The 56,232-nt window shown below is 54.7% G+C and carries 59 protein-coding genes and 1 pseudogene (2 of these 60 only partly in view); 22 read left to right on the top strand and 38 right to left on the bottom strand.

Annotation, left to right across the window (positions count from 1 at the left end):
• The 5 genes from ACOTX5_RS07860 to ACOTX5_RS07840 all read right to left on the bottom strand — a co-directional run.
• Nucleotides 1-514: the 5' portion of an antitermination protein gene (locus tag ACOTX5_RS07860; protein WP_047051617.1), read on the bottom strand. The gene continues 302 nt to the left of window position 1, outside the view; only the first 514 of its 816 coding nucleotides appear in the window; it begins with the start codon at nt 512-514; the stop codon falls past the left edge of the window.
• Between the two features lie 3 nt (nt 515-517).
• Nucleotides 518-2,389, bottom strand: a complete 1,872-nt coding sequence (locus ACOTX5_RS07855; RefSeq protein WP_047051618.1) for a toprim domain-containing protein — start codon at nt 2,387-2,389, stop codon at nt 518-520.
• Nucleotides 2,390-2,496: 107 nt separating this feature from the next.
• Entirely contained in the window at nt 2,497-3,429 is a 933-nt protein-coding gene (locus tag ACOTX5_RS07850; protein ID WP_000064516.1) for a hypothetical protein, read from the bottom strand.
• Nucleotides 3,426-3,623: a DUF4222 domain-containing protein gene (locus ACOTX5_RS07845; RefSeq protein WP_000019788.1), complete on the bottom strand. Its 198-nt coding sequence runs from the start codon at nt 3,621-3,623 to the stop codon at nt 3,426-3,428. Before ACOTX5_RS07845 ends, ACOTX5_RS07850 begins: the two co-directional genes overlap by 4 nt.
• Before the next feature lies 1 nt (nt 3,624).
• The gene (locus tag ACOTX5_RS07840) at nt 3,625-3,969 is read right to left on the bottom strand and encodes a helix-turn-helix domain-containing protein (RefSeq protein WP_320408417.1); all 345 of its coding nucleotides are present in this window, start codon (nt 3,967-3,969) and stop codon (nt 3,625-3,627) included.
• Here ACOTX5_RS07840 and ACOTX5_RS07835 point away from each other — a divergent pair.
• The 14 genes from ACOTX5_RS07835 (at nt 3,962) to cmoB (ending at nt 12,219) form a co-directional block, all read left to right on the top strand.
• On the top strand, nt 3,962-4,660 hold the full coding sequence (locus tag ACOTX5_RS07835; protein ID WP_023150198.1) for an XRE family transcriptional regulator: 699 nt from the start codon (nt 3,962-3,964) through the stop codon (nt 4,658-4,660). The two genes, ACOTX5_RS07840 and ACOTX5_RS07835, sit on opposite strands and share 8 nt — an antisense overlap.
• A 201-nt stretch (nt 4,661-4,861) precedes the next feature.
• Nucleotides 4,862-5,293, top strand: coding sequence for a helix-turn-helix domain-containing protein (locus tag ACOTX5_RS07830; RefSeq protein ID WP_006811077.1), 432 nt, complete (start codon nt 4,862-4,864; stop codon nt 5,291-5,293).
• Nucleotides 5,294-5,359: 66 nt separating this feature from the next.
• Nucleotides 5,360-5,746 (top strand): S24 family peptidase, encoded by a 387-nt coding sequence (locus tag ACOTX5_RS07825; protein ID WP_032673909.1) that lies wholly within the window; start codon nt 5,360-5,362, stop codon nt 5,744-5,746.
• A 106-nt stretch (nt 5,747-5,852) separates the two neighbouring features.
• Entirely contained in the window at nt 5,853-6,074 is a 222-nt protein-coding gene (locus ACOTX5_RS07820) for a hypothetical protein (protein ID WP_063945240.1), read from the top strand.
• Complete coding sequence (locus ACOTX5_RS07815; RefSeq protein WP_032667382.1) at nt 6,067-6,474, top strand: hypothetical protein; 408 nt, start codon at nt 6,067-6,069, stop codon at nt 6,472-6,474. Before ACOTX5_RS07820 ends, ACOTX5_RS07815 begins: the two co-directional genes overlap by 8 nt.
• Complete coding sequence (locus ACOTX5_RS07810) at nt 6,428-6,667, top strand: hypothetical protein (protein WP_419095430.1); 240 nt, start codon at nt 6,428-6,430, stop codon at nt 6,665-6,667. The genes ACOTX5_RS07815 and ACOTX5_RS07810 overlap by 47 nt, the downstream gene beginning before the upstream one ends.
• Entirely contained in the window at nt 6,664-7,077 is a 414-nt protein-coding gene (locus tag ACOTX5_RS07805; RefSeq protein ID WP_032667381.1) for a hypothetical protein, read from the top strand. Before ACOTX5_RS07810 ends, ACOTX5_RS07805 begins: the two co-directional genes overlap by 4 nt.
• Nucleotides 7,077-7,655: a hypothetical protein gene (locus ACOTX5_RS07800; protein WP_050595459.1), complete on the top strand. Its 579-nt coding sequence runs from the start codon at nt 7,077-7,079 to the stop codon at nt 7,653-7,655. Before ACOTX5_RS07805 ends, ACOTX5_RS07800 begins: the two co-directional genes overlap by 1 nt.
• A 7-nt stretch (nt 7,656-7,662) precedes the next feature.
• Nucleotides 7,663-7,899 (top strand): excisionase family protein, encoded by a 237-nt coding sequence (locus tag ACOTX5_RS07795; protein WP_006811088.1) that lies wholly within the window; start codon nt 7,663-7,665, stop codon nt 7,897-7,899.
• A gap of 55 nt (nt 7,900-7,954) precedes the next feature.
• Complete coding sequence (locus ACOTX5_RS07790; protein WP_032667380.1) at nt 7,955-9,268, top strand: tyrosine-type recombinase/integrase; 1,314 nt, start codon at nt 7,955-7,957, stop codon at nt 9,266-9,268.
• Nucleotides 9,247-10,020 (top strand): DUF72 domain-containing protein, encoded by a 774-nt coding sequence (locus tag ACOTX5_RS07785; RefSeq protein ID WP_063945241.1) that lies wholly within the window; start codon nt 9,247-9,249, stop codon nt 10,018-10,020. Before ACOTX5_RS07790 ends, ACOTX5_RS07785 begins: the two co-directional genes overlap by 22 nt.
• A gap of 51 nt (nt 10,021-10,071) precedes the next feature.
• Nucleotides 10,072-10,467: an MAPEG family protein gene (locus tag ACOTX5_RS07780; RefSeq protein WP_003859737.1), complete on the top strand. Its 396-nt coding sequence runs from the start codon at nt 10,072-10,074 to the stop codon at nt 10,465-10,467.
• Nucleotides 10,468-10,507: 40 nt separating this feature from the next.
• Nucleotides 10,508-11,251 carry a carboxy-S-adenosyl-L-methionine synthase CmoA gene (gene cmoA / locus ACOTX5_RS07775; RefSeq protein WP_003859735.1) on the top strand — a complete coding sequence of 248 codons (744 nt, stop codon included), beginning with the start codon at nt 10,508-10,510 and terminating at the stop codon, nt 11,249-11,251.
• Nucleotides 11,248-12,219 carry a tRNA 5-methoxyuridine(34)/uridine 5-oxyacetic acid(34) synthase CmoB gene (gene cmoB, locus ACOTX5_RS07770; protein WP_023303898.1) on the top strand — a complete coding sequence of 324 codons (972 nt, stop codon included), beginning with the start codon at nt 11,248-11,250 and terminating at the stop codon, nt 12,217-12,219. The genes cmoA and cmoB overlap by 4 nt, the downstream gene beginning before the upstream one ends.
• A gap of 261 nt (nt 12,220-12,480) precedes the next feature.
• Here the strand turns inward: cmoB and cutC are convergent, their stop codons facing one another.
• Together cutC and ACOTX5_RS07760 are read right to left on the bottom strand one after the other, a co-directional pair.
• Complete coding sequence (gene cutC, locus ACOTX5_RS07765) at nt 12,481-13,224, bottom strand: copper homeostasis protein CutC (RefSeq protein ID WP_032669628.1); 744 nt, start codon at nt 13,222-13,224, stop codon at nt 12,481-12,483.
• Between the two features lie 78 nt (nt 13,225-13,302).
• Complete coding sequence (locus ACOTX5_RS07760) at nt 13,303-13,863, bottom strand: VOC family protein (RefSeq protein ID WP_045911149.1); 561 nt, start codon at nt 13,861-13,863, stop codon at nt 13,303-13,305.
• A gap of 238 nt (nt 13,864-14,101) precedes the next feature.
• On the opposite strand from ACOTX5_RS07760, the gene argS reads away from it, so the two are divergent.
• Complete coding sequence (argS, locus tag ACOTX5_RS07755) at nt 14,102-15,835, top strand: arginine--tRNA ligase (protein WP_045911148.1); 1,734 nt, start codon at nt 14,102-14,104, stop codon at nt 15,833-15,835.
• A 34-nt stretch (nt 15,836-15,869) separates the two neighbouring features.
• On the opposite strand, the gene ACOTX5_RS07750 is transcribed toward argS, so the two are convergent.
• From ACOTX5_RS07750 to ACOTX5_RS07675, 16 genes and pseudogenes are all read right to left on the bottom strand, one after another.
• Nucleotides 15,870-17,009 carry a glycoside hydrolase family 88/105 protein gene (locus ACOTX5_RS07750; protein WP_026080697.1) on the bottom strand — a complete coding sequence of 380 codons (1,140 nt, stop codon included), beginning with the start codon at nt 17,007-17,009 and terminating at the stop codon, nt 15,870-15,872.
• 4 nt (nt 17,010-17,013) lie between these two features.
• Nucleotides 17,014-18,597 carry an MFS transporter gene (locus tag ACOTX5_RS07745; protein ID WP_023303900.1) on the bottom strand — a complete coding sequence of 528 codons (1,584 nt, stop codon included), beginning with the start codon at nt 18,595-18,597 and terminating at the stop codon, nt 17,014-17,016.
• Nucleotides 18,598-18,857: 260 nt separating this feature from the next.
• Nucleotides 18,858-19,250, bottom strand: a complete 393-nt coding sequence (gene flhE, locus ACOTX5_RS07740; protein WP_023303901.1) for a flagellar protein FlhE — start codon at nt 19,248-19,250, stop codon at nt 18,858-18,860.
• Nucleotides 19,250-21,328, bottom strand: a complete 2,079-nt coding sequence (flhA, locus tag ACOTX5_RS07735; RefSeq protein WP_023303902.1) for a flagellar biosynthesis protein FlhA — start codon at nt 21,326-21,328, stop codon at nt 19,250-19,252. The genes flhE and flhA overlap by 1 nt, the downstream gene beginning before the upstream one ends.
• On the bottom strand, nt 21,321-22,469 hold the full coding sequence (gene flhB / locus ACOTX5_RS07730; protein WP_006811100.1) for a flagellar biosynthesis protein FlhB: 1,149 nt from the start codon (nt 22,467-22,469) through the stop codon (nt 21,321-21,323). The genes flhA and flhB overlap by 8 nt, the downstream gene beginning before the upstream one ends.
• 150 nt (nt 22,470-22,619) lie before the next feature.
• Nucleotides 22,620-23,264, bottom strand: coding sequence for a protein phosphatase CheZ (gene cheZ / locus ACOTX5_RS07725; RefSeq protein WP_003859718.1), 645 nt, complete (start codon nt 23,262-23,264; stop codon nt 22,620-22,622).
• 10 nt (nt 23,265-23,274) lie between these two features.
• Nucleotides 23,275-23,664 (bottom strand): chemotaxis response regulator CheY, encoded by a 390-nt coding sequence (cheY, locus tag ACOTX5_RS07720; protein WP_000763862.1) that lies wholly within the window; start codon nt 23,662-23,664, stop codon nt 23,275-23,277.
• 17 nt (nt 23,665-23,681) lie between these two features.
• Nucleotides 23,682-24,731: a protein-glutamate methylesterase/protein-glutamine glutaminase gene (locus tag ACOTX5_RS07715; protein WP_014884341.1), complete on the bottom strand. Its 1,050-nt coding sequence runs from the start codon at nt 24,729-24,731 to the stop codon at nt 23,682-23,684.
• Nucleotides 24,728-25,594, bottom strand: a complete 867-nt coding sequence (cheR, locus tag ACOTX5_RS07710; RefSeq protein ID WP_017384409.1) for a protein-glutamate O-methyltransferase CheR — start codon at nt 25,592-25,594, stop codon at nt 24,728-24,730. Before cheR ends, ACOTX5_RS07715 begins: the two co-directional genes overlap by 4 nt.
• Nucleotides 25,595-25,613: 19 nt before the next feature.
• A complete protein-coding gene (gene tap / locus ACOTX5_RS07705) occupies nt 25,614-27,215 on the bottom strand; it encodes a methyl-accepting chemotaxis protein IV (protein WP_017693235.1) in 1,602 nt (533 codons plus the stop codon).
• A gap of 44 nt (nt 27,216-27,259) precedes the next feature.
• Nucleotides 27,260-28,927 (bottom strand): methyl-accepting chemotaxis protein II, encoded by a 1,668-nt coding sequence (gene tar, locus ACOTX5_RS07700; RefSeq protein ID WP_023303904.1) that lies wholly within the window; start codon nt 28,925-28,927, stop codon nt 27,260-27,262.
• A gap of 85 nt (nt 28,928-29,012) precedes the next feature.
• Nucleotides 29,013-29,975, bottom strand: a complete 963-nt coding sequence (locus ACOTX5_RS07695; protein WP_039270532.1) for a Csu type fimbrial protein — start codon at nt 29,973-29,975, stop codon at nt 29,013-29,015.
• Nucleotides 29,972-32,356 (bottom strand): fimbria/pilus outer membrane usher protein, encoded by a 2,385-nt coding sequence (locus tag ACOTX5_RS07690; protein WP_047727514.1) that lies wholly within the window; start codon nt 32,354-32,356, stop codon nt 29,972-29,974. Before ACOTX5_RS07690 ends, ACOTX5_RS07695 begins: the two co-directional genes overlap by 4 nt.
• On the bottom strand, nt 32,332-33,093 hold the full coding sequence (locus ACOTX5_RS07685; protein ID WP_039270529.1) for a fimbrial biogenesis chaperone: 762 nt from the start codon (nt 33,091-33,093) through the stop codon (nt 32,332-32,334). The genes ACOTX5_RS07690 and ACOTX5_RS07685 overlap by 25 nt, the downstream gene beginning before the upstream one ends.
• A gap of 16 nt (nt 33,094-33,109) precedes the next feature.
• Nucleotides 33,110-33,658, bottom strand: a complete 549-nt coding sequence (locus ACOTX5_RS07680; RefSeq protein WP_045341286.1) for a Csu type fimbrial protein — start codon at nt 33,656-33,658, stop codon at nt 33,110-33,112.
• Nucleotides 33,659-33,665: 7 nt separating this feature from the next.
• Nucleotides 33,666-34,237: pseudogene (locus ACOTX5_RS07675) on the bottom strand (spore coat U domain-containing protein).
• A gap of 427 nt (nt 34,238-34,664) precedes the next feature.
• On the opposite strand from ACOTX5_RS07675, the gene ACOTX5_RS07670 reads away from it, so the two are divergent.
• Nucleotides 34,665-35,924, top strand: a complete 1,260-nt coding sequence (locus ACOTX5_RS07670; protein WP_017384415.1) for a dicarboxylate/amino acid:cation symporter — start codon at nt 34,665-34,667, stop codon at nt 35,922-35,924.
• Nucleotides 35,925-36,020: 96 nt separating this feature from the next.
• On the opposite strand, the gene cheW is transcribed toward ACOTX5_RS07670, so the two are convergent.
• The 6 genes from cheW to flhD form a co-directional block, all read right to left on the bottom strand.
• Nucleotides 36,021-36,524 (bottom strand): chemotaxis protein CheW, encoded by a 504-nt coding sequence (gene cheW, locus ACOTX5_RS07665; RefSeq protein WP_039270525.1) that lies wholly within the window; start codon nt 36,522-36,524, stop codon nt 36,021-36,023.
• 19 nt (nt 36,525-36,543) lie between these two features.
• A complete protein-coding gene (cheA, locus tag ACOTX5_RS07660) occupies nt 36,544-38,553 on the bottom strand; it encodes a chemotaxis protein CheA (RefSeq protein ID WP_017384416.1) in 2,010 nt (669 codons plus the stop codon).
• Between the two features lie 4 nt (nt 38,554-38,557).
• Complete coding sequence (gene motB, locus ACOTX5_RS07655) at nt 38,558-39,487, bottom strand: flagellar motor protein MotB (RefSeq protein ID WP_047727515.1); 930 nt, start codon at nt 39,485-39,487, stop codon at nt 38,558-38,560.
• Nucleotides 39,484-40,371, bottom strand: coding sequence for a flagellar motor stator protein MotA (motA, locus tag ACOTX5_RS07650; RefSeq protein WP_003859696.1), 888 nt, complete (start codon nt 40,369-40,371; stop codon nt 39,484-39,486). Before motA ends, motB begins: the two co-directional genes overlap by 4 nt.
• A gap of 123 nt (nt 40,372-40,494) precedes the next feature.
• Nucleotides 40,495-41,073, bottom strand: a complete 579-nt coding sequence (gene flhC / locus ACOTX5_RS07645; protein WP_003859695.1) for a flagellar transcriptional regulator FlhC — start codon at nt 41,071-41,073, stop codon at nt 40,495-40,497.
• A 2-nt stretch (nt 41,074-41,075) separates the two neighbouring features.
• On the bottom strand, nt 41,076-41,426 hold the full coding sequence (flhD, locus tag ACOTX5_RS07640) for a flagellar transcriptional regulator FlhD (RefSeq protein ID WP_003859693.1): 351 nt from the start codon (nt 41,424-41,426) through the stop codon (nt 41,076-41,078).
• 796 nt (nt 41,427-42,222) lie between these two features.
• Here flhD and uspC point away from each other — a divergent pair.
• Nucleotides 42,223-42,651, top strand: coding sequence for a universal stress protein UspC (gene uspC, locus ACOTX5_RS07635; protein WP_017384418.1), 429 nt, complete (start codon nt 42,223-42,225; stop codon nt 42,649-42,651).
• Nucleotides 42,652-42,666: 15 nt separating this feature from the next.
• Here the strand turns inward: uspC and otsA are convergent, their stop codons facing one another.
• The 6 genes from otsA to ACOTX5_RS07605 all read right to left on the bottom strand — a co-directional run bounded on the left by otsA (nt 42,667) and on the right by ACOTX5_RS07605 (nt 49,467).
• Complete coding sequence (otsA, locus tag ACOTX5_RS07630; RefSeq protein ID WP_015570257.1) at nt 42,667-44,091, bottom strand: alpha,alpha-trehalose-phosphate synthase; 1,425 nt, start codon at nt 44,089-44,091, stop codon at nt 42,667-42,669.
• Nucleotides 44,066-44,869 carry a trehalose-phosphatase gene (otsB, locus tag ACOTX5_RS07625; RefSeq protein ID WP_023303910.1) on the bottom strand — a complete coding sequence of 268 codons (804 nt, stop codon included), beginning with the start codon at nt 44,867-44,869 and terminating at the stop codon, nt 44,066-44,068. The genes otsA and otsB overlap by 26 nt, the downstream gene beginning before the upstream one ends.
• Nucleotides 44,870-45,022: 153 nt before the next feature.
• Nucleotides 45,023-46,003, bottom strand: coding sequence for an arabinose ABC transporter permease AraH (gene araH / locus ACOTX5_RS07620; RefSeq protein ID WP_003859689.1), 981 nt, complete (start codon nt 46,001-46,003; stop codon nt 45,023-45,025).
• A gap of 14 nt (nt 46,004-46,017) precedes the next feature.
• Nucleotides 46,018-47,532, bottom strand: a complete 1,515-nt coding sequence (araG, locus tag ACOTX5_RS07615; protein ID WP_003859688.1) for an L-arabinose ABC transporter ATP-binding protein AraG — start codon at nt 47,530-47,532, stop codon at nt 46,018-46,020.
• A gap of 71 nt (nt 47,533-47,603) precedes the next feature.
• A complete protein-coding gene (gene araF, locus ACOTX5_RS07610; protein WP_017384422.1) occupies nt 47,604-48,593 on the bottom strand; it encodes an arabinose ABC transporter substrate-binding protein AraF in 990 nt (329 codons plus the stop codon).
• A 316-nt stretch (nt 48,594-48,909) separates the two neighbouring features.
• Nucleotides 48,910-49,467 (bottom strand): DJ-1/PfpI family protein, encoded by a 558-nt coding sequence (locus ACOTX5_RS07605; protein ID WP_045911254.1) that lies wholly within the window; start codon nt 49,465-49,467, stop codon nt 48,910-48,912.
• Nucleotides 49,468-49,969: 502 nt separating this feature from the next.
• Here ACOTX5_RS07605 and ACOTX5_RS07600 point away from each other — a divergent pair.
• Complete coding sequence (locus ACOTX5_RS07600) at nt 49,970-50,473, top strand: non-heme ferritin-like protein (RefSeq protein ID WP_045911142.1); 504 nt, start codon at nt 49,970-49,972, stop codon at nt 50,471-50,473.
• Nucleotides 50,474-51,049: 576 nt separating this feature from the next.
• Nucleotides 51,050-52,393: an anaerobic C4-dicarboxylate transporter gene (locus ACOTX5_RS07595; protein ID WP_032654011.1), complete on the top strand. Its 1,344-nt coding sequence runs from the start codon at nt 51,050-51,052 to the stop codon at nt 52,391-52,393.
• Between the two features lie 80 nt (nt 52,394-52,473).
• Here ACOTX5_RS07595 and ACOTX5_RS07590 read toward each other — a convergent pair whose 3' ends face one another.
• On the bottom strand, nt 52,474-52,725 hold the full coding sequence (locus ACOTX5_RS07590; protein ID WP_003859683.1) for a DUF2766 family protein: 252 nt from the start codon (nt 52,723-52,725) through the stop codon (nt 52,474-52,476).
• Nucleotides 52,726-52,831: 106 nt separating this feature from the next.
• The gene (gene azuC, locus ACOTX5_RS07585; RefSeq protein ID WP_003859682.1) at nt 52,832-52,915 is read right to left on the bottom strand and encodes a stress response protein AzuC; all 84 of its coding nucleotides are present in this window, start codon (nt 52,913-52,915) and stop codon (nt 52,832-52,834) included.
• 214 nt (nt 52,916-53,129) lie between these two features.
• Here azuC and ACOTX5_RS07580 point away from each other — a divergent pair, with 214 nt between their 5' ends.
• Nucleotides 53,130-54,548, top strand: coding sequence for an MFS transporter (locus ACOTX5_RS07580; RefSeq protein ID WP_045910785.1), 1,419 nt, complete (start codon nt 53,130-53,132; stop codon nt 54,546-54,548).
• A gap of 42 nt (nt 54,549-54,590) precedes the next feature.
• Here the strand turns inward: ACOTX5_RS07580 and ACOTX5_RS07575 are convergent, their stop codons facing one another.
• Nucleotides 54,591-55,229: an RpiB/LacA/LacB family sugar-phosphate isomerase gene (locus tag ACOTX5_RS07575; RefSeq protein WP_003859680.1), complete on the bottom strand. Its 639-nt coding sequence runs from the start codon at nt 55,227-55,229 to the stop codon at nt 54,591-54,593.
• 245 nt (nt 55,230-55,474) lie between these two features.
• Here ACOTX5_RS07575 and yecR point away from each other — a divergent pair, with 245 nt between their 5' ends.
• Together yecR and ftnA are read left to right on the top strand one after the other, a co-directional pair.
• Nucleotides 55,475-55,813 (top strand): YecR family lipoprotein, encoded by a 339-nt coding sequence (gene yecR / locus ACOTX5_RS07570; RefSeq protein WP_045910786.1) that lies wholly within the window; start codon nt 55,475-55,477, stop codon nt 55,811-55,813.
• Between the two features lie 200 nt (nt 55,814-56,013).
• Nucleotides 56,014-56,232 carry the start of a non-heme ferritin gene (ftnA, locus tag ACOTX5_RS07565; RefSeq protein ID WP_003859676.1) on the top strand. The gene runs 279 nt beyond the window's last position, so only the first 219 of its 498 coding nucleotides appear in the window; its start codon is at nt 56,014-56,016; its stop codon lies beyond the right edge, outside the window.

The raw sequence follows: 56,232 nt of genomic DNA, 5'->3' as shown, positions 1-56,232 counted from the left end.
AAACATCACAGACCGCCGGTACAACCTCTGTTACCTCCGTCCACTGCTCCCAGTCAGATGGTCGAACAGCACGAGAGCGGCAGGCCCAGTATGGCGCTTTACCCCATGGGTAAGAAACTTTGCGGGTAATCTGCTCGCGGGTTGTTCGCCCGGTACCGCAACAGCTGTGACACGTCGCGCTGGTGGCGGCCGAACGGGAGTAATCAGCAAAGGCAAACTGCGCCAGCATCTGCATGCACCATCCGAACTGCCCACCAGCTGCTTTGCGAACATTCTTCGGTGCGACATCCATCGCATATCGCGCCAGCGCCTGAACTGCGAGCTGTTCATCCGTTTTGCTGATTCCCGCTTTACCGAAGAACGCCGCCAGGCCGAAGCGCGCACGGCTGCTGGTGGTACCAATCGCCGCCATTACGTCTGTTCCTGTAAGGCGGTCCGGAGAAGTTCCCTTCACGTCGTCGCTGATCTGCATTCCCTGAGGGCTAAAGTGTTTTAGTGATGCTTCAAGTTCCATATCTCAAACCCTCGTTACGTTGCTGGCTTCCCACTCGAGATCAAGCTCGCTTTGCGGCTTACCGACCAGGTAGTTAAATGGTTTTTTCTCGCCTTCCAGGAACTGGTGAGAGCGAGAGTCGAAATTAGCTCCGATGTCACCGATCCACCCTTCCCCTTCTCGTTGCTTCAACAAACGAATCATTGAAGCGGGGAGATTGATCGCGGCCTGTTCGTCTTTGTCGAGGCTCTCATAACCCATACGATCCGCTTTTCTCTGCGCCAGCTCACGGGGAATGTTGCGCCAGACGGCCATAACGTTGTCGGGCATGTCGGTTAAGGCGCCAGTGCCTTTTACGTCCATCTTTCCTGTTGGAGCGGAGTCGTTTGTTTTTCTGGCGTGGGTAACCAGCAGGACGTGACAGTTATGCTCGTTCTTGAAGTCGCACAGCGTATCGATGAAGTCCTTCTGACCTGTGTAGTCTTCTTCGTCTAAGCCACATTTAGCCAGGTTATCTATGACGAACAGCTCAATGCCATAGCGACGCCGGGCATAGGCAAAAATCTCAAGAAGCCGGTCTGCTTTGGCAGTTCCGGTAAGTTTGAATACCCAAAGGCGGTCAGAAAACCATTCGTTGGTCATAATGATTTCTTCACGTTTCGGTGAGGAAGTGCAGATGGTTTGCCGCGTGAGTCGGGCAAGCATTTTGCCTGGTTTAAGCTCCAGAGAAGCAATACACGTCCTGACGCCCTGACTCATCGCATCAATCGCGATATGTCCAACGAGCTCTGTTTTTCCATGCCCATTAACGCCATTAACGAGGGTCAGTTCACCGGCACGGAACTTAAAGTTGTTGTTCAGCGAAGCCCATGGGCTTGTAAACAGACCGGTATCCCGATGTTCGAATGCCTCGATAGTTTCCTGAAGCAAGTCCCCTGCTGAGCAAAGCTCATCGGGATCGAAGAATTTGGCGCGCTCCATGTATTCCAGAATGGAGTCGCTGTCCATGCCGTTCATCAGGCAATCGTTGATATCTTTGTGGGGAAGTTCAACCATGCGGCAACGATGTTCCCCAAGACGTCTGGCGATTTCTTTTGCAGCTTCACGGCCTACATTGTCGTTGTCCAGGCACAGCCAAATTTCCTGGAAGCGATCGAGGTTATGGTATTCATATTCAATCCACTGCTGTTTGGCCCCTTTGCCACCGCCAAAGGGAACAGACAGGGCATCATAGCCAAGCTGCGTAAAGGTCATGCAATCAATCTCACCTTCGCACAGAACTACCAGGCGGGTGTTTTTATCCAGAGCCTGCCAGCCAAACAGACATGGTTCGCAATCAGCTTCAGCCATAATCAGTTTTTTGCCGTTTGGCCTTTCGGTTCCAATACGTTTTACCTGTAGCAGTTCACCATTCCGGATGTACGGGAATGCCACTGCTGGTACCTCGCGGCTTTCGTCGTGATACCAGACCACCGCGTCTGTTACCTTAAAGCGATCGGCTGTTTCACGGGTAATTCCACGTGAAGCAAGGTAGTCATAGCATTTGCTGGCCGATTTAACGCCCTTTTTCGTCGGACGAGAGAACAGTTTTTTCTTCGCTTCGAAGTGGTGGTCGTCATCTTTCAGGCCAAGAAACTCTTTCGCCTCTCGCATTGCATCATGCAGCTGGCAGTTACGAACCAACACCCAGAGATCCAGCAGGTCACCGCTGTCACCGCTGGCAAAGTCAGCCCATGATTTTTTACCGCCGATATTGACCTTGAGGCTTTTGCCTGAGTCACCGTTCGTATTGCCAGCACACCACTCCTTCCCCTCCAGATGTCCTTTCGGAAGGAGAAACTTAGCGACGCGTTCAGCGTTATCCCATAGTTTTTCTGATAGTTCAGCTGGGCTCATAACTCACAAACTCCGTAAATCGAATTTAACAAAAAACCATCTCACAAATCCCTCGCACAGAACGCCGTGGTTATATCCGGCCACCAGCACACGCTTGAGGAGTATTTTCATGGGCGATACCCGCCACGGTTCATGCGATCGATCGCTGACTGATTGATAAACACCTCGGCAGAGCCGTCATCAGACTTTGCGTACCACTCGTAGCGAGACTGGTCTTGTCGGGTAGGGACTTTGTTTTCCTGGGTCTCTACCAGCCACGGTTCATCGAAATGTTTATCCGGCCCGAAGAACGTCGCCGCCTGCTTGACGAACGAAGTACCGATCTTTCCCTCAGAGGCCATGAAAGCTGCGTAGCGCTTAACCCCTTCCAGCATCGTCTCTGGTTTTACGCCCTGTTTAATACGTGCGTTCCAGGCTTTGAATGCGCTTAGCTTGTTATTTCCACCGCTACGTTTTGGGTATGCCTGCCAGGCTTCTTCAAATGCAGGAGAATAATCAGTTGAAGATTTCACTTTCGGTGTGTCGGCTTCAGCCGATGCACCAAGATATTTATTCTCTGTATTAATCTTCTGTGTAGTCTCCTGGTAATCTACTGTATGAATGGATGCGGAATTTCCACATGACTGCTCGTTGGTTTTCCCCATACCTGCATGCTGGTTTTCCGCATCACTGTTTGCGGAAATTCCGCATCCTTGTTTGTTGGTTTTCCCCATACCTGCATGCTGGTTTTCGCCAAGTAGAAGTTCTTCCAAGCGCTCCTGGTTTACTCTGAAATATAATTTTGCTGGGATGCCACGTTTTGCTTCTTCCAGTACGCCACAGGAAACCAGCTTTTTACGCGCTCCCTCTTGTTCGTAACGCGTTAATCCAGTCTCTTCTTCGAGATCTGTCTGGGTTTTGTAGAACCAATTCCCTTCCATGCGGTTCTGCCAATAGACAATCTGTGACAATAGCAATGCACCTGTAATACCCACGCCAAGGCGAACGAAGGACCGTTGAAAGGCTATTGGACGATCAACGAGCTGTAAGAAATTGCTCACTCCACAACCCTCCTGAAATAATTTTGAAACTTCCAGACAGGCTGCATGCATTCATGCGGATAATTCTGCCTGGTGAAGTACACCTGCTGTTTATCCCGATTCCAGCCGGTGACATGCACAATCACACCGCGCGGATCGCGATAATCGATATCCAATGGCTTAACTTGGTTTTCGGTAGTGATCGAGTGCGACATATCACACCTCATTGCCCGGGTGAGGGAATGTATCTGGAAGGTCTGGGCGGATCTGGTAGGCTTTAACTTCGCCACCAGTAGCTTTAACAATGGACATGACATGATCAGCCTTAACCCGGCTACCATTAAGCCAGCGAAATACAGCCGGTTGAGTAACCCCGCACGCCCTTGCTAATGCAGCTTGGCCGCCGAGAATATCGATAGCTCTCTTGACATGTTGATTGATCATAAAAATACCAAAAGTTATTGAACATTGGGAAAGAGTATAGCCTTGAATAACTTTATGCAATAACTTATCGTATTTGCCACTTAATAACTTTTTGTATAGGCTTATTGGTATGAACACATTCTCAGATCGTCTTCAAAAAGCGATGGTTGACGCAGGCCTTACACAGGCAGAATTAGCGATGAAAGTTGGGGTTTCGCAACCAGCTATCTGGCGTCTTGTTGCAGGCAAAACCAACACAACACGTAAGTTGGTTGAGATTGCTAATGCGCTGGGTGTGAGCCCTGAATGGCTATCAACTGGAAAAAATCATGTGCCTCATAGACAGGGCTATGTGATAGAGACCATGCCCGAAAGGGAGGTAAAGGATAACGCTGGCATATTCAGGGTCGAGGTTCTTGACCTTTCAGTGAGTGCAGGACCTGGCACGTTCATGCTTTCAGAATATGTGGAGGTTTTACACGCTATTGAGTTCACGACTCAACATGCAAAATCCCTCTTCGGGAATCGTAGTGAAGATGTCGTAAAAGTAATGACCGTCAATGGCGACAGCATGGCCAGCACGTTCAATTCCGGTGATCGTGTCTTCGTAGACATTTCCGTCCGACACTTTCTAACGGATGGTGTGTATGTGTTTGTTTTTGGTAAAACATTTCACCTAAAACGTCTCCAGATGCAGGGAAACAGGCTGGCAGTCTTATCGGATAATCCGGCATATGAGAAATGGTATATCACGGAAGAAAACCAAGATGACCTTTACGTGATGGGTAAAGCCATAATGCATGAATCAATCAATTACAATAGGCTCTAACCTTCAACACCCCACCTTTTGAAGCCGCTTTTAAGCGGCTTTTTCTTTGTCTGTAGCTGTAAGCATGCAGTTTAATAACAAAATTTAATCAAAAAAATCAATGCATTAAACTAAATCGCAAAAGAAAAATAAGTTTTGTTATTGCAATAAGTTATTGCATGACTTAGAGTTCATTCATCGGCAAACAACGGAGCCAATGAAATGAATACTCAAATCACCGTAGCCAAAACCATCGGCAAAAGAATATTAAATCAAAGATCTTCGCTTCGACTGTCTCAGGATTTTTTGGCTGATCATCTTGGTTTAACAACCGAAACCATTAACAACTGGGAAACGGAAAAAACTGTTCCGTTTGCTGACCAGTTAATCCAATTGGCTAACATTCTTCATTCTGATGTTCTGTGGCTCATTTCAGGAAACGAGCAGTGTGGTGAATTTACAGAGCCAACAAGCATTATAACTTCCAATCAACTTAATTCATGGTCTGCGGATATTGGCAATTGCAGAATGGCTTTATCCAACGCTATGGATTGTATGCCTCCGGAATTGTCGGCTATCGGTACGCTAACTATCGTTTATGAAAAATTAGACGACTTGCAAGAAACCATCTGCAAGCAAGCCGACAAGATTTAAAATTAATTAACATTATTTAATTAACACCTTTCTTGGTGGGGCCAAACTCACCCTGAGGAAATGAAAATGCAAAATTCCGTCGCAGTTAATCAGCCAGTTAAAACGCCTCAAATGCTGTTCGGATCTGACAACATCAATGACTTTGGCAACCGCGTACAAAGCTGCCGGATGGAAGGTGATTCAATGCAGCCGACCATCGAACCATGTGAGGTTGTGGCTTTCGTTGATTGCGGTGGACGTGCGCTTACCTCTGGCATTTATGTTTACACAATGGATGCTTTTGGTCGCCCATGTCTTTTCATTAAGAGAATTGAGCCATTAGCTGATGGCTCATTAAAAATCATTTCTGATAACCATCATTACGAAACTTTCACCCTTAATACCGATGAACAGAAAGAAATCAAAATTCACGGTCGGGTGGTGGCTTCTTTGGCTGTGAGGCGCTTCGTATGACTTTCATCATTGATAAATCGGCATATAGAACAGCATGCCTTTATGCGGCCTGCGGTTACGAGGTAATCGCTCGTCTTTATCTTAAAAAAGCATATGGTCGGTAATTATGAGCTTATTAAAAAGGCAAGACATTCAGGTTGTGAACATCAAAGCCGAGCAACTGGCTGGTTTATCGCAAACATTATTTGAATGTCACGACAAGTTAGACAGATTTCAACTTAAAACAATATGCGCTCTGGTTTATGACCTCGCCGCTGATATTCATGGATGGACCGAAAAAGAAGAGGAAATAGTTATGGGTTTGGAGGAGGAAAAGCGCAATGGATAAATTAATCGAGACATATCGACGCCGAATTTTAAAAGCAGCGTTATTACGCCACCAGCGTAAAACAGGCAGTAACTGCCTTGTTATTAAGCTCAATAAAGGCGGTATTAACACGGTCGAGTTAACAGAGATTCTTCTCGATGGATTATTACGAAAATTCGAAAGGCTTGCGATCAGTGAATACGGGAATATCGACGGCGTAAAAGCTATCAAGGGAATTTACAGCAGCGCTGTTGATGTTAATGGCAGCGGTGAATTCCTTACGGATAGCGGGAAGGAGTTAATCGACGAGCTCATTTCTGAGCTGGTTGAGTTCGTCAAAAAACAAAAAGTGGAGGCTCCGAAAACGGAGGGTCATGAAATGGGGGGATCTGATGGCACTTACAGCGATACGAATTCCTGAGTGGGTTCACCTCAAAGCGGTACACGTTTTAAGCCAGTTCAGGGCAAGGCGCATTCACCCCTGCCGAATGCACGGATCCGGGAATTTGAGCCTCAAAGTTAACCATCGCTGGCGGCTACTCTCCCGCGATGGCGGCAAGAACTGGGAAGTAATGAGTCACGAACGATACAGCAAAGTTAAGGACCGGAAATGAAAGATAAACGCACCGTAAGCATGATTGACCTGGCATTACAGAAACACGATACGCCAGTTGGCCCACTGTTCGTAGCAGTACGTCACGGTCGTATCAAAAAATGCTTCACGCGAGATACGGCGATCCGCTATCTGGCTTTCTTCATGACCACCGAGGCTTTTGAGCGTTCAGGTTTTCCGCAGCATCACCCGCGAGTGCGTATTGATCGCGATGATATGGAGGTATGGCGAGACGGGGAAACAAAGGCTGAGTATCTGGCCGCCCACCAGCGTTGTGTTCGCCGTCTGCGTCGTATCCTGGCGCGCAAGCGAGAAATGGAAAAATGGTGTGAAAAATGGGACGCGATGCACGAGCGTTACGTCAAAGAAGTAGATGCATTACAAGCCATCAAACCAGAAGGAGTGCATTAATGGTTGATTCAAACTTTACCCCAGAGCCTACATCATCCGGCATCCGTTTTGGTAACCGAGTTATTGGTTATTCAGTTGCGGTTCGCCAGCTCGACAACGGTAATTATGACAAACGAATTCCGGATGGACTTGAACTGTTGGCTTGCATTATGGAAGGGATTGAAAGCGGCTGGTTTAACCCGGGCATCGAGAAAGAAATCATTCTTTGGCGCTGGATGCTGGTTGCCGTCTTTATTACGGAAGAGCAGGAAAAGAACGGGACCTGTGAGGTGGCCAACGATTCAGGAGGTTTCGACAAAGCAGTTATCTACTCCGGCCAGCACGGTTCAATCAGTATTTATCCTGCGCCAGAGCGATTCGCACTTGCTAATCATGTGGAAGGTATTGCCATTGAGAAATACGGCCAGGAGCTTGGTCAGCAGATGGCTCTGCGCATGTACAAGGGCATGTTAGCGGAAGACGAAGTGCAGGGGCTTCAGCTGTCACAATTTGGCCGGGAGGGTTTTAATTTGCTGCACGACAGTTTCATCGAACAGATTCAGAAAGAAGGCATGCCTGACATGCCAGTTATGCACTGAGGTGATTATGAGCGACGTTGTTCTTCTGGTACCGAATGACTGGGTTAGCGAAAAGGTTCTGATTGCGGTTACCGGGCTCAAGCCCGGAACCATCCTCCGGGCCAGAAAAGAATGCTGGCTGGTTGGGCGGGAATATGTGCATGTTTCACCTGACGGAAATCCGAAACCTTCCAGCGAGTGCATGTATAACCGTAAAGCGGTCGATGCGTGGGTGGCCTCAATGAAAAACAAACAGCCTGGGTGATCTGAGGCCATGAAAAAGGTAATCTCATATCGCTCTTGGGCGTCTGGAGGAATCAATGGATAAAGTTACATATCCAACAGGCGTCGAAAACCACGGTGGCACATTGCGCATCTGGTTTAATTTCAAAGGTAAGCGTGTCAGGGAGAGCCTCGGTGTCCCTGACACCGCTAAGAACAGGAAGATCGCCGGGGAATTGCGGACATCGGTATGCTTTGCCATCAGAACAGGCACATTTGAGTACGCGGCACAGTTTCCGGACTCCCCTAACCTCAAGACTTTTGGGGTGGGTAAGAAAGAAATTACAGTGTCAGAGCTTGCCGAAAAGTGGCTGGATCTGAAGAGAATGGAAATCTGCGCGAACGCACTCAACCGTTATGAGTCAGTCGCAAGGAATATGGTGCCAAGGATCGGGGGTAATCGGCTGGTGTCGGCGGTGACTAAAGAGGAATTACTGTATATCAGGAAAGATTTACTGACCGGTCACCAGATGCCAATGAAGGGGAAGGTCCCGGCAAAGGGACGAAGTGTTGTCACCGTAAATTATTACATGACAACGATTGCCGGAATGTTTCAGTTTGCCGCAGATCACGGTTACTTAGAGGCGAACCCATTCGACGGGATCAAGCCTCTTAAAAAAGCCAGGGCAGAGCCAGATCCGCTAACTCGTGACGAATTTATTCGCCTGATTGATGCATGCCGGCATCAGCAGACGAAAAACCTGTGGTCACTTGCAGTATACACAGGGATCCGTCATGGGGAGCTGACCTCCCTGGCCTGGGAGGATATCGATCTTGAAGCTGGAACAATAACAATCAGGCGTAATTATACAAAACTGGGTGAATTCACTCTACCGAAAACTGAGGCCAGTACCAACAGAGTGATACACCTCATTCAGCCTGCGATCAGCGTCCTGAGGAATCAGGCGGAAATGACCAGGCTTGGAAAAAGGCATCGGATCGATGTTCAGCTGCGCGAATACGGCAGAACTGAGAGCCACGAGTGTACATTTGTTTTCAACCCTCAACTGGTCAGAAGATGTCAGCAGGTGGGGATCATCTACAAAGTCGACTCGATAGGTGATTTATGGGACGCGGCGATGAAGCGAGCAGGGATAAGGCACAGGAAAGCATATCAGTCGCGTCACACGTATGCATGCTGGTCACTGTCAGCTGGTGCTAACCCCAGCTTTATTGCCAGTCAGATGGGCCATGCGAGCGCCCAGATGGTTTTCAACGTATACGGTGCGTGGATGGCAGACAGCAGTAGCGAGCAGATCGCAATGCTGAATCAGAGGCTCGCGGATTTTGCCCCACAGATGCCCCAAAGCATACATAGCAGCGCCAGAGCATTATTAAAATCAGTAAGTTAGTTAATAACGCCCGACATGTTAACTGCGTGGAGGGCAATACCACGCTGTACGCCCTGCCCCGCGCGGAGATCGTCGAACGCTGGCGTGAGCAAACCACCGACGACTTCCGCTTTTGCTTTAAATTCCCGGCGACCATCTCCCACAACGCCGCGCTGCGCAACTGCGATGATTTAACCCACGAGTTTTTCACCCGGATGTCGCCTCTGGCCAACCGTATTGGCCAGTACTGGCTCCAGCTTCCCGCCACGTTTGGCCCGCGCGACCTGCCTGCCCTCTGGCAGTTTCTCGACGCCCTGCCGCATGGCTTCACCTACGGCGTAGAAGTAAGGCATCCGGAATTCTTTGCCAAGGGCGACGCGGAGAAAGCGCTCAATCGCGGCCTGCATGAACGATCGGTCAACCGCGTGATCCTCGACAGCCGCCCCGTGCACAGCGCAATCCCGCACAGCGAAGCCGTTGTTGATGCCCAGCGCAAAAAACCGAAAGTGCCCGTCCACGCGATCGTAACGGCGCAGAACCCGATGGTCCGGTTTATCGGCAGCGATAACATGCAGCAAAATGAGGAGATGTTCGCCGTCTGGCTGCAAACGCTGGCGAAATGGGAGCACACCACCACGCCGTACCTTTTTTTACATACGCCGGATATCGCACAGGCGCCTGAACTGGTCGATGCTCTCTGGCAGGCCTTGCAGCAGGCGGTTCCGTCGGTTGGCCCCGCGCCGTCCATCCCACAACAATCTTCTCTTTTCTGAAATCACCCCCTATCATAGAGACGTGCCATCTGCCAAAAACAGGGAGTTAGTATGGTCAGCGCGCTGTATGCGGTGTTAGGTGCATTACTGCTGATTAAGTTTTCATTTGATGTTGTGCGCCTGAGAATGCAGTACCGCGTCTCGTACGGTGACGGGGGCTTTTCTGAGCTACAAAGCGCAATCCGCATCCACGGCAACGCGGTCGAGTACATTCCCGTCGCGTTAATTTTACTGCTGTTAATGGAGATGGATGGCGCTGAAACCTGGATGGTGCACGTCTGTGGGCTGCTGCTGATTGCAGGGCGTTTGATGCATTATTATGGTTTTCACCACCGCCTGATCCGCTGGCGTCGTTCCGGCATGAGCGCGACCTGGTGCTCGCTTTTGCTGATGGTGCTGGCTAACCTTTGGTATATGCCGTGGGAGTTGGTTTTCTCCTTCCATTAGCGCACAATATGCCCCTTTATTTTTCCCGGATTTTTACGTTATGTCAGATCGCGACACGCTTTTTTCCGCGCCTATCGCCAGCCTGGGCGACTGGACCTTTGATGAACGGGTAGCCGAAGTCTTCCCGGATATGATCCAGCGCTCTGTTCCCGGTTATTCCAATATTATCTCCATGATCGGCATGCTGGCGGAGCGTTTTGTTCAACCCGGCACGCAGGTCTATGACCTGGGTTGTTCGCTGGGAGCGGCAACGCTGTCTATTCGTCGTAACGTTCATCACGAAGGCTGCAAGATTGTGGCTGTCGATAACTCACCGGCTATGGTTGAACGCTGCCGTCGCCACATTGATGCGTATAAAGCCCCTACGCCTGTGGAGGTGGTAGAAGGCGATATCCGCGATATCGACATCCAGAACGCCTCGATGGTGGTACTGAACTTTACCCTTCAGTTCCTGGTACCGGACGATCGTCAGCGGTTGCTGGATAAGATTTATCAGGGCCTGAACCCGGGCGGCGCGCTGGTGTTGTCTGAGAAATTCAGCTTTGAAGACGCCAGCGTGGGCGAACTGCTGTTCAACATGCACCATGATTTCAAGCGTGCAAATGGCTACAGCGAGCTGGAGATCAGCCAGAAGCGCAGCATGCTTGAAAACGTCATGCTGACGGATTCTGTAGAAACCCACAAAGCGCGCCTGCGCAAAGCCGGATTTGAACACAGCGAACTGTGGTTCCAGTGCTTTAACTTTGGTTCTCTGGTGGCGCTTAAAGCCGGAGACGCAGCATGATCGAGTTCGGTAATTTCTATCAGCTGATTGCCAAAAACCACCTTTCCCACTGGCTGGAAACCCTGCCTGCGCAAATTGCCGCCTGGCAGCGCGATCAGCAGCATGGTCTGTTGAAGCAGTGGTCCAACGCCGTGGAGTTTCTGCCTGAACTGACGCCTCATCGTCTGGATTTGCTGCACAGCGTGACGGCGGAGAGCGAAGAGCCGCTCCCGGCCGGGCAGATCAACCGCATCGAAACGCTGATGCGTAACCTGATGCCGTGGCGCAAAGGGCCGTTCTCGCTGTACGGTGTAAATATCAACACCGAGTGGCGCTCTGACTGGAAGTGGGATCGCGTTCTGCCGCATTTATCCGACCTGACCGGGCGCACCATTCTGGACGTGGGCTGCGGTAGCGGCTATCACATGTGGCGCATGATCGGCGCAGGCGCGCATCTGGCCGTCGGTATCGATCCGATGCAGCTGTTCCTGTGCCAGTTTGAAGCGGTGCGTAAGCTCCTGGGTAACGACCAGCGTGCGCACCTGCTGCCGCTGGGTATCGAGCAACTCCCTGCCCTGAAAGCGTTTGATACCGTTTTCTCGATGGGTGTGCTGTACCACCGTCGTTCCCCGCTGGAGCATCTCTGGCAGTTGAAAGATCAGCTGGTCAGCGGCGGCGAACTGGTGCTGGAAACGCTGGTCATCGAAGGCGATGAACATGCCGTTCTGGTGCCGGGCGATCGCTATGCGCAGATGCGCAACGTTTACTTCATCCCTTCCGCGCTGGCGCTGAAGAACTGGCTGGAGAAATGTGGGTTTGTCGATGTACGCATCGCCGATGTGTGCGTGACGTCAGTTGAGGAACAGCGCCGCACCGACTGGATGATCACCGAATCGCTGGAGCAATTCCTCGACCCGGACGATCACAGTAAAACCATCGAAGGCTATCCGGCCCCGATGCGTGCGGTATTGATTGCGACCAAGCCGTAGCCTTTAGCCGGGTGGCGGCTGCGCCTTACCCGGCCTACGCGTCGCACGTTTTCTCCAAAATAGTTCAAGTTGCAGCAAGGCGGCAACGCAGCGAATCCCCGGGAGCTTACATCAGTAAGTGACCGGGGTGAGCGAGGCGGCCAACGCGGCTGCGGCTTGAAATATGAAGGAGAAAAAAAGGCCCCTGTGTAATTTGCAGGGGCCTGGTACAAGCAAGCATCATATTGGGCGACATGATGCGCGGTAAAAATCGGTACGTTGCTACACGTGATGACGTTCAATCAACGATTTCATTACCGCAACCGACTCTCCATCCACACCGTAGCGCGAGTACTCATCCGCTTCAGCATCCGTCGACATTGACAACCCTGTATTGCGATAACGCATGGGTGAAGGTATCCATTTACCCGCCGAGCTGTGCAGCTCTTCCACCCCTGCGTTTAAAAACAGTTCCAGATTGCTGGCGCGTACTCCTGCGCCCGCCATGATTATTGGAACACCGGAATGTGCTTTTAGTTCCGTAATTAATTTCAGTCCTTTTTCAGCCGAGGACTGCTGGCCCGACGTCAGAACGCGCGCCACGCCCAGTTCTGCCAGCGTATCAAAGGCTTGTATCGGATCCTGACACATATCGAACGCACGATGAAAAGTGACCGCCATCCCCCGGGCGGCGCGCATGACCTGACGCATACGCGGAAGATCGATGTTGCCGTCTTCGTCCAGCACACCGATCACCAGCCCCGGAAAACCGGAATCACGGACGAGGGCGATATCCTCAAGCATGGCACTGAACTCACCCGCCGTATAACAAAAATCACCGCCGCGCGGGCGAATAATCGGGTGCACCGGAATAGTGATGGCCTGACGGGCTGATTTCAGCACGCCAAAGGACGGGGTTAATCCCCCTTCTTTAGGTGCCGCGCAAAGCTCGATGCGATCGGCCCCCTGCCGTTGCGCAGTGACGGCACACTCCACGCTGTAACAACAAATTTCCAGCAGCGCCATGTCATCCTCCTTAAATTTCACTCAACGTACCATCGTGGCACGTTGCCCGATTGATGTCTGGATCGACGCTCACAATGCTTACGCTTCGCTGGCGACGATCTGCTCGAGAGTCCAGGGATGGAATTTCACCGTCACGTTGCCGTCCGTTACGGCAAGCGTAGGGTTCGGTAAGCGTTCGCGCTCCCCTTTTGGCGAGCTGGTTTTGACGAAAATACCCGGCTGGCTTAACCCCTCGTCGGAAAGCAGCGCCAGCGCACGGGCGTTCAGCGTCTCGGGCTCCCCAGGCAGAACAATTTCGATATGCTCCCAGCCTTCGTGCGGATAACGCTTCTCTCCTGGCCAGGGCAGTTCCACAACGGTGAATTGCCAGTGCGCCACCGTTACCGGCGCGTGAAGTTTGAACAGGCAGATCGGGCGACCGTTAATGATATTCTCCGACAGCAGTTCTCCGCACTGCTCAAAGCCACGCCGCCAGCGTTCGGCGGTGGCATTCTGGTGGCAGCGCAAAGAGATGTGATCGGCCTCAAGCGGCGCGATATCCAGCCCGAGACGGGTGGCAAGTTCTGTGAACGCCTGAGTGAAGCGCGGTAAATCTGCGGAAATATCATGCAGTTCGTCAATGGTATGCCAGTTCGCCATAGGTCAGTCTCGTTTCGTGTCGCAAAGCCGCTAATTTACTCTGTTGCCCTCTGTCGACCAACCGCAGAATCACGGTTTTTTCGACTGCATGATTATGCATACCGTCTTCGCCTGGATTCTGAGCGATCTTCGCCCCCCGCAGGGCTGACGCCCGAAGGCATTTGCAGTATACTCCCGCCCTAAATTCTTAAACTGGCGTGGGTGTTTTTTACCCGCATCAAAAACGTAAGGTATCCAGGTGAATATTCAGGCTCTTCTCTCAGAAAAAGTCAGTCAGGCACTGATTGCCGCAGGTGCGCCTGCGGATTGCGAACCACAGGTTCGTCAGTCAGCGAAAGTACAGTTTGGCGACTATCAGGCTAATGGCGTGATGGCAGTGGCTAAAAAACTGGGCATGCCGCCGCGACAGCTCGCTGAGCAGGTACTGACGCATCTGGATCTCACCGGCATCGCCAGCAAAACCGAAATCGCCGGTCCAGGCTTTATCAACATTTTCCTTGAGCCTGCATTCCTCGCAAGCCACGTTGACGCGGCGCTGAAGTCTGACCGTCTGGGCGTGGCTCAGCCAGAAGCGCAGACCGTGGTGGTTGACTACTCCGCGCCAAACGTGGCGAAAGAGATGCACGTCGGTCACCTGCGCTCCACCATCATCGGTGACGCGGCGGTGCGTACCCTGGAGTTCCTTGGTCACAAGGTGATCCGCGCTAACCACGTAGGCGACTGGGGCACGCAGTTCGGCATGCTGATCGCGTATCTGGAAAAGCAGCAGCAGGAAAACGCAGGCGAAATGGCGCTGGCAGACCTGGAAGGTTTCTACCGTGAAGCCAAAAAGCACTATGACGAAGATGAAGCCTTCGCCGAGCGCGCGCGCAGCTACGTGGTGAAACTTCAAGGCGGCGACCCGTACTTCCTCGAGATGTGGCGCAAGCTGGTGGACATTACCATGTCCCAGAATCAGCTCACCTATAACCGTCTGAACGTGACCCTGACCCGTGACGACGTGATGGGTGAAAGCCTGTATAACCCGATGCTGCCAAGCATTGTGGCGGACCTGAAAGCTAAAAATCTGGCGGTGGAAAGCGAAGGCGCAACGGTGGTGTTCCTTGATGAGTATAAAAACAAGGAAGGCGAACCGATGGGTGTGATCGTCCAGAAAAAGGATGGCGGCTATCTCTACACCACCACCGACATCGCCTGTGCGAAATACCGTTACGAAACCCTGCATGCGGATCGCGTGCTGTATTACATCGACTCCCGTCAGCACCAGCACCTGATGCAGGCGTGGACTATCGTGCGTAAAGCGGGTTATGTGCCGGATTCCGTGCCGCTGGAACATCACATGTTCGGCATGATGCTGGGTAAAGACGGTAAGCCGTTCAAAACCCGTGCGGGCGGCACCGTGAAGCTTTCCGATCTGCTGGATGAAGCGCTGGAACGCGCGCGTCGCCTGGTGGCCGAGAAGAACCCGGATATGCCTGCTGACGAGCTGGAGAAACTGGCTAACGCGGTTGGGATCGGCGCGGTGAAATACGCGGATCTCTCCAAGAACCGTACCACCGACTATATCTTCGACTGGGACAACATGCTGGCGTTTGAAGGCAACACGGCGCCATATATGCAGTACGCTTATACCCGCGTACTCTCCGTCTTCCGTAAAGCCAATATCGACGAAAGCGTGCTGGCGAATGCCACGGTGACCCTTACCGAAGATCGTGAAGCACAGCTGGCTGCCCGCCTGCTTCAGTTCGAAGAGACGCTCTCCGTGGTCGCGCGTGACGGTACGCCGCATGTTATGTGTGCTTACCTGTACGATCTGGCCGGTCTGTTCTCTGGCTTCTACGAACACTGCCCTATCCTCTCTGCCGAGAGCGAAGCGGTGCGTCACAGCCGCCTGAAGCTGGCGCAGCTGACGGCGAAGACACTGAAGCTCGGTCTGGATACCCTGGGTATCGAAACCGTAGAACGTATGTAAAAAAGAAACCCGGCGAGCGCCGGGTTTTTTATTATCAGAAATATTTCCGCAAATATTCCGTCAGACACAGAATCGCCATTGCCTGGCCATACGGCATCGAGGTCAGCGGTATCTGGCGGTAAAACGCCAGATCGCTCCCCATCCCCGTCCCGAAGGACGTTTGCAGCAGCTCCCCTTCCGGCGAGATGTTTTGCACGATGCCGCGAATCGCTTTCTCCGCCACCTCTGCGTACTCTGCGCCGACATAACGCTTGCGCACGGCTTTCAGAATGCCGTAAGCAAACCCTGCCGTGGCCGACGCCTCCAGATAAGAATCAGGATCGTCCAGCAGCGTATGCCACAATCCGCTCTCGTCCTGACATTTTGCCAGTGCGGCGATCTGCGCGTTCAGTACCTGCACCAGATAGCGACGAACGGCGTTGTTTTCCGGCAGATCCACCAGCTCGAGGAAATCCGGGATCACGATGGTCAGCCAGCTGTTGCCGCGCGCCCAGCGAGCCCGGGCAAAGTTGTGATTGCCGTCGTAATTCCAGCCGTGGAACCACAGTCCGGTCTCCCGATCCATCAGGTTCTGTACGTGGAGCAGGAACTGATAGATCGCCTCCTCGACGTACTCCGGCTTGTTCAGCAGCTTGCCGATTTTCGCCAGCGGCAGCACCGTCATCATCAGCGTGTCATCCCACATCTGCTGATGGTTCTCTTCCGCCAGGGTGATGTGCTGCATGCCGCCATGTTCGGTGCGCGGCATCTCATTCATCGCCCATTCCGCCCAGCTTTCCAGCCACGGCAGCCAGGCAGGGTTTTTGGTCTCTTCGTAGCGATACGCCAGCGTCAGGAACGGCGACATGGTATTCACGTTTTTGGTGGTTGCGCCTTCAGCGAAACGGTCAGCAAACCAGCTGTCGATAATCTCGCGCATGCCTTCGTCACCGGTCTGGCAGTAATACTGCCAGATACCGTATAAACCGACGCCGTGGGTCCATTCCCATCCGGCCCAGCCTTTGGTGTCGATCACGCGCCCGTCGTCCAGCCGCAGCAAAAACTCACCCGTTTTGTCGTGGATATTGACCAGGTTATGCGTCACCTTTTGAATCAGCGATTTCAGCTCATCCCTGGCGATAAAGCGCTCAGGCTGACGCAGTAACGGGCTATGTTTGACAGGCCAAACTTTCATCATCTTAACCTCTGTTGTATGTCGAATTCAGTACCGCGCGATCCTTCAGCGAAGGGGCCACCGGCTTATTGCGATTCAGATAACCGATGTTGTTGTTGCCCCACAGGGATTCATACGGCATTCCCGCCAGCATCTCCACGGTAGCGCGGGCCTGCGGGGTCACCGCCTCTGGCATCGCATGGCCGGACTCGCGCATTTTCGCGGTCTCTTCACGCAGGGTGCTGTGAGTCTGCAAATTGAGTTTGAAGCGCAGGGAGACAAGGAAGCCGCAGAACAGCACCAGAATAGTGCCAACGCTCAGGATCATCAGAATGGTGTGGCTCACTTCCGCAGGTTGCACTTTTTGCCCGCTGACAAAGCCCGACATCTGCATCACGATCCCCACCAGCATCACCGCACCGGCCTGAGACGCTTTACGGGTCAGCGTCATGATGCCCGCGAAGATCCCTTCGCGACGCTGACCGGTGATCACTTCGTCCACGTCAGCAATGTAGGTGTAGGTATTCCACGGTACGTAGTTGATACCCCCGCGGCCAAGACCGGCAACCGCAGAGATCAGCAGCAGCAGAGCGTAAACGTCGCTCAGGCCCGCGTAATAAAGCACCGCGTAAGAGAGCGAGGCCAGACCAAACAGCACGACCACCATGCGGTAAGACGGCGCAGGTCCGAAGCGAATGCACAGCGGGATCATGCCGATCACGGCGAGGAACTGGAAGATGGCCATCGTGCCCAGCAGGTTGGACGCCATTGACGCCTCCTGCATCAGCACAAATACCACGTAATAGGTGAACACCGCATTAAAGACGTCCTGGGCGATGTAGCCGCCAAGGTACATCCCCAGATGCTGGCGGAAAATCTTGATGCGCAGCGTCGAACTTAATTCGACAAAAAGACGGTTCAGGCTCTGGCCCAGGGTCAGCTTTTTCTTCTCTTCCTCGGCACGCAGAGCCGCTTCAGACCACTCTTCGCGCGGACGCTCCCAGGTGAAGAACCAGACGAAAGTAAGCATCAGCGCGCAGAGTACGGAGAAGACCAGGCTTGCATAGAAGAAGGAGATCGCGTTGTCTTTGCCGAAATGCGTGAGCAGGATCCCCGGCAGGAAGGAGGCCAGAATGGCGGACATCTGCGCCATAGAGATTCGCGCCCCGGAGAATTTGGTTTTCTGTTTGAAATCGTCCGTCATCTCCGGCACCAGCGTTTCGTATGGCACCAGGATCATGGTGTAGACGATATCAAAGATCAGATAGGTCAGCAGGTAGTACCAGAAACTCATGTCCCCTACCCACATCAGCGAGTAGCTGAAAACGCAGGGAATACCGAGCAGGATGAAGAACTTACGACGGCCAAAGCGCTTGCCCAGCCAGGTGGTGCCAAAGTTATCGGTTAAAAAGCCCATTAACGGGCTGACAACCGCATCCAGCACCCTTGCGGCAGCGAAGATAAAGGTTGCTTCAATCGGTGTGAGTCCACAGAAGGTGGTATAAAAATACAAAAGCCAGGCGGCCGTCAGGGCGGTAGTCCCCGCCCCGAGGAAGTCCCCTGACCCGTAAGCAAAATAATTTGCGAGTCCAATTTTACGTGTTTTCATTGCCGTCAACCCTAATCAGTTTTGGGAGACTCCCTGTAAGCAACCTCGTCCGGGAGTTTTTACACGGCTACAGTAAAAGTATCGACCTGTTGATACCTTTCTGTTTCTGCCATCACAAAGTGGTGAATGGCAAAAACGCAAAGAGTGTCAATACGCGTGTCACTGATTTATAAAACAGCGTTTCTTTTGTATCAAAAGGGAAGGTCATTTTTGCGAGCCAGCCTTCAGAAATGCCTGGAGACTGGCGAAAAGGCGGGCAGTTAGCGGTAGTTGACGAGCACCTCGTTGCGCTGAACCTTCAGCGCCGGGATGAGACGTCCACCGCCTGGCACTTCCCAGATAAAGCGTAAAGGCTCCTGAGCAGACACCCCGTTGAAGGCCTGGGTAGTGCCACGTTGACCCTCGATTTCCGCGCAGCGGGTCAGCGAGCACAGCCGCACCCGCAACCCGGCCGGTGTGGGTCCCGTCAGGGTGTAATTCCAGGCCACCAGCGTCATCTGCCCGGACACGGGCTCAGAGGCGGACAGCGGACGGGAGGAGATCGACTCCCCCCGATGGTTGAGCGTCAAGCCGATACTGCTGGCCTGCCATGCCCCCTCGCCTGCGGCCTGCGCCGCCAGCGGGAAAAGTAAGATCCACAGCCACTTACGCATTATTTCCCTCCTATGGTCGCCGTCATGCGAATATTGCGGTTATCGGACAGCTCCATATTCGACAGCACTACCAGCTGGTTCAGGCTCCGGCGCAGGAAGCGCGACAGCAACGGACGCAGCGCGTGATTCACCAGCAGCACCGGCGGCGCGCCCAGCATCTCCTGACGCGCCAGCGCCTCCTGGGTTTGCGCCAGTAATCTGTCCGCCAGACCCGGCTCCAGCCCGCCACCGCCCTGCAACGCCTGAAGCAGCAGACGTTCCAGCGGCGTGTCCAGGCCAATGACCTGCACTTCGCCGGTTCCCGGGAACCATTGCTGGGTAATGGCGCGTCCAAGCGCCACGCGCACCACCGCCGTCAGTTCGTGCGGATCGCTTTGCAGCGGCGCATGTTCGGCCAGCGTCTCAAGGATGGTACGCATATCGCGAATGGGCACCTTCTCATCGAGCAGATTTTGCAGCACTTTGTGCAGGGTGGTTAAGGTCAGTACGCCCGGCACCAAATCTTCGGTCAGCTTCGGCATCTCCTGCGTTACGCGGTCGAGCAGCTGCTGCGCCTCCTGACGTCCAAACAGTTCCGCGGAGAACTGGCCAATCAGGTGGTTGAGGTGCGTTGCCACCACGGTACTGGCCTCAACGACCGTGTAACCCTGAATCTGGGCCTGCTCTTTCAGGGCGCTCTCAATCCAGATTGCCGCCAGACCAAAGGCCGGGTCGGTCGTCTGCTCACCCGGCAACGTGCCTGCGGCGGTGCCCGGGTTAATCGCCAGCCAGCGGCCGGGGTACGCATCACCGCTGCCGATTTCCACCCCTTTCATCAGGATGCGGTAGCGCGCGGGCGGGAGATCCATATTGTCCCGGATGTGGACCACCGGCGGCAGGAAGCCCATATCCTGGGCGAATTTTTTACGAATGCTGCGGATACGGCCAAGCAGCTCACCATCCTGCTGGAAATCCACCATCGGGATCAGGCGGTACCCCACTTCCATCCCCAGCGAATCTTCGAGCTGTACGTCGTTCCAGGTGGCTTCCACCGCCTGGGTGTTCTCAGGCATTTTGACCGGCGCAGGCTCTGCCTTAGGCTGCGTTTCCCGGCCACGCATCCACCAGGCAAGCCCCAGCAGCGCAGCGGTGAACAGCAGGAATACCAGGTTTGGCATGCCCGGCACCATACCGAGCAGGCCCAGCACCGCCGCGGAGAGCAGCATAACGCGCGGGTTGCTGAAGAGCTGCCCCACCATCTGCTCGCCCACGTCCTGATCGGTACTGACGCGAGTCACAATCACGCCCGCCGCGGTGGAGATCACAAGCGCCGGGATCTGCGCCACCAGACCGTCACCAATGGTCAGCAGCGTATAGCTTTCCGCCGCGTGGCTCATGTCCATGCCGTGTTGCAGCACGCCGACGAGCAGGCCGCCGACGACGTTAATCACCATGATCAGAATGCCCGCGATGGCGTCACCGCGCACAAACTTACTCGCACCGTCCATGGAGCCATAGAAATCTGCCTCCTGGGTCACTTCGGCACGGCGTTTTTTCGCTTCATCTTCCGCGATCAGCCCGGCATTCAGGTCGGCGTCGATGGCCATCTGCTTGCCCGGCATCCCGTCGAGCACGAAGCGCGCGCCCACTTCAGCGATACGCCCCGCCCCTTTAGTGATAACCATGAAGTTGATAATCACCAGAATGACGAACACCACGATACCGATGGCGAAGTTGCCGCCCACCAGGAAGTGACCGAAGGCTTCGACCACCTTGCCCGCCGCCGCCGCGCCGGTGTGCCCTTCCATCAGGATGATACGCGTGGAGGCAACGTTCAGCGCCAGGCGCAGCAGCGTGGTGAACAGCAGGATCGTTGGAAACGCGGCGAACTCCAGCGTGCGCTGGGTGAACATCGCCACCAGCAACACCATGATGGACAAGGCAATGTTGAAGGTGAAAAGCAGGTCGAGGATAAATGCCGGTAACGGCAGCACCATCATCGACAGAATTAACAGGATCAGAATCGGTCCGGCAAGGATCTGCCATTGCGTCGATTTCAGGTTGCCGGGCAGGCGCAACATTGCCACCAGATTAGCCATCAGTGTCCTTCTCGTTCAAAAAATCCAGTGCTTCAGGCACCGGCAGGTTCTCAGGTTTTACAGGTCGTTGACCGCCCGCTAAACGCCAGCGTTTCAGTTGCCACACCCAGGCCAGCACCTCTGCGACAGCGGCGTAGAGCTGGCCCGGGATCTGTTGTCCAATTTCCGCGTGGCGATACAGCGCGCGAGCCAGCGGCGGTGCTTCCAGGATCGGCACACGGTTTTCCGTGGCAATTTCACGAATGCGCAGCGCAATCAGCCCGGCCCCTTTCGCCACCACTTTCGGCGCGCTCATTTTGTTTTCGTCGTACTGAAGCGCCACGGAATAGTGAGTCGGGTTGGTGACGATGACGTCGGCTTTCGGCACATCTTCCATCATGCGCCGACGCGCGGCGGCGCGCTGCATCTGGCGGATACGGCCCTTAACGTGCGGGTCGCCTTCCATCTGTTTATATTCATCGCGGATGTCCTGACGCGACATTCGCAGCTTTTTGATATGGGAATAGATCTGGAAGATAACGTCGAACGCCACCATCGGAATAATGCTGAGTACCACCAGCAGCGAGCATAACCCGACCAGGTTCAGGGCATTCTTCATCGCCGTCATCGGGGACTCGCTGATGAGGCGCATCATCTCCGGCCAGTGGTGCCACAGAAAAAACCCGGCGGTACTGCCCATAAGAAGCGATTTCAGGATCGCTTTAAGAAGCTCAGCCCCGGTTTGCGCGGAAAACATTTTCGCAATGCCGGGGAACGGATTGAGCTTAGAAAATTTCGGTTGCAGCGATTTTCCGCTGAACACCAGGCCACCGAGCATGACCGGCGAAACCAGGGCCACGATGACCACCCCCGCGATCAGCGGCAGCAAGGCGATCATCGCGCTTTTCACAAGGTTGATGATCTGAATGAGGATCAGATTGGGGTCATTGACCATGCTGTGATCAAAACGTAAGCCAGCCGAGAGCATTCCCGCCAGTCTGCGGGCGAGCATCTCCCCGCCCCACCAGATTATGCAGACGCCCACCACCAGGATCAGCAGGGATGTCAGCTCTCGGGATCGGGGGATCTGCCCATCCTCACGGGCTTTTTCAAGTCGGTGGGGTGTGGGGGCTTCTGTTTTGTCGTCGTTCTCTTCTGCCACTGTGCCTGCTCGCAGCCCATTAATTCACGGGTATCATGCCAGCGCAGAGAAAATCCAATGGCGGGAAAAGCCCGTTTATTCGGGCTCTTTTCACTGTTTTTGTTCTGAGCTGCCTCAGGCCGCGTTAACGACCTGAGGCAGAACGGGCAATCAGAAACCAAGACTGTCCAGCAGATCGTCCACCTGATCCTGGCTCGCCACCACGCCCGCTTTGCTGGTGTCAAGCTGTGGACCATTGAGCAGGCTTTCGTTCTCGCGTTTCGGACGGGCAGCCGGTTCCGGTATGTTCTCGAGCAGCACCATCAGCAGCTGACGTTCAATCTCCTGAATCACATCCATCATGCGCTTGATCACCTGGCCGGTGAGGTCCTGGAAATCCTGTGCCATCATGATGTCCAGCAGCTGGGCGTTAGTGAAGCTGGTGTGTCCCGGCACGTCACCCAGGTACTGACGGGTATCCGTTACCAGTTCGCGGGCATCCGCCAGCTCAATAGGGTTCTCAAACCACTCATCCCAGCGTTTGCTCAGCGCTTTCGCCCCCTTCTCCATCGCATCCTGGTGCGGCTGCGAGGCTTCAACGCTGTTCAGCGCACGCTCGGCCGCCTGCGCGGTCATCTGCACGACGTAGTCCAGACGGTCGCGCGCGTCAGGGATGGCTTCCGCCGCTTCGGCGATAGCCTGGTCCAGCCCCAGCTCGCGCAGGCTGTCGCGCAGCATGCGGGTCAGGCTACCAATGCGGGCAATAATGTCGCTCGGCGAATGTTCTTCAACGGGTTTCATAGCAGGTTGCAACATATCCATCACCTCACATGCCGAGTTTCTCGAAGATCTTCCCGAGCTTCTCTTCCAGAGTCGCCGCGGTGAATGGCTTCACCACGTAGCCGCTTGCGCCCGCCTGTGCAGCGGCAATAATGTTCTCTTTCTTCGCTTCTGCGGTCACCATCAGCACCGGCAGAGAGGCCATGCCCGCATCCGCGCGGATGGTTTTCAGCAGTTCGAGACCGTCCATGTTCGGCATGTTCCAGTCGGAAATCACAAAACCAAACCCGCCAGCCTGGAGTTTGTTCAGCGCATCCACCCCGTCTTCTGCTTCTTCAACATTGTTGAAGCCCAGCTCTTTCAGCAGGTTGCGCACAATGCGACGCATGGTGGAAAAGTCATCCACAACCAAAAACTTAAGCTCTTTATCCGCCATAAAATAATACTCCTGAGTCAAATACGTATTGCCTGTCCGGCACTGATTTTCGCCAGCATCTGCTGGCTTACCTGGCTAAGATCGACCACTTCGCTTACGCCACCCATATTGATGGCCTCGCGCGGCATGCCGAACACCACACAACTTGCTTCATTCTGCGCAATCGTCCAGGCGCCAGCCTGGTGCATCGCAAGCATTCCGGCGGCGCCGTCGTTGCCCATCCCCGTCAGGATCACCCCAACGGCGTTGCGCCCCGCATGTTTCGCCACCGAATGAAACAGCACATCCACCGACGGACGGTGCCGGTTAACCGGCGGCCCGTCATGAATTTTGATTTGATAGTTCGCCCCGCTGCGCGCCAGCTCCATGTGCTTGTCACCCGGGGCGATATAGGCGTGACCCGGCAGCACGCGCTCGCCGTCTTCCGCCTCTTTCACGCTGATCTGGCACAGCTTATTCAGGCGCTCCGCGAACGAACGGGTAAACCCTGGCGGCATATGTTGCGTAATCAGAATACCCGGGCTTGAGAGCGGCAATGGCTGGAGTACATGGCGAATTGCCTCTGTTCCTCCGGTTGACGCCCCAATGACCAGCAACTTTTCCGAGCTGAGTAACGGCCCTGCCTTCAGGGTTGCCGGAGCTGCCATCGGCTTGTGGGCCGCGAGTTTTGCGCGCGACGCGGTACGGATTTTCTCGGCGATCATCTCGCTGTACGCCAGCATCCCCTCGCGAATGCCGAGCTGCGGCTTGGTGACAAAATCCACCGCCCCCAGCTCCAGCGCGCGCAGGGTGATTTCTGAACCTTTACCGGTCAGAGATGACACCATCACCACCGGCATCGGGCGCAGGCGCATTAATTTTTCCAGGAAATCGATGCCATCCATGCGCGGCATTTCAACATCCAGCGTCAGCACGTCGGGGTTATATTTTTTGATTAAATCCCGCGCGACCAGCGGATCGGGCGCTGTCGCCACCATCTCCATATCGCTGTGGCTATTGATGATTTCGGTCATGATCTGACGCATCAGCGCCGAATCATCGACAGACAATACCCTGATTTTACTCATGCTTTTTCCTTACTCAGCGCATATACCGTTTGCCCACGCAGGCTAAACTCACGCACGAGGTTGCTGAAGTTTTCCGAGTGCCCGGCAAACAGTAAACCGTCAGGCTTGAGCAACGGAACAAAGCGACGCAGGATGTCCTGTTGCGTCGTTTTATCAAAATAGATCATCACGTTACGGCAAAAAATGGCGTCGAATGGCCCCGGCACGTTGTACTGCTTATCCAGTAAATTAACGGGAGCAAATTCCACGCAGTTCGCCAGCTCCTGGCGTACGCGCACCAGTCCTTCATGCGGGCCGGTACCGCGCATGAAGTAACGCTGTAGCTGCTGAGGAGACAGCGTTTTAAGCTCATCCTGGCGATAAACGCCGTTACGGGCTTTTTCCAGCACTTCGGTATCGATGTCGCTGGCGTACACTTTCCAGCGGCCCGGCGCCATGCCCAGGGTGTCCGCCAGGGTGATGGCCAGCGAGTACGGCTCTTCCCCGGTAGAGGCCGCCGCGCTCCAGACGCGATACTCTCCGCTACGGCGACGGGCGTGTTCCGCCAGCACCGGGAAGTGATGCGCCTCGCGGAAAAACGCGGTCAGGTTGGTGGTTAATGAGTTGATAAATGCCTGCCATTCGGCGCTGTTCTGGTTCGCTTCGAGCATGCTCAGATAGCGGCCAAAATCATCCAGCCCCAGCGTACGCAAGCGCCGCACCAGCCGGTTGTAGACCATGTCTCGCTTATGGTCCGCAAGCACGATCCCCGCACGCTGGTAGATTAACTGACATATCCGACGAAAATGCGCGTCGGACAGCGCGAGGCGCTGTGTCATCTGCAACAATAATGACGTTTGCCCTGAGGGCATGGGTGATGTCATAGCGCCTTCTTAATCACATTCAGGATACAACGGGCACGGCCTGTGACCGTCCGACTTCTGTTACTGCTTCAACGTGCTCTTTCACATTAAATACGGCGACCAACCCGGTAAGGTGATCCGCCTGGTTTGCCAGCTGATCGGTCGCCGCCGCCGCCTCTTCCACCAGTGAGGCGTTCTGCTGCGTAACCTGATCCATCTGTGTAACGGCCTGCGCCACCTGCTCAATACCACGGCGTTGTTCATCAGACGCCGAGGCAATCTCGCCCATAATGTCGTTAACCCGCGTCACGGAGGTGACAATCTCGTGCATGGTCTGCGCGGCGGTATCCACCAGCGCGGAGCCCTGCTGAACGCGGGAGACCGACTCTTCTATCAGCCCTTTGATCTCTTTCGCCGCATTGGCGCTGCGGCTGGCGAGGTTTCGGACTTCACCGGCAACTACCGCGAACCCGCGCCCCTGCTCCCCGGCACGCGCCGCTTCAACGGCCGCGTTCAGCGCCAGAATATTGGTCTGGAACGCGATCCCGTCGATGACGCTGATAATGTCGCCAATTTTCTGCGAGCTGGCGGCAATCTCCTGCATCGTACTGGCGACGTGAGAGGCCTGATCGCCCCCACGTTTCGCCGTCATCGCCGCCTGTTTTGACAAGTCGGACGCCTGACGCGCGTTATCGGCGTTCTGGCTTACCGTCGCGGTCAGCTGCTCCATGCTGGCCGCCGTCTGCGCCAGCGATGCCGCCTGCTGTTCGGTGCGGGATGAGAGATCGTTATTGCCTGCCGCAATCTCGGAGATCCCGGTATGCATGGCGTAACTGCCCTGGCGAACGTTGCTTACCGTTTCCCGCAGCGACCCCTGCATCGCCTTCAGGCTGGCGAAAATCGCTGATATTTCATTCCTGCCATACACGGCCACCGGACGCGCCAGATCGCCCTTCGCCATACTGTCGAAGTGGCTGCTGACGATGGCCAGCGGCTGGACGATCATTTTGCGCGACCACCACAGCGAGCCGCCGGTCAGCAGGGCGGCCAGGATCACCATGGTCAGGAAAATCGCCCCTGACATGCGGTAGCTGGTACGGCTGTCCGCACCGGCACGCGCCACAAACTGGTTAATATCCTGCTGCCAGGCGTTAAAGCTGCCGTCGAACGCCGCCTGAGACGCCTGCACCGGCGCGGTCAGGAAGTCAGAAAGCTGGTTGTTCTCCAGCCACGTCGCCTGATGGTCGAGATCGCCGTACCACACATCAAAGGTCTTTTTCATGGCGACTTTCAGCGCTTTCTCTTTCTCACTGACCGCCTCCTGCGCCGTAAAGGCCTTAAACTGCGCGTCGGCCTGCTTCAGGCTGCTGCGGGCCACGACCATCAGCGCCTTAATATCCTCCGGCGGATAGCTCAGCGCGGTTAACGTCCCTGCTTTGTTCAGCGCAGTGCTTGCCTGCAACAGCACGGCACGCGTTTGTGCCAGTGCGGAGCGCTGCTGATTACTCGTCTCAACTTCCTGCAAATTCTGATAGCCATCGCGAAACGCCCAGAAAGACAACCCGTTACTGCCAACCTGCAAAACCCCACACAGGATCAGAATCAAAAACAGTGTGGTCGAGATACGAATACGATTTAACATCCACGCTCCCATCAAGCGGCAAGCAGCCGCGGTTTAATTGTCAGTCAAAATGTTTCCCAGTTTTCATCTTGTCCGGTCACCGCTGCGCGCGTACGTGTTGTCACGGGCGCCGGGGTTGCTTCGCTGTACGCCGACCGCGAGCTGACCGTATTTGTCGTTTTTGAAGTAAGACGGAACGCCGAGACGGCCATTTTCAGGCGGCTCGCCTGGTCCTCCAGCGCAGCGGCCGCGGCAGCGGACTCCTGCACCAGGGCGGCGTTTTGCTGCGTCACACGATCCATTTCCGATACCGCCAGGGCGACCTGGTCAATACCACGACTCTGCTCATCCGATGCAGAGGCGATTTCACCCATGATGTCCGTCACGCGCGTCACGGCATTCACGATGTCATTCATGGTTTCACCCGCACTTTCCACCAGCACCGAGCCGGTATCCACGCGTGAAACAGAGTCTTCAATCAGGGCTTTGATCTCTTTCGCCGCATTGGCGCTGCGGCTGGCGAGGTTACGCACTTCGCCGGCGACCACGGCAAACCCGCGCCCCTGCTCGCCCGCACGCGCCGCTTCAACGGCCGCGTTCAGCGCCAGGATATTGGTCTGGAAGGCGATACCGTCGATTACGCTGATGATGTCGGCGATTTTCTTCGAGCTGTCGGCAATGTCATGCATGGTTTTCACCACGCCGTCGACCACCCGACCGCCGCGCTGGGCGGTGTCGGACGCGCTTTCTGCAAGCTGCGACGCCTGGCGGGCATTGTCGGCATTCTGCTTCACGGTCGCGGTGAGCTGCTCCATGCTGGCCGCCGTCTCTTCCAGAGCGGATGCCTGCTGTTCGGTACGGGACGAGAGATCGTTGTTGCCCATCGCGATTTCACTCGTGCCGGTATAGATGGCATCCGCCCCCTCGCGCACGTTGGCGACGGTATCAATCAGCGAACGCTGCATATGGTCGACGCTGGTTGCCAGCTCGGTGATCTCATTGCGGCCAGAAACGGTCAGCGTTTTCGTGAGATCGCCCCGGCCAATATCACGGATATGGGCAATGACGCGGCCAAGCGGGTTAAGCAGGATATGACGAATGCCGTACCACACGGCCACCAGTACGATGACCAGCGCGAGGGCGAGAACCGCCATCTGCCATTTCGCGAAACGGTAGTCGTTCTGGCTTTGCGTGAACGCGGAGTGATAAAGCTCGCCGCTGGCTTTAGCGTACTCGCCGAGTGCCGCGCCGAGGGCGTTCTGCATTCCCTGGGTCGGCTGCGCGAAATAGGCGTCCATATTGCCCATCTCCAGGAACTGCACCAGCTCCGTGAGGCCGGCGAAGTAGGCCTGATATTTTTCATCTATGTTCGCGCTCGCCTGCGCCATTGCCGGCTGAGGGGCGATTTTTTTGAAGGCGTCGTAATGTTTCGCCGCGTCTGCCAGCGTGGCGCGCGCATTCTTCAGCAGTTCCGTTTTTGCGCTGCTCTGCTGGTTATTTGGGTCCATCATCATGCGGGCAGACGAGCGGCTCAGGTTGATACGCGTCTGCAACATCAGATCCCAGGTCGTGGTCAGTTCGCTTTGCTGCATACGCAAATCGTTCGAGGCCGCGAAGCTGTCCTGGTTCTGTTTTAACGACGAGAAAAAGAGGCCGCCAGAAGTAAGCTGAAGAAGTGCGAAAATGACCAGCACCATCATAAGCATTGTGACAACGCGGATACGGTTCAACATACAACACCTTCTCATAGATTTATTAACGGTGTTATCGGCACAGGCCACAGGAACTTTACATTTGCGAAAGGGAAAAGCGCGGGAGTCAGAATGCGACGTCGACAATCAGCGTGTCGGTATAGGTTCCGGCAGGCGGCGTGGCCTGGCTGGTCAGAACTTTGGCGGTGTAGTTGTAGGTACGTAAAAGCCCGTCCGTACTGACCTGCGATGAGCTGGCGCTGGCCCAGCGCTCGCTGCCGCTGCTACCCCAGCGGTTGCTGGTCGCCTCTTTGTAGATGTCGTAACTCATGAAGTTGCTGCCGCTGACCATACGACGCACGTTGTTCAGGGCATTTGCCCCATTATTAATGCCTATGGTGTAGGTGCTGCCTTTGGTGCAGGTGACGGCAACCGACTGTGAAACGGTGGGAAAATTTTGCACCAGCGGCGCGCTGTTAAAATTCACGTCCGGCGTGGTCATGGTGCTGCAATCGTTGGTGACGGTCATGTTGAGGAGGATCGAGGTGGTTGCCGTACCGGTTTGCGGGGTCAGGCACGCTCCGACCGCGCCAACGGCGCACACGTTGTAGTTAATGCTGAACGTTAACAACACCTGATACGGCCCGGCGGTGACGTTCTGCCCCATTACGGTCCGGAAATAAAGGGGAATGTTGTAGCGCCTTGAACCCAGCAGCCCGAGCAGCGTATTTCCGTTCCAGGTATAAGCTTTGCTGATTTGTACTTCACTGTTTCCGCCGCAGCCGGACGCCCCGCACAGCCGCGCAGGGATGACATCGGTAATAGCCGCGTTGTCCGTACGCTTCATGGTCGCCCGGCTATTCGCGAAGACGGATGCCGAGGTGTAATTCAGCGTCACCGAGTCGTTAGTTAACAGGTTGAGAACGGTATCGCAGGTCACCACCAGCGTGCCCGTCGTTTCCACTTCCCCGGTGCCGCTGAGTGCGAACGAGGTGACGCTGCCAAACGAGGCATTCACCGTACTGACGGTACAGGCCGCCCAGCTGCCGCCGGAGCACAGCAGCAGGAGCGCGATTAACAGGCGTCTCACGGCGCCTCCCGACAGGTCAGCGGACCGTAGGTTTGCAGCTTATGTTCAGGGTTTGCGCCAACGGTCAGCGTTGCCGTACAGCGTTTACCCTCCGGGGTGGTAACCTCGAGCGGATTCACGTCGTTGAGGTTTTCCAGCCAGGCGAGGCCGTCGTAGCCGACAACCGCGCTGCTCCGGGACGCGCGTCTGACCTGGCTTCCTACCGGGATCGCATTGCCCTGCGCATCGTGCAGGATCACGCTGGCAACCCGCTCCTGCTCCATCGGGAAATCCACCAGATAACCGTTATGCCGACGAATCGCCACCCGACGCTCGGTCTCTTTCAGCCGGGTATCCGCAGGTAAGTTCAGGGTATCAATGCGGTAACTTGCCGGGTAATAGGCGGAAACGCCGCTCACCAGCAGATAGCCTTTGTTATTGGTTTTTCCGACCGGCTGGTTTTCGTAGCTGACGGGAACATCCGGATGACCGTCGGTGCTGATCACCACAAACGCATCGTTGATTTTGTTCGCCGCAAACAGCTCACCGTCCATCAGCACGACAGAGCCCATTGCCTCGCCCCACCAGGTCATCATGCCCTTCTCACCATAGCCGCCGCCCTGTAGCTCCACGTTGTTATTCCGCCAGCCGAGCGTGGCCTGCTGATAGTTACTCGACCGCGACTGGTTGGCCCAGGCCATGTTCCAGCTAAAGCCGCCGTCTGAAGGCATCGAGTGGTTGTAGTTAATGCGTTGAGTGCTGCCTGCGTCAGGGGTGTTTTCAAAGGTGACGGCGGCGCTGTCACGTTCGCCGAGGGGAACCTGCAACGACAGCGCAACCGTCCAGTCGCCTCGCTGCTGGTCACGGCTGGCAGCCAGATAAATACTGCTTGAGCCCCACAGATTACGGCTCCAGGAGAGGTTGAGCAGCTCAGTTTTCTGGCTGTCAAAACTCTCAACGCCGATCCACGCCGCGCCGATATTGCCGTATCCGCCGAGGTTAAAGGTTAAGGAATACTGGTCGGTATTGCGGCTCAGGCTGGCAACGGGGTTATCATTTTCATCATAAACGGTGGGCTGATCGTACAGGGCGAGATTGCCAAAACCACGATCACGTCGGGTATGCTGGGTCGCTACGCTAAACTCGCTGGTGTTGTATTGATAGCCCCAGTTTATCTGGCCGCCGCTATCGCCGCGCATGCGGCTTTGGGTCCACGAGGTATTTACCACGCCAAAACGCCCGAGCTTCAGTACCGTGCCCGCGCCGCCAAGCGCCAGCGACTCCGCCCCTTCCGCATGCCCCTCCAGCGTCAGCCAGTCGGTCACCCCGTAGCGGTACGATCCGCTGCCCGCCGCCGGGCCATAGTCAAAATTCTCAATACCGTAGTTACGCCGCAGGCTGCCCAGCGTCACGGCGCCGTCGCTTAACCCCTGCTTAAGCAGATCGCTGCTGACATAAAACGGCAGCGTGGTACTCACCTGACGACCCAGCGCATCAGTGGTAACCAGTACTGCATCGCCAGCACCGTTGATATACGGCAGATTGGTGAGGGTAAACGGCCCCGGCTGAAGGCGGGTGGAGCCGGAACGGTAGCCGTTAATAAAGAGATCGACCGAGGTCGGGACAGCCGCCTCGCCGGAAAACGCCGGCAGCGGCCAGGTCACCAGATCCGGACGCAGGGAGAAGTCGCGCCCGTAGCTGATCCCGCCCATGCGCACGCTGGTGCTCCAGCTCAGCGCATCGCTGATGACGTCCCCGGCGGACCAGGTGGTGGCATCCTCTTCGTTGGTGATCAGTAACGTAGAGTCATAACGCACGTACCCTTCCTGCTGTCCGCTGTTACCGGTGAAATTCTGCCGGGCGTAACCCGTCGATGAAAATGAATAATCCTCATTGAAATAGCGGAACTCGTGCCAGACCGACGCCTGGCCGCCCGTGTGTTCGGAATGGTTGGTATAAACGTCGTAATTGAGCAGCGCGCCGCGGCCATAGTGCGGTTTGCTTTGCGTGCTCTGTTCGCTGAACGGCGTGATCCGCGCCGCGACCCAGTCCCGGGGGACCGTCAGCAACAGGCGCTGGGCCGTGCTGTCGTACTCTGCGCGTACCGACGTAAGCGTCGAGAGATTCACCTCTCCGGCTGGCACATGCGCGGGCGGCAGCCCGGCGCGGAGCAAATCCGCGCCCGAAATAAACCAGGCGCCCTCACGCTGCGTCACCGGCACCACCAGACCCGTGTCATAGTGGTTCAGCACCAGGGCGAGCTGGAATACTGCTTCGCCGTTTATCGTCCGTGCATCCGGCGGCGGCGGTAAACTGTCGTCGCCGGTTTCGGCAAAGGCGCTGGTACTGACGCAAAGCAGGATCATCATCGCCGGTTTCAGTTGACGGGCGTCGATTGCCATTGCGTATCCCTGGCATTAATTTGCGCGCTCATCCGGTTCGGCTGATAAATCCCTGCCGGAAGCGGCCAGCTTCGGGTGCTGCCTGGCAGCACATAACCCAGCAGCCCCTCGGCAACCGTGCGTTTTTGCCCGCCCTGCTCAACCGTAACCTGGCTGAGCCGGACGTGCACATCCCCCTGATTACGGACCTGAAGCGCGGGTTTCCCCCCTTCCTGAACGACCCGCCAGCTCAGCTGTTGAGTATTCGCCAGCGCGTGGTGCGCCCCTTCGTTGAGGGTGGGGATCCCCTGCCCATAAACAAATAAGGGAATGGAATAGCGCATTTGCAGTTTGAGGCCCATGGACGGTTCCGCTTTGGCATCCGGCTGGGGAATTTCATCCACAATAATGCGGTAGGCCTGCTCAACCCCCGACGGGATCGTCCCCTGCTTGATCAGGCGAATAAGCTGTTTACTGCCTTTGGCGATGGTCACGATCGGCGGGCTGGCAACCACATCCTGCTGGGCGGTGTAACGCTCATATCCGCCCTCCTGCTTCCAGCGCACAATACGCACCTGCATTGTCGTGGCGCTGTTGCCCTGATTCTGGATCCACAATTCAGTTGCTCTGGCCTCTGCCGAAAGCCACGGATCGATGGGCCACAAAAGAATGGTTGCCGCTGCCTGCGCCTGGCCCGCTGCCAGAGCCGTTGCCCCCAACAGACCCACCAGGCCTGATCGCCTGAAAAATGGCTTCATCGATGTTCTCCCTTTCCTACCATGACAAGGTCACGGTGAGTTGATCTGAATATGTTCCCGGCAGGCTAAACCCCGTCAGGAGCGCGACGCCAAAAAGAGGCAGCGCGATGTTATTGCTGTTGGTATAGGTAATCGGTATGGCCTGGTTAACCCCAATTTCGCTGTTCGCCGCCAGAGAGCTGCTGCTGTAAAGCCGGTAACCAACAACTTCGGTCCCACCTGAACGCGTCATCCGTCGCACCGAGCTGTAATTCTGGCCGCCGTCAATGCTCATGCTCAGCGCCACGCCCGGCGTGCAGGCGATGGACAACGCACCGTCGGCGACAAAGCTGGTGCTGACCGGCGTGTTGTCCACGCCGTTACGGGTTCCAAAATCCAGCGTCCCAAAGCGCCCGCCCGTGCCGGTACTCACCGAGCACCCTGGTACTACCGTCGCGCTCACCCTGAAGGACTGGGAGGTCACCGCTCTGGCGTCGCAGTTCATCATCAGCCCGACGAGCAGGGCCAAAAAAGGGTGCACGACGCCCTCTGCGCTTTCGCGCAGACATAAACACAATGCCTTCATGGCTGAATCAGTAGGTGACGCTGACGTTAATCGTGTCGGTATAGGTTCCCGGTACAACCGTTACGCTATTGCCGCCGCCCGTTATGCGCCCGTAGAGGGTATAGCTGTTCACCCCGCCCGCTGTGGAAGCTACGGGCAACGCGGCGTTGTTAGCGATAACGTTGTTGTACCCGCTGTCGCTATAGAGGCTGTATGCCACGCCCTGTGCCGCATTGGCGGTGTTCACCAGATAGCGGGCGGGTGTGCCGGGGGTGCCGACAACGGTTCCGGGTGCGGTCGCGTTGGTGTTGCCGGTGATCGCCACCGTGTAACTGGCAGTGGTACATTGAATGGTAAAGGTGTTTCGCCGCTGGCCCCGGTTAACTGGGTTGTCAGGGTGGAGAATGTCGCAGGATGGGTCCCGAAATCGAGTGTCCCGAAGTTAATGCCGTTTTGCGTTGGCGAGCCGTTGATCAAACAACCGTTCGTCAACGTCAGCGTCGCCCCGATAGTACCGCTACTGGTGACTGCCAGCGCCTGACCGACAGTCGCCGCCGTCAGCAGTGTACCCGCGCAGATAAAAAGAAGTGTTCTTTTCATTTACCACCCTCCAGAAGAAATAATGGTCCGCTTACCCTATTTTATTCATACTGTTCAGTATGTTAGCCCCGCTTAAACATTCCCCGGCGCGGTTACTGAGAATTTAGTTTATGGTTCACGCTTCAACCACTTTCAGCGAAGGTGAGACACCCGCCCTCCAATTAACAGACTATTAACAAACATTACAAAGAGTTAGCAAAATAAAACGGGCATTATTCTTGCTTAATTTGAGGATATATCGCCTGTAATGTGATACTCGTCACAATATATCGTCATAGTAAAAACAACGAATTTCATAAAAATTAAAAACAAGTTGTAACTCACGCAGCTTTACTTCAATTTATGCCCCGAATATTTTCCTGCGCTTAAATAAAAATTTTGTATGCATTGACGCAGGAAACTCTTTTAGCGCATAGAGGATCTTTTTGTGGCAAGTGCAAACAAACTCACGCTCTTCATCGTGATTTTCATGCTGGCGGGCATTCTTTCAGGTGCGGCAATCCATGAGTATGCTTCGCCCGACGCGATACAGGCCTGGTCGGAGAACATCACCCTGCTGACCGATATTTTCCTGCGGCTGATTAAGATGGTGATTGCCCCGCTGGTGTTCAGCACCCTGACGGTGGGCATTATGAAGCTGGGTGAAACGTCGACGATTGGACGCGTCGGGGGTAAAGCGATGGTGTGGTTTATCAGCTCATCCGTGCTTTCCATTCTGGTGGGGCTGTTTATTGTTACCCTTGAACAACCCGGCAGCGGTCTGAACCTGAGCATTCCGACAGAGACGGTTGATACCGGCCTGGCCGTTAGCGGGATGTCGCTGAAAGCCTTCCTGTCACACACCATTCCAACCAGCATTGCCGGCGCGATGGCGAACAATGAGATCCTGCAAATTGTGGTCTTCTCGATGTTCTTCGGCATCGGCGGCGCGTCATTAGGTCAAAAATTCAACGCCCCGCTGGTGGCGGCGCTGGATGTGGTCTCCCACATTATGCTGAAAGTGACGGGCTATGTGATGTACGTTGCGCCGCTGGCCATTTTTGCCGCGATTTCGTCCGTGATTGCCACTCAGGGTCTGGGCATTTTGCTGAACTATGCCTCGTTCATTGGCGGTTACTATGTGGCGATCCTTCTGACCTGTCTGGTATTGCTGGCGGTAGGTTACATGGTACTGAAAAAAGAGATTTTCCGTCTGGTGGCGATGCTGAAAGATCCGGTGCTGGTCGCGTTTACCACCAGCAGCTCAGAAGCGGCATACCCGAAAACGCTGGAGCAGTTAGCGCGCTTCGGCTGTTCACGTAATATCGCCTCTTTCGTCCTGCCGATCGGCTACTCGTTTAACCTGGTCGGCTCCATGGTGTACTGCTCGTTCGCCTCGATGTTTATCGCCCAGGCATACAACATTCACCTGAGTTTCACCGAGGTGACGGTGCTAATGTTAACGTTGATGCTGGCCTCGAAAGGGATTGCGGGCGTACCGCGCTCGTCGCTGGTGGTGCTGGCGGCAACTATTCCGAGCTTTAACATTCCGGTGGCCGGGATCTTGCTGCTGATGGGGATTGACCATTTCCTGGATATGGGACGATCGGCCATTAACGTGCTGGGGAACGGGATTGCGACGGCGATGCTGTCGCAGAATGAAGGGGCGCGGGAAGCGGAATCAGCGCTGGTGGAGCAGGAGGCGTAAGGTTACAAAAGAGCCGGGTGGCGCTGACGCTTACCCGGCCTACGTGTTCGAGCCATTTGTAGGCCGGGTAAGGCGAAGCCGCCACCCGGCTTTGTTTTATGCTACGTGATTCGCCGCGATATCCAGCAGCGCCATCTCTTCGCTGTTCAGCAGCTTCTCAATATTCACCAGAATCAGCATACGCTCGCCGAGCGCACCCAGCCCCGTCAGGTATTCCGTCGACAGCGTGACCGCAAACTCCGGCGCAGGACGGATTTGATCGGCGGTCAGCGACAGCACATCAGACACGCCATCCACCACGATCCCCACCACGCGCTGCCCCAGATTCAGGACGATCACCACCGTGTTTTCGTTGTACTCCACATCGCCCTGGCTAAACTTCACGCGCAGGTCCACGATAGGCACAATCACACCGCGCAGGTTGGTCACACCCTTGATAAACGCTGGCGTGTTCGCAATGCGCGTTACCTGGTCGTAACCGCGAATTTCCTGCACTTTCAGGATGTCGATACCGTACTCTTCATCCCCTAAAGTGAAAACCAGGAATTCCTGTCCAGATGGCTCGCCCGCCAGTTTCGTTACGTTACTCATACCGGTCATGTTATTACCTTTTACTTAATCAGGCGGCTGTGTTCGCCACACGTTGTTCACGATTTAATCCCTGAAGTGCCGATACATCGACGATCAGCGCGACGCTACCATCACCCAGGATGGTGGCAGCAGAGATCCCCGGCACTTTGCGGTAGTTACTTTCCAGGTTCTTAACCACCACCTGATGCTGACCAATCAGCTGATCGACCAGCAGCGCGTAGCGGCGTCCGGCGCTTTGCAGGATCACAACGATACCCTGCGTGGCCTCGGTTTTTGCCCCGTCCACTTCAAACACTTTCCACAGTTCCACCAGCGGCAGGTACTCGCCGCGCACTTCGAGCACGCGCTCGCCGCCCGCCAGCGGATGCAGATCTTCTTCACGCGGCTGGAGGGACTCCATCACCGCGTTCAGCGGCAGAATAAAGACTTCGTCCGCCACTTTAACGGACATGCCGTCAAGAATGGCCAGCGTCAGCGGCAACAGGATACGAATCGTGGTGCCCGCGCCCTGCTTAGACTGGATCTCAACGTGACCGCCCATCTCCTGAATGTTACGTTTCACCACGTCCATGCCCACGCCGCGGCCGGAAACGTCGGTGACCTGCTCTGCGGTTGAGAAGCCCGGGGCAAAAATCAGCATGCCCACCTCTTCGTCGGTCATGTTTTCGTTAACCGCCATTCCCTGCGAAATCGCCTTCGCCAGAATGCGCTCGCGGTTCAGGCCGGCGCCATCATCGGTCACTTCGATGCAGATGTTGCCGCCCTGATGTTCCGCTGACAGGATCAGGTTGCCCACGGGCGATTTTCCAGCTGCTACGCGGTTTTCCGGCAGCTCGATGCCGTGGTCGAGGCTGTTACGCACCAGGTGCGTTAACGGATCGATAATGCGTTCAATCAGGCTCTTGTCCAGCTCGGTGGAGCTGCCCATCAGCGTGAGTTCGATCTGTTTGTTGAGCTTGCCGGCCAGGTCGCGCACCAGGCGCGGGAAGCGGCTGAAGACATATTCCATCGGCATCATGCGGATGGACATCACCGATTCCTGCAAATCGCGGGCGTTACGTTGTAACTGGCCCATGCTGGTGATGAGATCGCCATGGGTCACCGGGTCCAGCTCGTTGGAGCGCTGGGCCAGCATCGACTGGGTGATGACCAGTTCACCCACCAGGTTGATCAGCTGATCCACTTTCTCCACCGCCACGCGAATGCTCGTGGACTCGCTGGAACGCGCCGCTGGTTTTTCACCGCGGGCCGGAGCGGCCGTCTCTTTTGGCACGGCTTTCAGGGCCGGGGCAGCGGCAACTACCGCAGGGGTATTCTCTGCCGGAGCAGGCGCTTCAACGGCCGCCGCCTCGGTTTCAAACGCAATCTGATCCGCTTCAATCACGAAGCAGAGCACCGCCACGATGTCATCCTGGCCAATCCCGCCGTCGAGCGTCGCGGCCAGGCTGTCTTTGCCCTTCACCACGTTGCTGAGCGTCGCCAGGTTCCCCAGCTCCTCTTCCAGCAGGTTGACCTCGTTCTCCTTCAGACGTGACAGCACTACGCGCAGTTTTCCTGCGGGCGCGTCAGGCGCCGTATCGGGTTCGGCCACGGCGTCAACAACGCTCAGTTTTGCCGCAGGGACAGCGGGCGCAGACGCCTCACCTTTGGCTTCCAGCGCTAACTGACGCAGCGCGTTGCAGATGTATTCAAAGCTGGCGGCATCAGGCTCTGCCGAACTTTTATAGGCGTCGAGCTGTTCCTGCATAATATCTTTCGTTTCCAAAAACAGGTTGATAATGTCGGTATTGAGCTGCATCTCACCGCGTCGTGCTTCATCCAGCAGGTTTTCCATTAAATGGGTGGTTTCCTGCAAAATGGTAAATCCAAACGTTCCGGCACCGCCTTTAATGGAATGCGCCGCACGGAAGATAGCATTGAGCTGTTCTGAGTCCGGTGCCTCGGGCACCAGATCCAGCAAATGTTGCTCCATATCGGCCAACAATTCGTCGGCTTCATCAAAAAATGTCTGGTAAAAATCGGTAATATCCATGCTCACGCTATCACCTCGGATTGGCTGGTGGCGATGTTGGAACGGCAGCCGAAGGGACGGCCCCAGGCTGTTTTAAATCGTCCAGTGACTCATTCTGACTTTCGGCGTTTTCATGCAGGATGGCCTGCTCCGCCTGCTGGTTCAGCACTAAAAGACTGATACGACGGTTGATGGCGTCATCCGGTCCGCGGTCGGTAAGGCGCATGGTTGCAGCCATGCCGACCACGCGCAGGACCTTGCCATCATCAAGCCCACCCGCCACCAGCTCGCGACGCGAGGCGTTGGCGCGATCGGCAGAAAGCTCCCAGTTGCTGTATCCTTTCTCTCCCATGGCGTACGGGAAATCATCCGTGTGTCCGGACAGGCTAATGCGGTTTGGAATACCGTTCAGCACCGGTGCAATCGCACGCAGAATATCGCGCATGTAGGGCTCCACGTCGGCGCTGCCGGTTTTAAACATCGGCCGGTTCTGGCTGTCGATGATCTGAATACGCAGCCCTTCCTGTACCAGGTCAATTTTCAGATGCGGACGCAGTGCGCGCAGCTTAGGGTCTGCTTCAATCAGCTGATCCAGGTCACCGCGCAGTTTTTTCAGACGCGCCTGCTCCATCCGTTTTTTCAGTTCGTCGATGTTCGGCTGTTTTTTCACTTCGCCCTGCTGCTGGGTGTAATCGTCACCGCCGCCGGGGATCGGGCTGTCGCTGTTAGAAATGCGCGGCCCGCCGGTAACCGCCGTCGCCAGCGGCGTTCTGAAATATTCCGCAATCTGAATAAGCTCTTTCGGGCTGGAGATGGAGATTAGCCACATCACCAGAAAGAAGGCCATCATGGCGGTCATAAAGTCGGCGTACGCGATCTTCCAGGAGCCGTGAGAACCGTGCCCGTGCCCCTTATGCTTGCGCTTTTTTACGATGACGATCGGATGGGACTGGTTTTTCATGCGTCCTCAGTTGTCGTCTGTTGGTTAGGGTTTTTCACCGCGCGCACGTGCTCTTCCAGTTCGATAAACGACGGACGTTCGCTGGAGTAAAGCGTCTTACGACCAAATTCGACGGCAATCGGTGGCGCATAGCCGTTGAGGTTTGAGAGCAGCGTAATTTTCACGCACTGCATCATTTTGGTGGTTTCGGCGCTCTTCTGGCGCAGCACGCTCGCCAGCGGGGAGATAAAGCCGTAGGCCAGTAAAATACCGAGGAACGTCCCCACCATCGCGTGGGCAATCAGCGCCCCCAGTTCAGCCGCCGGGCGATCCGCCGAGGCCAGAGCATGAACGACGCCCATGACCGCCGCCACGATGCCGAACGCCGGAAGCGAGTCGCCCACCAGCGCCAGGCTGTTGGCCGGTACTTCGGACTCGCTCTCGTGGGTTTCGATCTCTTCGTCCATCAGGGCTTCAATTTCGAAGGTGTTCATGTTGCCGCTGATGATCAGTCGCAGGTAATCGACGATAAAATCGAGCATCATCGCGTCGGCCAGAATACGCGGGTAGCTGGCGAAAATTTCGCTCTCTTTCGGGTTTTCGATGTCCCGCTCCAGCGAGAACATCCCCTGCTGACGTGACTTCGCCATCAGGCGATAGAGCAGCGCCAGCAGATCCATATACATGCTTTTGGTGTATTTCGAGCGACGAAACAGCAGCGGAATCGCCTTCAGCGTGCCCTTGATCGATTTGCCGTTGTTACCAACGATAAAAGCCCCTACCCCTGCACCGCCGATGATGACAAGTTCAGCCGGTTGATAGAGTGCTCCAAGGTGCCCGCCGGTCATCATGTAACCGCCGAAAACTGTACCGAGAACTACCAGGTAACCTAATAAGATAAGCACGACATCATCCTTCCGCTAGTGACTATGGCAGGACGTTCATTTCGAGCGCATGACCTGAACGCAGGGTAAAAAAAAGCAGCGGTAATCGCTTACCGCTGCTGGAATCTTGCCCACAGGTTCGGGTTAAACAGCGTGTTCGATCTGTTCATCCAGCAGTTGTGGAATAATATCGGCAGCATCCCGGGAAAGTTTACGTCTTTTTACGGCTCGGGATGGAGGCTGGCACAAACTACAGGCGAAGCTGCCCGCAGGCTGGTGCGCGTGGGTAATGAAATTGCCGTCACAGCAGTTGCAGCGGGACAATTCAAGCATTCCGCTTTCAACAAAACGCACCAGCGTCCAGGCGCGGGTCAGCGCCAGCAGGGGTCCCTCTTCCTGCTGCGGGCATTGCTCAAGGTAAAGTTTGTAGGCTTTGATCACGGCATCAACGCCGCTGCATAAGCCCGTTTTAAGCAGGTACTGCCAGGCGTTACAGAACATGGAAGCATGAATGTTCTGCTCCCAGGTCATGAACCAGTCAGTCGAAAACGGCAGCATGCCTTTTGGCGGCGGGCTACCACGCAATTCTTTGTACAGCTTGATCAGACGACCACGGCTCAGCTGCGTCTCGCTTTCCAGCATTTGTAAACGCGCACCGAGCGTGATGAGTTCCATCGCCAGCTGGATATCACGGGCTTCCTGAACAATGCTTTTTTCGCTCATTGTTAAGCCCTTTTCTTCCGGGCTACGTCATCAGGCTGGCTGATTTCGTTGAGCAGGCGGGTGGAGAGAAGAATACCAGTGTGGATCTGTTGCAGATCGTCCACGCGGGATTCCTGAGTCAGACGCGTAATGGTCTGCGGGTTATCAAAACGGAACTGGCAGACAAGTTGATTGGTTTCAGCCAGCTTGACCATTTGCGGGAGGGTTAATCCACCCAGCATGGTTGCCATCTCTTCGTTAACACCCAGACGAAACATCGCTGACGGTTTGTCCTGACTAATCAAACGCTGCGCGAGCAATAAATACGACAAATTGATGTCATAAATATGTTTTAGCAACTCGGATGTATGCATTTTTCCCATCCCGAATAACCAACTATTATTTTTATGCGGAAAGACCGCACCCCGTGATGTCGCCGGGAAATCACCCGGTATAAAAAGAAAAGGCCAAATGCATAGTTGAATTTAGGTTTGTACGTCGTAAAGCGCGTGACCGGTTAACATGGCCAAAATGTCGGTTACACATTTTATCTTTTCTTACAAATAACTAAGATTTTTCCTAATTCGACGCAAACTCTACTCGTCAGTTTTGACACATACAATGCAGCCCCCCCTGGAATTTAAAAAAAATGTGATCTCCGTCACATAATTTACGCGAATGTAACCCATAAATCCATCAGCGTGACTTGTAATTTGACTATTTATTGAGCAACTAAAGCTTGTTTATATTCTTATGGAACGAATACTCATGCAGAAGGATGAGGGGATCGGGTATGAAAATTGCTACGTCGAAGAAGCACTGCCCTTTCGCGTCACAACGGGCGCGAACGCCAGAGAAGAGGCGGAGTTAATTAAGTAAAAACAGCAGCTTAAGTTTTCCTTTCGAGAAAAAAGTTTCCATGGGTAACCATCACGCTTGCGTTGACGATCGGTTAACGCGATTTAACAGCACGGAAGGCTAAATGTGTGATTTAAGTTAAGTTGTTAATTACTTTCATTTAGCGTCCCCATTTCGTTATTCTTCTTATAAGAATAATTAATGAATAATTATGATAAGCTTCACACTATTGTCGCATGTGCCTCTTGCAGAAGCGGCAGATTCGCGGTAAAGCTTGAGAAACGTGTCATTCTGACATAAAAGGAGTGTGTGATGAGTTACTCCCATCTTCTTGTTTCTGTTGCGGTTTCCCCCGAAAGTCATCAACTCGTCGCCCGTGCCGTTTCCATTGCCCGCCCGAATAATGCCCGCATAAGTCTGATTACCCTGGCTGCTGAACCCGAAATGTATAATCAACTGGCAGCGCCAATGCTGGAAGATATTCGTGAGGTTCTTCAGGAGGAAACGCAGCAATTTCTGCGCGAGCTGGTTGAGCGGGCAAAATATCCTGTCCACCAGACGGTGATTGCCACCGGCGAGTTAAGTGGACATATTCTCGACATTTGTCAGAAACAGAATGTTGACCTGGTCATTTGTGGAAATCATAACCAGAGCTTTTTTTCCCGGGCGGCATGCTCGGCAAAATCCATCGTTTCGTCAAGCCAGGTGGATGTCCTGCTGGTGCCTCTCGGGGGCAATTAATGCCCCCGGAGAAAATCAGGCGAGTTTAGGGAAGGTCGCGATCTTTTTTTGCAGATCACCTTCCTGAGTTTGCGGCTGGATCGCGCGCAAATCGTCAATAAAACGCGCCTGCCAGCGGTTGATATCATTCTTAACGATGGTCTCCATCATTTCTGAATGACGTGAAATACGTTCCGCAAGCGGCATGGTTAACGCGCGGTTCAGGGCATTTGCCACATCATCGCGATCGTAAGGGTTCACAATCAGCGCCGAGGTTAACTCGTTTGCCGCACCGGCAAATTGGGACAGCACCAGCACGCCCGGGTCAGCAGGATCTTGTGCTGCTACATACTCTTTTGCCACCAGATTCATCCCGTCGCGCAGCGGGGTGACCAGCCCGACGTCCGCATAGCGGAACACTTTCATCAGGATTTTGCGCTCAAAGTGCTGATTCAGATAGAAAAGTGGAGTCCAGCCGAGCTGACCATAGCGCCCGTTGATGCGCCCTGCTTCGGTCTCCAGCTGGTGACGAATATCCTGGTAAGCCTGAACCTCACCGCGCGAGGTCGGCGCTATCTGGGTATAGCGGATCTTGCCGTGATGCTGCGGGAATTTATCCAGCAGGGTTTCATAAGCGAGGAATCGCTCCGGCAACCCTTTGGAATAATCCAGTCGTTCAACCGAAAAGATATTCTTAACGTGCTTGAGTTCGTCCTTGAGCTGGGCAAGCTTCGGCGGCAGCGGACCAGAGGCCTGCTCGGCGATTTCGTCTGGCTCAATACCAATCGGGTAGACTTCGGTATGGAAATTTCGTCCCCACGCGGTGTGAGATTTGCCGCCGTGAGTGACCAGCCGGGTTTTACCCGACACGCTGTCGAGGAACGCCAGCCTGTCATTTTCCGTCTGGAAACCGAGCAGGTCGTAATCAGACAATGCTTCAAGAATTTCATCATGCTGCGGCAGCGCCGTAAAGATCTCCGGGGTCGGGAACGGAATATGCAGGAAGAAGCCGATCCGGTTCTTCACACCCCGTTTACGCAGCTCCCTGGCGAAGGGCAGCAGATGGTAATCGTGGATCCATAAAATATCGTCTTCTTCGATCAGCGGCAGCAGTTTATCTGCCAGCAGCGCGTTAACGCGCATGTAGCCTTCATAGGATTCACGCTGGAATTTCACCAGATCCAGACGATAGTGAAACGCTGGCCACAGCACGGCGTTTGAGAACTCGGAATAATATTCATCGTAGTCCTTCTCACTAAGGGCGAAGGAGGCCCACGTGATATTGCCCCGTGACACCTTTTTTAGCGGTTTCTCATCATTACTGATTTCCCCGCTCCAGCCAAACCAGAGACCACCTGCGGCTTTGAGGGCACCTAATACCCCGACCGCCAGGCCACCGGCACTGGCTTTTTTATCATCCGGCGGTGCGATGCGATTAGAGACGACGACTAAGCGACCCATAATGATTTCTCCCGTTGTTTTGCGCTATTTGTTGTTGTTGCTGGTTAGCGACGTCAGATATCCACTGCCAGACGCTGGCGACATTTTCCAGCCGCCATCCGGCAATGGTTTCACCAGATCCAACCTTAACAGACATGCCCTGGGCCTGGTTTACCACCCTGAACCCGGCCTCGTCGGTCAGGTCATCCCCAAAAAAGACTGGCGTACGCCCTTTGAACGGCGCTTCCGCCATAAACGCTGCAATGGCAGCGCCTTTATTAATTCCTGCCGGTTTAATCTCGACCACACATTTACCCGGCTGTAACGCCAGCTCCGGATGGGCTTCCGCCACGCTTCTTGCCACCGCAAAGATCGCCGCCTCATGATGGGGCGCCTGACGGTAGTGCAGCGCAAAGGCCATGCCTTTGGCTTCCAGTTCCGTGCCGGGAAGCATTTCCAGAGCCGAAGAGAGTTGCGTATGCAGCGCCTGAATCAGCGTGTCGGGGAGTGAAACTATATGCAGTTGATCATGGATATCGCGGCGCTCCGCTCCGTGCACACCGGCCAGCGGAAAGTGATAAGGACTGGCGAGCACGTCCAGCTCGGCCATTGAGCGCCCTGAAATCAATGCCAGTGCCCCCTCGTTCTGTCGGGAGAGCTGCTGCAAATTCTCTAACACCGTGTCCGGTACAACGACGTCATCCGGATGCGGTTCAATCCCGGCGAGCGTCCCGTCGAGGTCAAAAAAGAAAGCAAATTTTCCGGGCAGTACAGGCGGTGCGGTTAACAAGTCAGCCACCCTAATCCTCCTTACAGTGAACAAAACAGCCATGTAAGTATAGACAGTGTGACGGTGCTCGCCATTTGGCAACCGGCCCGTCAGCAAAACTGGCGGGCCGGTCAGGGGGTCAACTATGGTTAATAGTTGAGCATATTGATGGCTAAAAATAAATCAGACGGTACGCTTCGCTTTTTGCTTGTAACGGTCGAAGATCACCGCTGCCAGCAGGATCAGGCCGCGTACGACGTACTGAGAGAACGGAGAAATATTAAGCAGGTTCATGGCGTTCTCCACGGTCCCCAGAATCAGGATCCCCGCCACCACATATGAGATTTTTCCGATGCCGCCCTTGAGGGAAACGCCCCCTAAAACGCAGGCTGAGATGACGATCAGCTCATAACCAATGGAGGTCATTGGCTGGCCGCTGGTCATACGCGACGCCAGAATAATCCCCGCCGCCGCCGATACCAGCCCGGAAAGCACGAAGATAATGATCTTGGTCCGTACGACCGGAACACCCGCCAGACGCGCCGCCTCTTCATTGCCGCCAATCGCCAGCGTGTTACGGCCAAACGTGGTGCGGTTAAGCAGGAAACCGAACAGGATCAAACAGCCTACCGTCAGCCAGATTGGCGCAGGCAGACCCAGCCAGTTGGCATAGCCCAGCGTGAAGAAGCGCTCGTCTTCAATCCCCACGGCTTTCCCGTCGGAGATGATATAGGCCAGACCGCGCACGATTTGCATGGTCGCCAGCGTCGTAATCAGGGCGTTAATCTTCAGGCGCGCAATGACAAACCCGTTCACCAGGCCGCTCAGCACGCCGAGCAGCAGCCCGGCCAGCACGCCGATCCACAGGCTTTCGGTCATGTTGATCACCACGGCAGTGGTGACGCCTGCACAGGCAATCACCGAGGCAACCGACAGGTCAAAATCGCCGGAGGCCAGGCAGAATAGCATTCCGCAGGCCACCATGCCGGACATGGAGATAGCCAGCCCCAGCCCCTTCATATTGATGAACGTGGCGAAATTCGGCACAAAAATCGCGCAGGCGACGAACAGGGCAGCAAAGACCACCAGCATGCCGTACTGGTCCCAGATGCGGCCAAAACTGAAAGCCGACTTCGGCGCTCCGGATGTAGTAACAGAGGACATCATTGACTCCTTACTCAGGCGACAGCCTGGCTAACTTTAGGCATGGCGAGACTCAACGCCTGTTGTTCATTCGCCTGTTCATGCAGCAATTCACCGGCAATTTCACCTTCACGCATCACAACAATGCGGTCGGCGACGCCCAGCACCTCAGGCAGATCGCTGGAGGCGAACAGGACCGCCACACCGCGTTTTGCCAGTTCATAGATGACGTTATAGATTTCGTGTTTCGCCCCCACGTCGATACCGCGCGTTGGCTCATCCAGCAAAATGACCTTCATATCTTCCGACAGCCAGCGCCCCAGAATGGCTTTTTGCTGATTGCCGCCGGACAGGTTCATGATCAGCTGTTCAGCCCCGGGGGTTTTGATGTTCAGCGAACGGATATGGTGATCCGCGTTGCTCGCCTCCCAGCCGTCGTTAATCAGACATCCCGCGCGGATGAACTTGCGCCGGGCAGAGATGTTGATGTTGTCGCGCACCGAGTGCACCGGAATAATGCCCTCGGCCTTTCGATCCTCCGGGCAGAGCATAATCCCCGCGTTAATCGCCTGCGCAGGCTTCTGAATATCGACCTTTTTCCCGTCGACGAAAACCTGGCCCTGGGTTATTCGGGTGCCGCCAAACAGCCCTTTCATCAGCTCGCTGCGCCCTGCCCCCACAAGGCCAAACAGCCCGACGATTTCGCCGCTGCGCACCGAGAGTGAAATGGGCGTGCGCACGCCCGGGGCTTTGACGTTATCCAGACGCAGACGCTCAGGGCCATACTCGCGCGGTTTCCAGTGGTAAATATCCCCCAGATCGCGTCCGACCATCGCCTGCACCAGTTGGTCATGATTGACCTGCTGCATATCGGTGAAGGTGCGCACGTAGCGGCCATCTTTAAACACGGTGATGGCATCGCTTAAGGCAAAAATCTCTTCCATACGGTGAGAAACGTACAGAATGATGCGGCCCTCTTTGCGCAGCTCGCGGATCACGCGAAAGAGATTTTCTATTTCACGCGCCGAGAGCGAGCTGGTTGGCTCGTCAAAAGCGATAATTTTGGCGTTACGTGCCAGCGCTTTGGCAATTTCCACCATCTGCCACTGGCCGATGGAAAGATACTTAAGGGGCGTTTGCGGATCGACATCCAGCCCAAGATGCTTGAGCTGCAAGCCCGCTTCATAGTTGAGCAGCGAGCGGTTGACCACGCCGCTTTTATGCGGAAGCTGGCCCAGATAGATGTTCTCCGCCACGGTCATTTCAGGAATGAGATGCAGCTCCTGATAGATGATGGCGACGCCCGCATTTAACGCTGCCGTGGTGTCGGCAAAGGCCACCTCTTCGCCGCGAATAGCCAGCGTGCCGGTGGTGGGTGTGTAGTTGCCGCTGAGAATTTTTAGCAGCGTGGATTTTCCCGCGCCATTCTCCCCCATCAGGGCGTGAACCTGGCCGGCATAGCAGTCGAAGCTGATATCGGTCAGCGCGTTTACACCGGGGAACGTTTTACCGATGCCGCGGAAAGAGAGATACGGATCAGACTGTTGCATAACGACTCCGTGATTCCTGTAGTGTGTACGTCTGGCCCCTCACGGTGAGTGAGGGGCGCAATCACAGCGTATTACTTACCGCCCAGTCCTTTTTTCGCCAGCTCCTCTTTGAAGTTATCGCGGGTGATCAGCACCACATCGGTCACTTCGGTGAATTTCGGCGGTTCAACCCCTTTGGTCACCCAGTTGTAGAGCATTTCGCTGGATTTATAGCCGTGGACATCCGGACTTGGCAGCAGAGAGCCGTAGAAACCGGTCGCCTGCGCTTTAGACAGTTCGCTCACGGCGTCAACGCCGTTGATGCCGATCCCGATCACGTCCGGTGCTTTAAAGCCCTGGCCTTCCGTTGCACGCACGCCGCCCAGTACGGTGTTGTCGTTCATCCCCACCACCAGCCAGTGCTTCACTTCCGGATGCTGGACGAGCATGGAGTTCGCCGCATCAAAGGCGCCCGGAATATCGTTGGATTTGGTCGGAACTTTGTAGATCTGTTTTTCCGGGAAGCCAGCCGCTTTCAGGGCGTCCATGGACCCGGTGGTACGACGACGGGCGGTGTCCAGCTCGTCAGCGGTAATGGCCATCACGGCGGTCTCTTTGACATCCCAGCCGCGTTTTTGCATCTCTTTGTAGAGCTCCTGGCCCTGACGCTCACCGATTTTAGTGGCCGCCATCATTACCAGCGGAACGGTATCCATCGGTTTACCTTTGGCGTTCACGAACTGATCGTCCACCGCAATCACTTTCATGTCGTAACCGCGCGCTTTCGCGGCAATCGCTGACCCCAGTTTTGGATCCGGCGTACAGATAACGAAACCTTTCGCGCCGCTGGCCGCCAGGCTATCAATGGCGTTCAGCGTTTTCTCGCCGTCAGGCACGGCGATTTTAATTACCTCAAATCCCAAATCTTTTCCGGCTTTATCAGCAAATTTCCATTCGGTCTGGAACCACGGCTCTTCCGGCTGTTTAACCAGAAAACCGAGCTTTAAATTTTCAGCGATAGCGGATTGTGACATAACGGCAGCCAGGCCGATGGCCGCCAGCGCTTTAGTAAATTTGTGCATGGTAAACTCCAGCTTTAGCATTCTTATCTGTAGGGAATAATGGCGAACGACTTATTTAATCGGACTTAAAACAAGGCATTAGCGCTTACCTCGTCATAAGCGTTATTGCTGGAGATAGTTTTAGCGGGAAATTAATCATCCATAAGAGAGCGACATCACACCGCAGAATTACAGTAATTGCGTACATAAATTCAGCGAAAAATGACATAAAAAAGGACGTAATTGTCCTACAAATGGAAGGGAGTTAAGCAGGATTATCCATAAGGTCAGCTAAGAAATCCCTGTAACCCGGACGCCTTAGCGCCCGGCAGAAAAATTACCAGCGGTAATAGATGTGTTCAGCATGATCGCGCACGGGGGCGTCGTCACCCAACAGACGAGCAGAGAGCGCCAGCGCAAAGTCAAAAGCGTGCCCCAGCCCCTTGCCGCTGATGAGGTTATTATCCACCACGACCGGCGCATCCACATATACTCCCTCATCAACGCTCTGCCAGAGATCGCCGGAACAGACGTAGCGACGCCCCTTCAGTAGCCCGTTACCGCCCAGCACCCGCGCGGCCGCAGAGCAGATCGGGCAGATGAGTTTGCCGTGCTCGTCATGCGCGGAAACAAAGCGGAGCACCTGCTTGCTAGCCGCAAGATTGACGCTCCCCTGCGGCCCACCGGGCAACACGACTGCGTCATACAGCGTATTAATGCGCTCCGTTAACGTACTGTCAGCCACCATGGGGATATTGTGGTAACTCACTACCGCACGGGACTCCGCACAGGCCAGCGTCTCCACCTCAATCTGTAAACGCCGCAGAATATCAATCGTGATAATCGCTTCTGCTTCTTCAAAACCGGGTGCCAGCAGCACCGCAACGTTAGCCATCATAAACCTCAACGAATGAAACGATGTAAAACAGTGTTTCATTTTCACTCTTTATCAGATCACAATCTTGCGACGCGATCACAGAACCTATATTGAGTGAAAATTGATTTAGCTCAAATTTGATACGACAGGATATATTTGCAGATATTATTTCTGTTTTAACACTTTTACAGAATTTCCCGCCAAAGAACGTTTCCTGAAACGATAAAAATGAGCAATATTAATTTCAAACCCATTAAAATCAACAGGTTATATTAAATCCAATCTCTTACCCCTCTTTCTGTTCTGGGCTATATTTAAATTTGTAATGTATGGTAAACACAGCCCAATTAAGAGTTTTCTTAAGTCAAAGAGAAGCGTATGCTTATTTTAATCGAACACAGGAAGTGAATTTTCGAGTTTTTTACCTTGCAGAAATCTATTTCTGCCATTCAATCGTCAATACCTGCCGGGTCAGGTTAAGTAGCGGACATCAAGTCCCACAGTCAATAAGGATATGAGAATGACTACCCAAACGATGATGCAAAAACTGAATGCCCAGATGAACCTGGAGTTTTATGCTTCAAATCTGCATCTGCATTTGAGCGCGTGGTGTTCCAGAAAAAGCCTCAACGGCACTGCCACCTTCTTTCGTACTCAGGCGCAAAGTAACGTCACGCACATGATGCGCGTCTTTAACTTTTTGAAAGCTGTCGGGGCAAACCCTACCGTCAAAGAGCTTGAAACGATTGAAGATAATTACACTTCTCTGGAAGAACTGTTTCAGAAAACGCTCGAAGAGTATGAGCAACGCTGTGCGAAGCTGAGCAAACTGGCTGATGAAGCCAAAGCGCAACAGGACATCATTACCCTCAAGTTTTTACGTGATATGGACAGAGAGCAGCAGCAGGATGGCATGCTGCTGAAGACGCTCGCAGATGAAATCCGCAACGCGAAACGCGCGGGGATTTGTCTGGAGCAGACGGACCGCCATCTTCTCGACATTGCTACCGTGCAACACCACTAAGTCCTTCACCCGCTCCCGTCAGGGCTGAGAGTTCCCCACAAAATAATGCCTGCACAGACGGCCCCCTCTCCCTTGAGGGAGAGGGCTGGGGTGAGGGGGAACATACGGCTCTGGTGGTCATTCCGTTCACTTTATGTTCCTTGCTACTCTGTCACGGCATAACCGGTGAACGTGCCAGGGTGGCTCAGTCGCCACCACCCTGGCGACCCGGGCTTCCGGCGGAAAATCGCCGCTTCGCGGTACCTTCGGCTTATTCCTTCCGGCTTATCGGGGACGGGCGGAGGTAACATCCCTGTAAAGCCCGCCCTCTCGGCGCATCCCTGCGCCTCGCCCCGGCCTACAGGAAACGCCTCAGCGATTTACAGCCGGACCAGGGCATCGCTGAAAGCCTTCAGTTATTCTGAAGGCAACGTTATCGCTTTTGCTTTCAAATTACTGGGGATCCCTCAGCCCGTCAGGGAGTGGGTACCAACTCCCTGCTTTTGCTGACATTTAACAAATCAGATCTTGCTCCCAATGAATAACCACACATCGTGTAATGATTTGTTTAATTACATTCATTGACGAGGGAGCATCATGATCACCATTGAGTTTATTGTCATTATCCTCTGCCTGCTGATAGGCACCCGCTTCGGCGGGATGGGCCTGGGGCTGATCAGCGGCATCGGCCTGTTTATTTTAAGTTTTGTCTTTGGTCTGCAACCCGGTAAACCGCCGGTTGACGTAATGCTCACAATCCTCGCCGTCATCGGCTGTGCGGCCACGCTACAGACCGCCGGTGGCCTGAATGTAATGATGCAGTTCGCAGAGCGCCTGCTGCGTAAACATCCCCAGCACATCACCCTTCTCGCGCCGTTTACCACCTGGATGTTGACTTTCCTGTGCGGGACCGGCCACGTCGTCTACACCATGTTTCCCATTATTGCGGATATCGCCCTGAAAAAAGGCATACGCCCGGAACGGCCGATGGCGGTGGCCTCGGTGGCCTCTCAGATGGCGATCACCGCCTCCCCCGTTTCCGTGGCCGTCGTTTCGCTGGTCTCGATTCTGGGTGCGCAGCACGGCATCGGCCACGCGTGGGGGATCCTCGAAATTCTGGCCGTCTCCGTACCGGCCTCACTGTCTGGCGTCGCCATTGCGGCACTGTGGAGCTTGCGCCGCGGGAAAAACCTCGCAGACGATCCTGAATTTCAGGAAAAGCTGAAAGATCCGAAACAGCGGGAGTTTATCTATGGAGGAACGGAGACGTTGATGGATCAGCGCTTCCCGAAACAGGCCTACTGGTCCACGTGGATCTTCTTCGCCGGGATTGCCGTTGTGGTCCTGCTGGGTGCGCTGCCCGAGCTGCGTCCGGCGTTTGAGATCAAAGGCAAAATGACGGCCCTGTCGATGAACCTTGTCATTCAAATGATGATGCTGATCGCCGGGGCCATCATGCTGATGACCTGCAAGGTGAATGCGTCGGCCATTTCAAACGGGGCGGTGTTTAAGGCGGGGATGGTCGCGATTTTCTCGGTGTTTGGCGTGGCATGGATGAGCGATACCTTTTTTCAGGCGCATCTCGACGAGCTGAAAATGGCGCTGGAGGGGGTGGTGAAGAGTCATCCCTGGACGTATGCCATCGTCCTGTTCCTGGTATCAAAACTGGTCAACAGCCAGGCTGCGGCCCTGACCGCGGTTGCCCCGATGGGGTTGATGCTGGGCATCGATCCGAAAATGCTGGTGGCCTTCTTCCCGGCATCCTACGGCTACTTTGTGCTGCCCACCTATCCGAGCGATCTGGCCTGTATCGGATTCGATCGCTCCGGCACCACCCGCATCGGTAAATTCATCATCAACCACAGCTTTATTCTGCCGGGGCTGATTGGCGTCAGCTGTGCCTGCGTGGTGAGCTATCTGCTGGTGCAGACGTTCTTCTGATCCTGCTGCGGGCGACAGGCTCTGTCGCCCTTCGACGTAAAAGCAGAAAAGAGTTTCTAATTTTAAAACATCGGTTTATTTTAGTGTGACTCACCCTGCGGTGTGAAGCGGAGTTCAATCAGCGCAATCGCTTTCTGGATCGCGCGGAGCGTAACCGGGTCCGCCGCAGCAGGATGGTTGGTGAAATCGATGTTTTTCAGTTGGGTCGACATCTTTTCGCGTACCTCAACCGGCGCGATAACGTCAATCACATCAAGGATTTGTTTGATAACCAGCTGGCAGGCGACGACGTCAGATACCAGTTCCTGATCGGCGCTCAGGTTTTGTGACATGGGGTTCTCCTTATTCAAAGGCCGCCATAGTAGCAAAACAGACGCCCTTCCATCTCCCTCTCGTCGTCCGCAGACATAAAAAAACCTGCCGAAGCAGGTTTTTTTATCAGAACATCGCACCCGGTGGGACGTCTTTAAACGTTGTGCAGTAGTTTGCCCACATGCTTTTCAGGATTTTGCGCAGTTTCATTATGTTGCTCCAGTAACGTGTTATGCAGGTGTTATTGTCAATACGCTTATAATATGACCACCATCACAAAAATCAACCATTTTGTGACCTGCATCACGGTTATTAAACCTTCAGTGCTGCTGGTTTGTTAAAAAAAGCCATGATAAATCCGCACGTTACAGGCTTATAAATTCCAGTAAATGTTTATAAAATTTTTTGAGCGGGCAGGAAGAGAATGAGTGAAAACGTATCCGGCAAAGAGAGCCGTGGATTATCGCCTGCGGCGCTGCTGGTAGCCGGTGCTTTCTTTATGGAATTTCTGGACGGGACGGTGATTGCCACCGCGCTGCCGGATATGGCAAAAAGCTTCGGCGTACAGGCAGTGGATCTGAATATCGGCATCAGCGCCTATCTGATCACTCTGGCCGTACTGATCCCCGCCAGCGGCTGGATCGCCGACCGCTTCGGCGCGCGAAAAGTGTTTGCCCTCGCGCTGGCGATCTTCACGCTGGCCTCGGTATTGTGCGGCCTGTCCACCACGCTCGATCAGTTCGTCGCGATGCGCGTCCTCCAGGGCATGGGTGGCGCGCTGATGGTGCCCGTGGGTCGCCTGGCCGTACTGCGCACCACGCCAAAACATCAGCTCATCACGGCAATCGCCACCCTGACGTGGCCTGCGCTGGTCGCGCCGATCATCGGCCCGCCGCTGGGTGGGTTCATTACCAGCTATGCCGACTGGCGCTGGATCTTCTTTATTAACGTGCCGCTGGGGATAATCGCCATTTTGCTGGCGCTGCGCATCATTCCAGACCTGCATGAAGATACGCGCCGCCCGTTTGATTTACCGGGTTTTGTTGTCACCACCCTTGCCATGGTAAGCCTGGTTTATGCGATGGAGTTGATGGGCGCAGAGCCTCTGCGAACAGGATTAACCGCCACGCTGTTTATCGTCGGTGTCGTCGCGTTAAGCCTGGCGCTGCGTCACTTTAAGCGGGCAACCTGGCCGATGATCAGGCTCGATGCGATGCAGGTGCCAACGTTTCGCGTCACCCTGTACGGCGGATCGCTGTTTCGCGCCTCCATCAGCGCGGTTCCGTTCCTGCTACCGCTGATGTTCCAGGTCGGCTTTGGCATGGACGCGTTCCATTCTGGCCTGCTGGTGCTGGCGGTTTTCGTTGGCAATCTCACCATTAAACCGGCGACGACGCCGCTGATCCGCAGCCTGGGGTTTAAGCGGCTGTTGCTGATTAACGGTGCGTTGAATGTCCTGGCGTTGCTGGCCTGCGCGTTTCTTACGCCGCAGACGCCCGCGTGGCTCATCATGCTGATCCTTTATCTGGGCGGCGTTTTCCGTTCGATTCAGTTTACAGCCATCAGTACGCTGGCTTTTGCGGATGTGCCATCGGCGCAGATGAGCTATGCCAATACCCTGTTTTCAACCGCAACGCAGCTTGCCGTGGGGCTTGGGATCACGCTCGGGGCGATTGGTATTCGTATCGGGGAAAAAGTCAGTGAGGCGATGGGGGTTGCCGGTATGCCGGGAATGAGCTTCCGGCTGGCATTTGTGGCAATCGCGCTGATCTGCCTGGTGGGAATGGTTGACACGCTGCGGCTGACTAAAGATGCGGGCAGCGCGGTCTCATCGAAAAAGTAACGCTATCTGCCGGGCAGGCAACGCACCGCCCGGCAAAGTAAATCAGCCAACAATACCGCGCACGAAGGCTTCAATCTCTTTGTCCTGGCAGTTCTCGAAGAAGCACTGCTGGAAGCGCTGGCCTGATACGGCGGTTTTAACCAGCTCAGGATCGATTGCTCGCAGGGTATCCAGATAGTTTTCTTTCACCACCGCCGCTTTCACCTGGTTCAGGATCCCGGCGTTACGCACCTGCGGCTCTTTACGCTCTGGTGGATAGCCTTCGCCATTGCGTCCGGTAAACGCTTTCTCAAAGATAAAGCGTACGTTCAGTTCTGCCCCCCAGCCGAAGCCCTTCGCAAACGGCAGAGAAAGCGCGTTACCGTTGTTGATTTGCGCAAACAGGAAAGCATCCGCAGGATCGATGCAGTAACCGCAAATCACACCCGGATGGATGTTCAGGGACATCAGCGCGCCCTGCCCGGTACCGCAGCCGGTAACAACAAAATCAACGGCTTTAGCGTTAAGCAGAATGCTCGCCATGATGCCCAGGTGAATATAGGTGAGATGATGATCGTTCTCATCACTCATACCGACGTTATAGACCGGAAAACCTTTCTCATCAGCAACGGCTTTCAGCTCATTAAGGATGATGGGATTCTTAGCGGCCTGGCTGTTTTCCATCATCAGTGCAATTTTCATCTTGTCTCTCCTGAATGCATGGCGGGCGATCCCGCTGTGGATACCTTTTCAACTTAACCTTACTATCAAACAAACGCACTTTCAAATTAAGTGAAAACTTGTTTTAAAAAACAAAGATGCGCTCACAATTTCGCGCGGTGGCCCGGCTCGTTGCACAGTGAGAGGGCAGATCCTCCGGCTATTCCAGCCATTGCGTCCCATCGCGTTGGTTACAATGGCGTATTTCCCGTCACGCAGAGTGAACCATGAAAAGAGTAATCATAGCCGGAACGATCCTGTTGCTCGCCGGGTGCAGCATCAACCGTCAGGCAGAAATCAGCAGTACGGATGCCCCTAACGGAATTGTGCGCCTCGACTATGGCCAGGCCATGCTGCAAAACGCCTGGTCTGATGACTATGTTAATAACGGTACGGCAACCAAAGCCTGCCAACACATGGGCTATGCCACCGCGTCAGCCTACGGGCAGCCAATTAAAACCTGCACCCTGATCAGCGGTTCACTCTGTCTGAACGAAAGTGTGACCATTCAGTATAAATGTCAGGGATATGCTGTTACCTCTTCCAGCCAGAATCCGTGGTATTAACCGCTACTGCCAGTCATACTGGCAGTTTATTTAATAAGAACTAAAACAATTCTCATTAATAAATATAAAGGGCGGCAATGCGTTTTATTCCCATTCGTATTTTTAATAAAGAAATATTTATTTTACTTTTTGCAAATAATTAAATAACAAATTATAGTGTCGCTCATCGTGAACCAGAATTAATAAACCGGAGCTGCACCATGTTAAAAACTGAAATGATCGACAAGCTCAATGCGCAAATGAATCTTGAGCTTTTTTCTTCCCTGCTTTATCAGCAGATGAGCGCCTGGTGCAGCTATCACAGCTTTGAAGGGGCGGCCGCCTTCCTGCGTCGTCATGCCCAGGAAGAGATGACGCACATGCAGCGTCTGTTCGATTACCTGACGGACACCGGCAGCCTGCCGCGCATTGATAACGTG

The sequence above is a fragment of the Enterobacter cloacae complex sp. IR5441 genome (assembly GCF_049238215.1).
GTDB lineage: Bacteria > Pseudomonadota > Gammaproteobacteria > Enterobacterales > Enterobacteriaceae > Enterobacter > Enterobacter hormaechei_C.
This window is presented reverse-complemented; position numbering and strand designations above follow the sequence as displayed.

Excerpts from the sequence above, each read along its gene's own strand:
- ACOTX5_RS07595 (WP_032654011.1), top strand. The coding sequence starts at position 51,050 with ATGATCACCATTGAGTTTATTGTCATTATCCTCTGCCTGCTGATAGGC.
- flhE (WP_023303901.1), bottom strand. The coding sequence starts at position 19,250 with ATGCGTAAGTGGCTGTGGATCTTACTTTTCCCGCTGGCGGCGCAGGCC.
- ACOTX5_RS07590 (WP_003859683.1), bottom strand. The coding sequence starts at position 52,725 with ATGTCACAAAACCTGAGCGCCGATCAGGAACTGGTATCTGACGTCGTC.
- ACOTX5_RS07805 (WP_032667381.1), top strand. The coding sequence starts at position 6,664 with ATGAAAGATAAACGCACCGTAAGCATGATTGACCTGGCATTACAGAAA.
- ACOTX5_RS07575 (WP_003859680.1), bottom strand. The coding sequence starts at position 55,229 with ATGAAAATTGCACTGATGATGGAAAACAGCCAGGCCGCTAAGAATCCC.
- ACOTX5_RS07680 (WP_045341286.1), bottom strand. The coding sequence starts at position 33,658 with ATGAAGGCATTGTGTTTATGTCTGCGCGAAAGCGCAGAGGGCGTCGTG.
- ACOTX5_RS07715 (WP_014884341.1), bottom strand. The coding sequence starts at position 24,731 with ATGAGTAAAATCAGGGTATTGTCTGTCGATGATTCGGCGCTGATGCGT.
- otsA (WP_015570257.1), bottom strand. The coding sequence starts at position 44,091 with ATGGGTCGCTTAGTCGTCGTCTCTAATCGCATCGCACCGCCGGATGAT.
- ACOTX5_RS07810 (WP_419095430.1), top strand. The coding sequence starts at position 6,428 with ATGAAATGGGGGGATCTGATGGCACTTACAGCGATACGAATTCCTGAG.
- ACOTX5_RS07795 (WP_006811088.1), top strand. The coding sequence starts at position 7,663 with ATGAGCGACGTTGTTCTTCTGGTACCGAATGACTGGGTTAGCGAAAAG.
- uspC (WP_017384418.1), top strand. The coding sequence starts at position 42,223 with ATGAGTTACTCCCATCTTCTTGTTTCTGTTGCGGTTTCCCCCGAAAGT.
- flhA (WP_023303902.1), bottom strand. The coding sequence starts at position 21,328 with ATGGCTAATCTGGTGGCAATGTTGCGCCTGCCCGGCAACCTGAAATCG.
- cutC (WP_032669628.1), bottom strand. The coding sequence starts at position 13,224 with ATGGCGCTGCTGGAAATTTGTTGTTACAGCGTGGAGTGTGCCGTCACT.
- ACOTX5_RS07780 (WP_003859737.1), top strand. The coding sequence starts at position 10,072 with ATGGTCAGCGCGCTGTATGCGGTGTTAGGTGCATTACTGCTGATTAAG.
- ACOTX5_RS07820 (WP_063945240.1), top strand. The coding sequence starts at position 5,853 with ATGAGCTTATTAAAAAGGCAAGACATTCAGGTTGTGAACATCAAAGCC.
- tar (WP_023303904.1), bottom strand. The coding sequence starts at position 28,927 with ATGTTGAACCGTATCCGCGTTGTCACAATGCTTATGATGGTGCTGGTC.
- ACOTX5_RS07760 (WP_045911149.1), bottom strand. The coding sequence starts at position 13,863 with ATGGCGAACTGGCATACCATTGACGAACTGCATGATATTTCCGCAGAT.
- ACOTX5_RS07845 (WP_000019788.1), bottom strand. The coding sequence starts at position 3,623 with ATGTCGCACTCGATCACTACCGAAAACCAAGTTAAGCCATTGGATATC.
- ACOTX5_RS07685 (WP_039270529.1), bottom strand. The coding sequence starts at position 33,093 with ATGAAGCCATTTTTCAGGCGATCAGGCCTGGTGGGTCTGTTGGGGGCA.
- araH (WP_003859689.1), bottom strand. The coding sequence starts at position 46,003 with ATGTCCTCTGTTACTACATCCGGAGCGCCGAAGTCGGCTTTCAGTTTT.
- ACOTX5_RS07605 (WP_045911254.1), bottom strand. The coding sequence starts at position 49,467 with ATGGCTAACGTTGCGGTGCTGCTGGCACCCGGTTTTGAAGAAGCAGAA.
- ACOTX5_RS07750 (WP_026080697.1), bottom strand. The coding sequence starts at position 17,009 with ATGAAAGTTTGGCCTGTCAAACATAGCCCGTTACTGCGTCAGCCTGAG.
- cmoB (WP_023303898.1), top strand. The coding sequence starts at position 11,248 with ATGATCGAGTTCGGTAATTTCTATCAGCTGATTGCCAAAAACCACCTT.
- cheY (WP_000763862.1), bottom strand. The coding sequence starts at position 23,664 with ATGGCGGATAAAGAGCTTAAGTTTTTGGTTGTGGATGACTTTTCCACC.
- ACOTX5_RS07790 (WP_032667380.1), top strand. The coding sequence starts at position 7,955 with ATGGATAAAGTTACATATCCAACAGGCGTCGAAAACCACGGTGGCACA.
- cheW (WP_039270525.1), bottom strand. The coding sequence starts at position 36,524 with ATGACCGGTATGAGTAACGTAACGAAACTGGCGGGCGAGCCATCTGGA.
- araF (WP_017384422.1), bottom strand. The coding sequence starts at position 48,593 with ATGCACAAATTTACTAAAGCGCTGGCGGCCATCGGCCTGGCTGCCGTT.
- ACOTX5_RS07835 (WP_023150198.1), top strand. The coding sequence starts at position 3,962 with ATGAACACATTCTCAGATCGTCTTCAAAAAGCGATGGTTGACGCAGGC.
- azuC (WP_003859682.1), bottom strand. The coding sequence starts at position 52,915 with ATGAAACTGCGCAAAATCCTGAAAAGCATGTGGGCAAACTACTGCACA.
- ACOTX5_RS07815 (WP_032667382.1), top strand. The coding sequence starts at position 6,067 with ATGGATAAATTAATCGAGACATATCGACGCCGAATTTTAAAAGCAGCG.
- cmoA (WP_003859735.1), top strand. The coding sequence starts at position 10,508 with ATGTCAGATCGCGACACGCTTTTTTCCGCGCCTATCGCCAGCCTGGGC.
- ACOTX5_RS07855 (WP_047051618.1), bottom strand. The coding sequence starts at position 2,389 with ATGAGCCCAGCTGAACTATCAGAAAAACTATGGGATAACGCTGAACGC.
- ACOTX5_RS07580 (WP_045910785.1), top strand. The coding sequence starts at position 53,130 with ATGAGTGAAAACGTATCCGGCAAAGAGAGCCGTGGATTATCGCCTGCG.
- ACOTX5_RS07800 (WP_050595459.1), top strand. The coding sequence starts at position 7,077 with ATGGTTGATTCAAACTTTACCCCAGAGCCTACATCATCCGGCATCCGT.
- ACOTX5_RS07690 (WP_047727514.1), bottom strand. The coding sequence starts at position 32,356 with ATGGCAATCGACGCCCGTCAACTGAAACCGGCGATGATGATCCTGCTT.
- cheZ (WP_003859718.1), bottom strand. The coding sequence starts at position 23,264 with ATGTTGCAACCTGCTATGAAACCCGTTGAAGAACATTCGCCGAGCGAC.
- flhC (WP_003859695.1), bottom strand. The coding sequence starts at position 41,073 with ATGAGCGAAAAAAGCATTGTTCAGGAAGCCCGTGATATCCAGCTGGCG.
- ACOTX5_RS07830 (WP_006811077.1), top strand. The coding sequence starts at position 4,862 with ATGAATACTCAAATCACCGTAGCCAAAACCATCGGCAAAAGAATATTA.
- ACOTX5_RS07600 (WP_045911142.1), top strand. The coding sequence starts at position 49,970 with ATGACTACCCAAACGATGATGCAAAAACTGAATGCCCAGATGAACCTG.
- flhD (WP_003859693.1), bottom strand. The coding sequence starts at position 41,426 with ATGCATACATCCGAGTTGCTAAAACATATTTATGACATCAATTTGTCG.
- ACOTX5_RS07745 (WP_023303900.1), bottom strand. The coding sequence starts at position 18,597 with ATGAAAACACGTAAAATTGGACTCGCAAATTATTTTGCTTACGGGTCA.
- cheR (WP_017384409.1), bottom strand. The coding sequence starts at position 25,594 with ATGACATCACCCATGCCCTCAGGGCAAACGTCATTATTGTTGCAGATG.
- araG (WP_003859688.1), bottom strand. The coding sequence starts at position 47,532 with ATGCAACAGTCTGATCCGTATCTCTCTTTCCGCGGCATCGGTAAAACG.
- motB (WP_047727515.1), bottom strand. The coding sequence starts at position 39,487 with ATGAAAAACCAGTCCCATCCGATCGTCATCGTAAAAAAGCGCAAGCAT.
- yecR (WP_045910786.1), top strand. The coding sequence starts at position 55,475 with ATGAAAAGAGTAATCATAGCCGGAACGATCCTGTTGCTCGCCGGGTGC.
- tap (WP_017693235.1), bottom strand. The coding sequence starts at position 27,215 with ATGTTAAATCGTATTCGTATCTCGACCACACTGTTTTTGATTCTGATC.
- ACOTX5_RS07825 (WP_032673909.1), top strand. The coding sequence starts at position 5,360 with ATGCAAAATTCCGTCGCAGTTAATCAGCCAGTTAAAACGCCTCAAATG.